Origin of the sequence: Nonomuraea sp. NPDC049028 (genome assembly GCF_043197735.1) — a bacterium.
Classification (GTDB): domain Bacteria; phylum Actinomycetota; class Actinomycetes; order Streptosporangiales; family Streptosporangiaceae; genus Nonomuraea.
Genome location: NZ_JBICTR010000001.1, coordinates 170425 through 227840, shown reverse-complemented (window position 1 = coordinate 227840; position 57416 = coordinate 170425). Strand labels below are relative to the sequence as shown.

General features: G+C 70.1%; 48 protein-coding genes and 1 pseudogene (2 of these 49 only partly in view). 31 read left to right on the top strand and 18 right to left on the bottom strand.

Translation table 11 applies throughout. From position 1 onward, the window contains the following. Positions 1-816: the 5' portion of a sensor histidine kinase gene (locus tag ACGFJ2_RS01005; RefSeq protein ID WP_357941491.1), read on the bottom strand. Its footprint begins 324 nt before the window's first position; the window shows 816 of its 1140 coding nt (coding positions 1-816); its start codon is at positions 814-816; the stop codon falls past the left edge of the window. A 126-nt stretch (positions 817-942) separates the two neighbouring features. On the opposite strand from ACGFJ2_RS01005, the gene ACGFJ2_RS01000 reads away from it, so the two are divergent. Continuing rightward, complete coding sequence (locus tag ACGFJ2_RS01000; protein WP_393463424.1) at positions 943-1725, top strand: CPBP family intramembrane glutamic endopeptidase; 783 nt, start codon at positions 943-945, stop codon at positions 1723-1725. On the opposite strand, the gene ACGFJ2_RS00995 is transcribed toward ACGFJ2_RS01000, so the two are convergent. Further along, on the bottom strand, positions 1722-2183 hold the full coding sequence (locus ACGFJ2_RS00995) for a winged helix-turn-helix transcriptional regulator (RefSeq protein WP_393463422.1): 462 nt from the start codon (positions 2181-2183) through the stop codon (positions 1722-1724). The genes ACGFJ2_RS01000 and ACGFJ2_RS00995 overlap by 4 nt on opposite strands. An 82-nt stretch (positions 2184-2265) precedes the next feature. Between ACGFJ2_RS00995 and ACGFJ2_RS00990 the strand changes: the two genes are divergently transcribed. Beyond that, a complete protein-coding gene (locus ACGFJ2_RS00990) occupies positions 2266-3264 on the top strand; it encodes a GlxA family transcriptional regulator (RefSeq protein ID WP_357941040.1) in 999 nt (332 codons plus the stop codon). Between the two features lie 68 nt (positions 3265-3332). Beyond that, positions 3333-4463: pseudogene (locus ACGFJ2_RS00985) on the top strand (TDT family transporter); the annotation flags it as partial. On the opposite strand, the gene nthA reads toward ACGFJ2_RS00985, so the two are convergent. Both nthA and nthB read right to left on the bottom strand, forming a co-directional pair. Further along, positions 4411-5136, bottom strand: a complete 726-nt coding sequence (gene nthA / locus ACGFJ2_RS00980; protein ID WP_393463419.1) for a nitrile hydratase subunit alpha — start codon at positions 5134-5136, stop codon at positions 4411-4413. The pseudogene ACGFJ2_RS00985 and the gene nthA overlap by 53 nt on opposite strands. Continuing rightward, positions 5133-5798, bottom strand: coding sequence for a nitrile hydratase subunit beta (nthB, locus tag ACGFJ2_RS00975; RefSeq protein WP_393463417.1), 666 nt, complete (start codon positions 5796-5798; stop codon positions 5133-5135). Before nthB ends, nthA begins: the two co-directional genes overlap by 4 nt. Before the next feature lie 311 nt (positions 5799-6109). On the opposite strand from nthB, the gene ACGFJ2_RS00970 reads away from it, so the two are divergent. Further along, positions 6110-8215 (top strand): acyl-CoA dehydrogenase, encoded by a 2106-nt coding sequence (locus ACGFJ2_RS00970; RefSeq protein ID WP_393463415.1) that lies wholly within the window; start codon positions 6110-6112, stop codon positions 8213-8215. Here ACGFJ2_RS00970 and ACGFJ2_RS00965 read toward each other — a convergent pair. After that, positions 8212-8886, bottom strand: a complete 675-nt coding sequence (locus ACGFJ2_RS00965; RefSeq protein ID WP_393463413.1) for a class F sortase — start codon at positions 8884-8886, stop codon at positions 8212-8214. The two genes, ACGFJ2_RS00970 and ACGFJ2_RS00965, sit on opposite strands and share 4 nt — an antisense overlap. Before the next feature lie 36 nt (positions 8887-8922). Next, positions 8923-9420, bottom strand: coding sequence for a hypothetical protein (locus ACGFJ2_RS00960; protein ID WP_357941027.1), 498 nt, complete (start codon positions 9418-9420; stop codon positions 8923-8925). Positions 9421-9699: 279 nt separating this feature from the next. On the opposite strand from ACGFJ2_RS00960, the gene ACGFJ2_RS00955 reads away from it, so the two are divergent. Continuing rightward, entirely contained in the window at positions 9700-10188 is a 489-nt protein-coding gene (locus tag ACGFJ2_RS00955; protein WP_393463411.1) for a hypothetical protein, read from the top strand. Then, positions 10163-11014 (top strand): alpha/beta fold hydrolase, encoded by an 852-nt coding sequence (locus ACGFJ2_RS00950; protein ID WP_393463409.1) that lies wholly within the window; start codon positions 10163-10165, stop codon positions 11012-11014. Before ACGFJ2_RS00955 ends, ACGFJ2_RS00950 begins: the two co-directional genes overlap by 26 nt. 30 nt (positions 11015-11044) lie before the next feature. On the opposite strand, the gene ligD is transcribed toward ACGFJ2_RS00950, so the two are convergent. Further along, entirely contained in the window at positions 11045-12052 is a 1008-nt protein-coding gene (ligD, locus tag ACGFJ2_RS00945; RefSeq protein WP_358549012.1) for a non-homologous end-joining DNA ligase, read from the bottom strand. Positions 12053-12722: 670 nt separating this feature from the next. Between ligD and folP the strand changes: the two genes are divergently transcribed. Both folP and msrB read left to right on the top strand, forming a co-directional pair. Beyond that, entirely contained in the window at positions 12723-13508 is a 786-nt protein-coding gene (folP, locus tag ACGFJ2_RS00940) for a dihydropteroate synthase (RefSeq protein WP_393463407.1), read from the top strand. A gap of 668 nt (positions 13509-14176) precedes the next feature. Further along, a complete protein-coding gene (gene msrB / locus ACGFJ2_RS00935; RefSeq protein WP_225289313.1) occupies positions 14177-14578 on the top strand; it encodes a peptide-methionine (R)-S-oxide reductase MsrB in 402 nt (133 codons plus the stop codon). Between the two features lie 193 nt (positions 14579-14771). Here msrB and ACGFJ2_RS00930 read toward each other — a convergent pair whose 3' ends face one another. Continuing rightward, positions 14772-15596, bottom strand: coding sequence for a patatin-like phospholipase family protein (locus ACGFJ2_RS00930; RefSeq protein WP_393463405.1), 825 nt, complete (start codon positions 15594-15596; stop codon positions 14772-14774). A 597-nt stretch (positions 15597-16193) separates the two neighbouring features. Between ACGFJ2_RS00930 and ACGFJ2_RS00925 the strand changes: the two genes are divergently transcribed. The 12 genes from ACGFJ2_RS00925 (at position 16194) to ACGFJ2_RS00870 (ending at position 33182) form a co-directional block, all read left to right on the top strand. Beyond that, positions 16194-17357 (top strand): MFS transporter, encoded by a 1164-nt coding sequence (locus ACGFJ2_RS00925; RefSeq protein ID WP_357941012.1) that lies wholly within the window; start codon positions 16194-16196, stop codon positions 17355-17357. Positions 17358-17412: 55 nt separating this feature from the next. After that, positions 17413-18444, top strand: a complete 1032-nt coding sequence (locus ACGFJ2_RS00920) for a LacI family DNA-binding transcriptional regulator (protein WP_393463403.1) — start codon at positions 17413-17415, stop codon at positions 18442-18444. A gap of 235 nt (positions 18445-18679) precedes the next feature. After that, the gene (locus tag ACGFJ2_RS00915; RefSeq protein ID WP_393463401.1) at positions 18680-20215 is read left to right on the top strand and encodes an ABC transporter substrate-binding protein; all 1536 of its coding nucleotides are present in this window, start codon (positions 18680-18682) and stop codon (positions 20213-20215) included. Positions 20216-20231: 16 nt separating this feature from the next. Beyond that, positions 20232-21173, top strand: coding sequence for an ABC transporter permease (locus ACGFJ2_RS00910; protein ID WP_357941006.1), 942 nt, complete (start codon positions 20232-20234; stop codon positions 21171-21173). Next, the gene (locus ACGFJ2_RS00905; protein WP_393463399.1) at positions 21170-22906 is read left to right on the top strand and encodes a dipeptide/oligopeptide/nickel ABC transporter permease/ATP-binding protein; all 1737 of its coding nucleotides are present in this window, start codon (positions 21170-21172) and stop codon (positions 22904-22906) included. The genes ACGFJ2_RS00910 and ACGFJ2_RS00905 overlap by 4 nt, the downstream gene beginning before the upstream one ends. Next, positions 22903-23727 carry an ATP-binding cassette domain-containing protein gene (locus ACGFJ2_RS00900; protein ID WP_393463397.1) on the top strand — a complete coding sequence of 275 codons (825 nt, stop codon included), beginning with the start codon at positions 22903-22905 and terminating at the stop codon, positions 23725-23727. Before ACGFJ2_RS00905 ends, ACGFJ2_RS00900 begins: the two co-directional genes overlap by 4 nt. A gap of 27 nt (positions 23728-23754) precedes the next feature. Continuing rightward, positions 23755-26571, top strand: a complete 2817-nt coding sequence (locus tag ACGFJ2_RS00895) for a family 78 glycoside hydrolase catalytic domain (protein WP_393463395.1) — start codon at positions 23755-23757, stop codon at positions 26569-26571. Beyond that, the gene (locus tag ACGFJ2_RS00890) at positions 26568-26705 is read left to right on the top strand and encodes a hypothetical protein (RefSeq protein WP_393463393.1); all 138 of its coding nucleotides are present in this window, start codon (positions 26568-26570) and stop codon (positions 26703-26705) included. Before ACGFJ2_RS00895 ends, ACGFJ2_RS00890 begins: the two co-directional genes overlap by 4 nt. Further along, entirely contained in the window at positions 26702-28144 is a 1443-nt protein-coding gene (locus ACGFJ2_RS00885; RefSeq protein WP_357940996.1) for a family 43 glycosylhydrolase, read from the top strand. Before ACGFJ2_RS00890 ends, ACGFJ2_RS00885 begins: the two co-directional genes overlap by 4 nt. A gap of 32 nt (positions 28145-28176) precedes the next feature. Further along, the gene (locus tag ACGFJ2_RS00880; RefSeq protein ID WP_393463391.1) at positions 28177-30165 is read left to right on the top strand and encodes a PKD domain-containing protein; all 1989 of its coding nucleotides are present in this window, start codon (positions 28177-28179) and stop codon (positions 30163-30165) included. Between the two features lie 338 nt (positions 30166-30503). Then, positions 30504-30698 (top strand): DUF5605 domain-containing protein, encoded by a 195-nt coding sequence (locus ACGFJ2_RS00875; RefSeq protein WP_393463390.1) that lies wholly within the window; start codon positions 30504-30506, stop codon positions 30696-30698. Between the two features lie 39 nt (positions 30699-30737). Continuing rightward, on the top strand, positions 30738-33182 hold the full coding sequence (locus ACGFJ2_RS00870; protein ID WP_393463388.1) for a glycoside hydrolase family 2 TIM barrel-domain containing protein: 2445 nt from the start codon (positions 30738-30740) through the stop codon (positions 33180-33182). 297 nt (positions 33183-33479) lie between these two features. Here ACGFJ2_RS00870 and ACGFJ2_RS00865 read toward each other — a convergent pair whose 3' ends face one another. Beyond that, positions 33480-34142: a hypothetical protein gene (locus ACGFJ2_RS00865; protein WP_393463386.1), complete on the bottom strand. Its 663-nt coding sequence runs from the start codon at positions 34140-34142 to the stop codon at positions 33480-33482. 100 nt (positions 34143-34242) lie between these two features. Between ACGFJ2_RS00865 and ACGFJ2_RS00860 the strand changes: the two genes are divergently transcribed. Beyond that, the gene (locus tag ACGFJ2_RS00860) at positions 34243-34383 is read left to right on the top strand and encodes a hypothetical protein (RefSeq protein WP_358175302.1); all 141 of its coding nucleotides are present in this window, start codon (positions 34243-34245) and stop codon (positions 34381-34383) included. Between the two features lie 324 nt (positions 34384-34707). Here the strand turns inward: ACGFJ2_RS00860 and hemQ are convergent, their stop codons facing one another. Together hemQ and hemG are read right to left on the bottom strand one after the other, a co-directional pair. Then, positions 34708-35409 carry a hydrogen peroxide-dependent heme synthase gene (hemQ, locus tag ACGFJ2_RS00855; RefSeq protein ID WP_357940984.1) on the bottom strand — a complete coding sequence of 234 codons (702 nt, stop codon included), beginning with the start codon at positions 35407-35409 and terminating at the stop codon, positions 34708-34710. Next, complete coding sequence (hemG, locus tag ACGFJ2_RS00850; RefSeq protein WP_358175299.1) at positions 35402-36817, bottom strand: protoporphyrinogen oxidase; 1416 nt, start codon at positions 36815-36817, stop codon at positions 35402-35404. The genes hemQ and hemG overlap by 8 nt, the downstream gene beginning before the upstream one ends. A gap of 134 nt (positions 36818-36951) precedes the next feature. Between hemG and ACGFJ2_RS00845 the strand changes: the two genes are divergently transcribed. Continuing rightward, positions 36952-37902, top strand: a complete 951-nt coding sequence (locus ACGFJ2_RS00845) for a DUF4349 domain-containing protein (protein ID WP_393463383.1) — start codon at positions 36952-36954, stop codon at positions 37900-37902. Here ACGFJ2_RS00845 and hemE read toward each other — a convergent pair. Beyond that, a complete protein-coding gene (gene hemE, locus ACGFJ2_RS00840) occupies positions 37890-38840 on the bottom strand; it encodes a uroporphyrinogen decarboxylase (RefSeq protein WP_393465259.1) in 951 nt (316 codons plus the stop codon). The two genes, ACGFJ2_RS00845 and hemE, sit on opposite strands and share 13 nt — an antisense overlap. 652 nt (positions 38841-39492) lie before the next feature. Between hemE and ACGFJ2_RS00835 the strand changes: the two genes are divergently transcribed. The 5 genes from ACGFJ2_RS00835 to ACGFJ2_RS00815 all read left to right on the top strand — a co-directional run bounded on the left by ACGFJ2_RS00835 (position 39493) and on the right by ACGFJ2_RS00815 (position 44677). Then, a complete protein-coding gene (locus tag ACGFJ2_RS00835; protein ID WP_225289305.1) occupies positions 39493-40089 on the top strand; it encodes a DUF3000 domain-containing protein in 597 nt (198 codons plus the stop codon). Positions 40090-40134: 45 nt separating this feature from the next. Then, positions 40135-41361 carry an HRDC domain-containing protein gene (locus ACGFJ2_RS00830; protein ID WP_393463381.1) on the top strand — a complete coding sequence of 409 codons (1227 nt, stop codon included), beginning with the start codon at positions 40135-40137 and terminating at the stop codon, positions 41359-41361. Positions 41362-41433: 72 nt separating this feature from the next. After that, a complete protein-coding gene (locus ACGFJ2_RS00825) occupies positions 41434-42579 on the top strand; it encodes a Gfo/Idh/MocA family oxidoreductase (protein WP_357940976.1) in 1146 nt (381 codons plus the stop codon). Further along, positions 42576-43736 (top strand): dihydrodipicolinate synthase family protein, encoded by a 1161-nt coding sequence (locus tag ACGFJ2_RS00820; RefSeq protein WP_393463379.1) that lies wholly within the window; start codon positions 42576-42578, stop codon positions 43734-43736. Before ACGFJ2_RS00825 ends, ACGFJ2_RS00820 begins: the two co-directional genes overlap by 4 nt. Continuing rightward, positions 43733-44677 carry a sugar phosphate isomerase/epimerase family protein gene (locus tag ACGFJ2_RS00815; RefSeq protein WP_393463377.1) on the top strand — a complete coding sequence of 315 codons (945 nt, stop codon included), beginning with the start codon at positions 43733-43735 and terminating at the stop codon, positions 44675-44677. The genes ACGFJ2_RS00820 and ACGFJ2_RS00815 overlap by 4 nt, the downstream gene beginning before the upstream one ends. A 43-nt stretch (positions 44678-44720) precedes the next feature. Here ACGFJ2_RS00815 and ACGFJ2_RS00810 read toward each other — a convergent pair whose 3' ends face one another. From ACGFJ2_RS00810 to ACGFJ2_RS00790, 5 genes are all read right to left on the bottom strand, one after another. Beyond that, positions 44721-47393, bottom strand: coding sequence for a PEP/pyruvate-binding domain-containing protein (locus ACGFJ2_RS00810; RefSeq protein ID WP_393463375.1), 2673 nt, complete (start codon positions 47391-47393; stop codon positions 44721-44723). Positions 47394-47479: 86 nt separating this feature from the next. Next, positions 47480-48457, bottom strand: coding sequence for an alkaline phosphatase family protein (locus ACGFJ2_RS00805; RefSeq protein ID WP_393463373.1), 978 nt, complete (start codon positions 48455-48457; stop codon positions 47480-47482). A gap of 42 nt (positions 48458-48499) precedes the next feature. Further along, positions 48500-49276: a sugar phosphate isomerase/epimerase family protein gene (locus tag ACGFJ2_RS00800; RefSeq protein WP_357940966.1), complete on the bottom strand. Its 777-nt coding sequence runs from the start codon at positions 49274-49276 to the stop codon at positions 48500-48502. An 84-nt stretch (positions 49277-49360) separates the two neighbouring features. Then, complete coding sequence (locus ACGFJ2_RS00795; protein WP_357940964.1) at positions 49361-50353, bottom strand: LacI family DNA-binding transcriptional regulator; 993 nt, start codon at positions 50351-50353, stop codon at positions 49361-49363. A 104-nt stretch (positions 50354-50457) separates the two neighbouring features. Beyond that, a complete protein-coding gene (locus ACGFJ2_RS00790; protein WP_393463371.1) occupies positions 50458-51633 on the bottom strand; it encodes a hypothetical protein in 1176 nt (391 codons plus the stop codon). A 349-nt stretch (positions 51634-51982) separates the two neighbouring features. Between ACGFJ2_RS00790 and ACGFJ2_RS00785 the strand changes: the two genes are divergently transcribed. The 4 genes from ACGFJ2_RS00785 (at position 51983) to ACGFJ2_RS00770 (ending at position 56033) form a co-directional block, all read left to right on the top strand. Beyond that, complete coding sequence (locus ACGFJ2_RS00785) at positions 51983-52144, top strand: hypothetical protein (protein WP_358175272.1); 162 nt, start codon at positions 51983-51985, stop codon at positions 52142-52144. A gap of 137 nt (positions 52145-52281) precedes the next feature. Beyond that, positions 52282-53445, top strand: coding sequence for a thiolase family protein (locus ACGFJ2_RS00780; protein ID WP_393465255.1), 1164 nt, complete (start codon positions 52282-52284; stop codon positions 53443-53445). Then, positions 53442-55535 carry a 3-hydroxyacyl-CoA dehydrogenase NAD-binding domain-containing protein gene (locus ACGFJ2_RS00775; RefSeq protein WP_393463369.1) on the top strand — a complete coding sequence of 698 codons (2094 nt, stop codon included), beginning with the start codon at positions 53442-53444 and terminating at the stop codon, positions 55533-55535. Before ACGFJ2_RS00780 ends, ACGFJ2_RS00775 begins: the two co-directional genes overlap by 4 nt. A gap of 105 nt (positions 55536-55640) precedes the next feature. Next, on the top strand, positions 55641-56033 hold the full coding sequence (locus tag ACGFJ2_RS00770; RefSeq protein ID WP_393463367.1) for an SSI family serine proteinase inhibitor: 393 nt from the start codon (positions 55641-55643) through the stop codon (positions 56031-56033). A 27-nt stretch (positions 56034-56060) separates the two neighbouring features. On the opposite strand, the gene ACGFJ2_RS00765 is transcribed toward ACGFJ2_RS00770, so the two are convergent. Further along, on the bottom strand, positions 56061-57416 hold the 3' portion of the coding sequence (locus tag ACGFJ2_RS00765; RefSeq protein ID WP_393463365.1) for an amino acid permease. 111 nt of this gene lie beyond the right edge of the window; the window shows 1356 of its 1467 coding nt (coding positions 112-1467); its start codon lies off the right edge, out of view; the stop codon is at positions 56061-56063.

Below are 57416 nucleotides of genomic sequence, written 5' to 3'. Positions count from 1 at the left end.
GCCGGTGCCCTCGAAGGACCGGGCCAGCTGGCCGAGCGCGGCGCTGCCGAGCCGGCCGTCCAGCGCGAGGGGGCGCAGCGCGCGCACCCAGCGCCGCGCCTCGGCCAGCGCCCGCACGGTCATCTCCTTGGCCTGGCGTACCTCCTCCCAGATCAGTTCCGGACGCCGTTCCCGGTAGCGTTCGGCGTTCTCCAGGTTGATCTTGATCACGGTGAGCTGGTGCCCGATCGAGTCGTGCATGTCCCTGGCCATCCGGGCGCGTTCCTCGGCCACCGCCAGCTCCCTGATCCGCTCGATCAGCCGCTGCGCCGCCGCGCGCTGCCGCCCGGCCTCGAGCAGGGCGGAGGTCATGGCCAGCGAGAAGACGGCGAGCAGCGTCATCGGCATGACCTGGTCGAGCGCTTCACGCCAGGTGGCGCCGAGCAGCACCAGGATGAACCCGCCCACGGAGAGCAGGTAGATCGCCGTGATCACGATGGCGCGGCGCATGTCGTACACGAAGGCGAGGTTCACCATCGCGACGAACACCAGCGCGGTGTGCCACCCGCTCAGGAACTGACCGACGAACAAGATCGCCACCAGGAGCCCCGGGGCGGCCAGCTTGCGCACGGGGCTCGCGTCGGGGCTCCATGGCATGATCAGCCAGAGCACCGCCACCAGCGCCATCAGGGCGGCGAAGACCCCGAGGCGCGGCCATGCGACTGGGGATCCGATGGCGGGTCCGACTGAGGATCCGACGCCGCCGACCAGGACCGTCGCGAAGACCGACCAGAACACCACCGACAGCAGGGCAGGCCGACCGGGGTCGCGAAACATCACATCTGGGGACCCTACGCGGCTACCCGCCCCCGGACATCCCCCCAGCGACACGGTACTTCGGTCACGCCCGGATCTACCCCATGCTCGATGTGCGCGCTGACGAGTGCGCTTTAGCGTGCCGCCATGCGAATCCTCGGTGCTGTTCTTGTCACGATCGCGATGCTGTTCGCGGCCACGTTCGGAGTCATCGCGATCAGCAACGTCCTGTTCGACGGCTCCCGAGCCCTGGCGCCGTTGATCACGGTGCTGGTGCTCCTCCTCCTGTACGTCTATCGGCGCTTCGTGAGCCACCGCCCGTGGTCCGGCCTCGGGATGACCTTGACCTGGCGGGCCCTGCCTCAGGCGCTGCTCGGCATGGCGGTGGGCCTGGCCGCCCTGCTCGCGGCCAACGCGGTCTCCGTCTGGGCGGGCGCGGCGACGTGGCAACCGCCGGCGATCGAGTCGCCCCTCATGCTCCCTGTCGCCATCGTCCTGATCATGCTGAGAGCCTCGTTCCCGGAGGAACTGCTGTTCCGCGGCCATCTGTACGACACGCTGTCCGACCGGCTCAGCCCCCGCGCCGTTCTGGCGATCACCACGCTGTCATTCGGCGCGATCCACATCCTGTCGAGCAGCCCCGCCTCGGGGATCGCGGAGAAGATCCTCTATGTCGTACAGGCCACCGCGCTCGGGCTGCTGTGCGGGGCGGCCCGGGCGCGAACGGGAGCGGTGTGGATGGCTGTGGGCGTACATACCTCGATCTACCTGAGCAGCGGCGCGTTCCCCACCCAAGAGATCAACTATGGGGTGCAACTCGCCCTTCAGACCGCCGCTCTCGTCCTGACCGCCGTCTTGGTGCTCAGATTCCCGAGCGGCCGCGACCGGGTGTCCGGTCCTGCGCGGGCGGGATCGGACGCCCTTTCCTAGAGGCGCCCGATTGCACGGGGACGGTCCGGCTCCTGCGGCACCTTCACCAATCCACCTCCCTCAAGAGGTTCGCCGCACTCCGCGCAGACGATCCGCGTCTGCACCTCGGCACCGCACGTGTGCAGGAACCGCGGTGCGGGCGGCGGGTTCCGCAGGTGCCGGATGCCCCATTCCCGGAGCCCGATCAGCACCGGCTCCAGCGCCTGCCCCGCTGCCGTCAGGTGGTACTCGGAGCGGGGAGGGCGGTCCTGATACGGGCGGCGCTCCAGGATCTCCGCGGCCTCCAGTGACCTCAGTCGCTTGGTGAGAACGTCCCGGGGCACTCCGGTGTTGGCGCGGATGTCGGCGTAGCGCCGGACGCCCATGAACACCTCACGCAATACCAGGAGCGACCAGCGCTCCCCTACCAGGTCGAGGGTCCCGGCGATAGGGCAGGCACGTGGCTGGACATCGGTCACACCGCGAGCCTAGTCGGTTTGTTTTGCGAACTCACTACGCCTAACATCGGCGGCACCGCATCGCAGGTCCGGAGGGCATTCGATGAACCCCAGACACGCCGGAACCGGCCCACTCCTCGTCACGATCTTCGTCTTTCCTGGAGCCCGGCTGCTGGACGTGACCGGTCCGATCGAGGTGTTCACTTCGGCGAACGAATTCGGCGGCCACTACCGGCTGAACCTCGTGTCGGCCGACGGCAACGAGGTGACGACCTCGGCAGGCACCCGGCTCAGCGTCGACATGGCCGTCAAGGACGCGCACGAGACCAGCGACGTCCTGGTGATACCCGGAGGTCCGGGCTGGGACCAGCTGATCAAGGACGACGCGCTGCTGGACATGGTGCGCAGGCTCGACGCGAACTCTCGTCGCACTGTTTCCGTCTGCACCGGCGCCTTCCTGCTGGCCGCCGCCGGCCTCCTGGACGGCCGTCGCGCCGCCACCCACTGGCGCCACTCACGGGATCTCGCCCTGCGTTTCCCCGCCGTCCAGGTCGAGTCCGACGCGATCTTCGTCCAGGACGGGAAGGTGATGACCTCGGCCGGGGTGAGCGCGGGCATCGACCTCTCACTGGCTCTCGTGGAACAGCACTGTGGAGCCGAAGTGGCCCGCGCGGTGGCCAAGGACATGGTGGTCTTCATGCAACGGCCCGGCGGGCAGTCCCAGTTCAGCGTGCGCGCCCGTGCTCCGCACACTCGCCAGGAGATGCTCCGCCGGGTGCTCGACGCCGTCGTGGAAGATCCCGGCGCCACCCACACGCTGTCCACCATGGCGCGCAGAGCCGGCATCAGCTCCCGCCACGTGACCCGGCTCTTCTACGACGAGATGGGCACGACACCGGCCCGGTACGTGGAGCAGATCCGGCTGGAAGCGGCGCAGGCGATGCTGGAGACCGGCGACGATCCCATGGCGGTGATCGCCCGCCGCACCGGGTTCGGCTCCGCGGAGTCACTACGCAGAGCGTTCGTACGCAATCTCAAGGTGACTCCAGGCGTGTTCCGGGCGCGTTTCCACACCACCGGAGTGGCGGACCCGCTCCGTTGAATGTCCTGATGTGAGGGCGTTGTGGCACACGCTGCTATCCGCCCGGGACGAGCGGCCGCCATACCGTGATGCCAACGGGCCGACGGACTTGGCCGCGGCCCGCGATGTGCTGGTCTGGGACCCTCCGGTCCGGCCGGTTCACGACGGTGATTCCCCAGACGGAGAAAGAGGCGTTCTACGCCGTGACACCCCACCCCGGCAATGCCCGAGCCATCCCTGCCGAGGGCGACGTGGACCCGGGGCTCTCCCCGCCGCCCATAGGTCGTGCGCTGCTCGCCCCCAGCTGGTTCGCGGCCGTCATGGGCACCGGTATCGTCGCCAACGCGGCGGTCACCCTGCCCCGAAGCTTTCCTGGGCTGCTGGTCGCCGCCACGGTGGTCTGGTCGGGGGCCGGCCTGCTGCTCGTCGTGCTGACGGTCGGCTACGTCTGGCAGCGGGCGCTGCGCCTGCACGCCGCGGATCCGGTGCACGCTCAATTCTTCGGCGCGCCGGCCGTGGCGCTGCTCACGGTAGGTGCCGGGGCACTGCGACTCGGTCAGCCGGTGATCGGGGCGCGGGCCGCGCTGGAGGTGGACTGGGCGCTGTGGTCGCTCGGCACCGCACTCGGTCTCGCCACTGCCTGTACGGTGCCGTACCTGATGGTCACCCGGCACCGCTTCGCACCGGACGCGGCGTTCGGTGGCTGGCTGATGCCGGTGGTACCACCGTTGGTCTCGGCCACGACGGGCGCGCTGCTCGTCCCGCACACGCCTGCCGGGCAGGCGCGGCTGGCCCTGCTGCTGGGCTGCTACGCGATGTTCGGGCTCGGCCTGGTGGCGGTACTGCTGGTGCTGGCCATGGTCTACAGCCGTCTGGTGCACCATGACGCGCCCACTGGTGCGATGGTCCCCACGGTGTGGATCGGCCTGGGGGCGCTGGGCCAGATCGTGACAGGGCTGGGGGCGCTGGCCGCCGCAACGCCGAGCGCGCTGCCCGCGTCGTACGCGCACGGCGCGGAGGTCGTCGCGCTGCTGTGCGGAGTCGGGGTGTGGGGCTTCGCCATGCTGTGGCTCGCGCTCGCCGCGGCGCTGACCGTACGGGAGTTCCGAGCGGGGCTGCCCTTCGCCGTCACCTGGTGGTCTTTCATCTTCCCGCTCGGTGCCTGCGTCACCGGCACCGGTGCCCTCGCTGCCCGTACCGGCTCGCAGATCTTCGTCTGGGTCGCCATCGTCCTCTACGCGCTACTCGTCGCCGCGTGGGTCGTGGTGGCCTGCCGCTCACTGCGCCACGCCGCCGCGCACGCGGGCAGGCCGGAGAGGCGGGCGTGATCACGGGTGACCGTGATCGGGTCACCAGCGGCACGAGCTGTTCCTCCGACAGGTGCTCGGTGCCGGCCGGGCGTTCGGGCAGCACCAGCCAGCGCACTTCGCTGGTGGAGTCGCGGACGGTGATCCGTACGTCCTCGGCGAGTTCGAGCCCCATCTCCGACAGCACCGTACGCGGCTCTTTGACCATGCGCGCCCGGTAGGCCGGATCCTTGTACCAGCTCGGCGGCAGGCCGAGCACCGGCCACGGGTAACACGAGCACAACGTGCAGACCACCACGTTGTGGGTGGTCGCGGTGTTCTCCACGACGACGATGTGCTCGCCCTGCGGCCCGCCGAAGCCCAGCTCCTTGATGGCCGCGGTGCCATCGGCGAGCAGCCGTCGCCGGTACCGCGGGTCGGTCCACGCCTTGGCGACCACCTTGGCGCCATTGAGCGGGCCCACGCTGGTCTCGTAGTTGGCGATGATCCCGTCCATCGCCTTCGGGTCGATCAGGCCCCGCTCGGTGAGCAGTTGCTCGAGCGCTTCGGTACGCAGCGCCGCGGGGAGACGTCCGCCGGTGGTCATGAGAGTGCCTCCAGGTAGCTCTCGTACAGCTCCGCGGTGAGCGTGAAGGGTTCGGCGTCGGCGCCCCACAACTCCCGTGAGTCGAAGCGCACCGAATAGACGTGCTGGGGGTTCTCGCCCAGGAAGTGCGCGTTGGTGTCCGGCAGCAGCGCGGCGGGCTGGATGAACTCGACAACGCCGGTATGTCCGCGTACGTACGCCGGCAACCTGGTGTGCCCGGGCGGTGACATGTCCTTGGCGCGTACCCGCTCGCCGACGGCGAAGGCCGGCGGGACGTCCACCGAACGGAGCGAGCCCGCAGCGGTCGGCGTGTAGTCGGGCTTCGCGGGTTCGGGGATCGGTGGTTCCTCAACGTGTTCGCCGCGCAGGTTGCGAGCGCGGGCGTCGATCGCGGCCGGCGCGAGGATGGCGCTGTCGGTGAGCATCAGCTCCGAGGCGTTGAGCCAGCGGCCGAAGTAGCCGTCGTCGAGGTAGGCGGCTCGGCCCAGGCGCTCTTGCGCATGCCGGAAGGCGTCCACGTTTCGCCCGGACACCCGGATGGACAGCAGCGTCAGCGCGAACGCCCTCCCCTGCCAGGGCTCCTTGAAGACCGGCTCATCGCCTCTCGGCGGATGGGTGGGTCCCCAGCCCTCGGTGCCCCCCATATCGGCGATCCCATCCACGCAATCACCCCCATATACCTACATAGCGGGACATATACCCAGGCGGTCAGCGGGTGATGTGGAAGGTGAGCCGCCCTTTCGGTCTCTCCGGCGGGGACGGTGTGGACGTAGACGCAGACGACGCTGTTGTCACCGACCTTCTCGCCGATGCCGATGCCGGCGGGGCGGCGGTGAGGGCGGCCACCAGGCCGGCGGCCGCGCACAGGGGTTGTTCACCGATGCGGCGGCCGGCGTAGCGCGACGCCGACTGTGCGTGATCCGTTGCCTCTGACCTCTGGAGATCGACACACCGGGCTTCTAGATTCGGTCGCATGGGGATCGGGCTGACCGAGGAACACCGGGCGCTGGCCGCCTCCGTACGCGGGCAGGCCGAGCGGGACACCAGCCACCGGGCGCTGGCCGAGCAGGGTGTGCTCGGGCTGCACCTGCCCGAGGAGTACGGCGGTCAGGGCTACGGGCTGCTGGAGCTGGCCGTGGCGCTGGAGGTGCTCGGTGAGCGGCGTGTGCCCGGCGCCTACCTGCCGACCGTGCTCGCCTCGGCGGTGCTCGCGCGGTCCCGGGGGCCGAAGGACCTGCTCGGAGGCCTCGCCGACGGGTCGCTCAGCGCGGCGGTCGCCCTGCACGGTACGGCCGACGGCGACACGCTGCTCGCCCTGGGCTCCCCCAAGGCCGACGTCTTCCTGCTGCCGATCGGGGACGGGGAGTGGTCGCTGTTCGAGTGGCAGGACGTCACCGCCGAGCCGTTCGAGAGCGTGGACCTCGACCGGGCCGTGTGCTCGATCGTGGGGTTCACCGGGACGCGGAAGCGGCCGCTCGGTGTCGTGCCGGTGCGCGAGGTGGCCGCCGTGCTGCTGGGCGCGGACTCGTGCGGAGTGGCGGCGTGGGCCGTGGCGACGGCCGCCGAGTACGCCAAGGTGCGCGAGCAGTTCGGGCGGCCGATCGGGCAGTTCCAGGGGGTCAAGCACCGGGTGGCGGCGGCGCTGGTGGCGCTGGAGCAGGCACGCGCCGCCGTCTGGGACGCGGCCAGGGCTCTGGACGAGGCGGTCCCCGCCGCGCCGACCCTCGGCCGTACGCGGGTCACGGTCGGATCGGCCGCGAGTCGTACCGGACCGTGGATGGTCGGCGATGAGGCGCGGCTGACGGTCGGGGTGGCGGCGGTGCTGGGGCCCGATGCGGCCGTACGGTGTACCGCCGATGCGATCCAGGTCCTCGGCGGCATCGGCTACACCTACGAGCACGACGCGCATCGCTACTACCGCCGGGCCCTGTCCGACAGGATGCTGGCCAACGATCCGGGCGTGTGGGCCGAGAAGGTGGCCGAGTTGGCCGCCGCGGGGGTGCGGCGGCGCATGGAGCCTGATCTGCCCGAGGAGGCGGCGAAGGTACGCGACACGATCTGGGCCGAGGCGGCGTCTCTGCGGGCGTTGGAGCGAGAGGCCAGGCTGGGGAGGTTCGCCCGGGAAGGGTGGATCATGCCCTACCTCCCGAAGCCGTGGGGCCGGGCCGCGTCACCGCTGGAGCAGGTGATCATCCACCAGGAGTTCCGCGACCTCGGCCGACCGAACCTTGGCATAGCGGCGTGGGCCGTGCCCTCCATCGTCAAGTACGGCACCCCCGAGCAGGCCGAACGCTTCCTGCCCAGGACGTTCGCCGGCGAGATCGTGTGGTGCCAGCTCTTCAGCGAGCCGGGCGCGGGCTCCGACCTGGCGGGCCTGTCGACGAAGGCGACCCGGGTGGAGGGCGGCTGGTCCCTGACGGGCCAGAAGATCTGGACATCCCTCGCCCAGTACGCACATTTCGGGATATGTCTAGCGAGGACTTCCCCCTCAAAACCCAAGCATGAGGGCATCACCTACTTCCTGGTGGACATGGCCACGCCGGGCATCACCATCAGGCCGCTCAAGGAGATCAACGGCGAGGAGATCTTCAACGAGGTGTTCCTGGATGACGTGTTCGTACCCGATGACCTGGTGGTCGGCGAGGTCGATGGCGGCTGGCGCGTGGCCCGCGACACGCTCTCGCATGAACGGGTCGCGCTCGGCGACTCCTGGGGCCCCGGCTCCCAGCACACCGACATGATCGAACTCGTCGGCAAGCTGCCCGACCTGCGGCAGTCCCAGCGCGAACAGGCGGGCCGCCTCTGGGCGGAAGGCCAGGCCATCTCGGCGCTCGGCCTGCGCGTGACGCTCTCCCAGCTCTCGGGCACCGACCCGGGTACGGCCCCCAGCGTGCGCAAACTCCTCGGCATGCGCCACGCCCAGGCCGTCTCCGAATACTGCTGGTCACTCGACCCGTCGAACGCCCGCTGGTCACGGACGATCCTGACCACCAGGGCGTTCACCATCGGCGGCGGCACCGCCGAGGTCCAGCTGAACATCATCGCCGAACGCGCCCTCGGCCTGCCCCGCGATCCTTAGCTTTTGAGATGGTACGGCGCCGCGAGGTGGGCGAACACGATGGTGTTGTCGCGATAGCTGTGGGCCTGCCGGTCAAAGGTCCCCCCGCAGGTCACCAGCCGTAGCCCCGGATAGTCGATCTTCCCGTACACCTTCTTGGTGGGGAAGCTCTTCTTCGGCGTGTGCTCGACCCGGTCCACCACGAACACGGCCACGGACCGGTCGGCCCGCAGCACCTGCACCTGCTCGCCGCGCTTGACGTTCTTGAGCCTCGCGAACACGGCCGGGCCGCTCTTCGTGTCGAGATGGCCGGTGATCACGGCGGCGCCGCGCCCGCCGGGGACGGCGCCGTAGCGGTACCAGCCGGCGAGGTTCGGCGGGTCGAAGGGCGGGTTCTGGATGGCCCCGGCGGCGTCGAGGCCGAGTTCCATGAGCGGCGCCGACACGCCGATCGAGGGGATGTAGACGGCCGTGGGCCGCGCGGCCTTCATCGGCTTGGCGACCTTGTCGAGCGGCACGTTCAGGGACGGCAGGCTGGTGGCCTTGAGCGCGTGGGGCACCTGGGGTCCGGCGGCCGCCACGGATTCGGACGCGCCGTCGCCGAGCATGCCGTTGATCCCGAACCCGATCAGCAGCACCCCGGCCAGCGACACCACACCCGCCCCGGCCCAGATCAGCTTCGAGCCAGCCACCGTCTCACCGCCCCGCTTCCCATGCCATCGGCCGCTTCAGCGTTGGGCGGCCTGCGCGATCTCCTCCGCGTCCGTGTCGCCCTTGCCGCGCCGCACGGCGAACCCGGTCAGCCCGGCCCCGGCCAGCAGCGCGACCCCACCCGCCGCGAACGGCCACACCGGCGGCTCAGGCACCAGCCCGCCACCGCCCGTCTCGGGATGGCCCTGCGGCATCCGGTGCTCTTCTTCGTCGGCCGGTTTCCACGGCCGGTCGGGCTCCTTCGAGGGCGCCGGCTCATCGGGCGGCGGCGACCACGAGTCGTCCGTCGTGGGCGCGCTGGACCAGCTGTCGAGCGGGTTGGGGATGGGCAGGTCGGGCACCGCGAGCGACGGCTGGACCTCGCACGGCAGGATGGGCAGCAGGCAGGTGGCGCCCGCGTTCGGCTCGTCCTGCGTGGTGGCCGAAGCGGTTCCGATGCCCGCCACCATGCTCACGCCCCCGACCACGAAGGCCGCCAAGGCTCCGGCGGCTGCGAGACGTCGCGCTCTTGTCATTACAAGGCTCCGAATCGGTTGTCACGCCCCGAGATTGAAAGAGAGCCTTGCGAATTATTAGACCAAGAGTCAAGTAATGTGACCGAAGTGAAATCAGTCACTTACTCTGCGTTTTCTCTCTCCCAGTAAAACCGCAGGAGCGACCTACAGGCAGTGACCGCAGCCCGAACGGGACCACGACCGCGCCCACCGCGCTCATATCCGCCGGATCAACGAGCGGAAGCGGCTTCGCGATTGATACTTGACGAACGAGAGCAAGTACTTGCTATTGTTCGTCAAGTGAGTACGGGCGAGCACGTCGCGTTGGCTGGTGAGCTGGTCAGACTGATCGAGCGGCGGATCGTCGATCCGTTGGAGATCCTGTTCGGCTCGGACGAACAGGTGGGTCCGGTCAGAGGTCGATTGCGGATCGAGGCCGAGGTTTGGGCCGCGCAGTTGCTGGGACCCGACGACCGGCTCGCGGTTCATACGGCAGCGCGGCTGATCGCGGCGGTCTTTCCCGGAGACGGTCCGTTCGATCCACCCGACGAGTGGTGGCGCACGGCCTTTGGCCGGACGGTGGCCAGACGTGTGGGCCACCCGGGCAAGGTCGCGGTGCCGTTCGCCACGGCGGGGGCGATGCTCGGCATCACCCGGCAGGGCGTTCACGACCTCGTCAAACGCGCGAAGCTCGACCGCCATCCCGACGGCGGGGTGACCACAGAATCCATACACGAACGACTGAACCAACCTCAGGAGCGTTATGCCGCACGACGTGACCATCACTGAACACGAAATACCCCTCGCCGCGCGGGACTTGGGCGGGGACGGCGAACCCGTGCTTCTTCTCCACGGGCTCGGCGGCACCCTGGAAGCCTGGGACGGGCTGGAACTCGGCGACCACCGGGCCGTGGCCATGGACTTGCGGGGCCACGGCCTGTCCGGAGACGGGCCGTGGGAGTGGGAAAGAGTCCTGGACGACATCGAGGCCGTGGTGCGGCATTTCGACCTCGGCAACCCGGCAATCGTCGGGCACTCGCTGGGCGGAATGCTCGCCGTGCTTTGGGCCCGGCGCCATCCCGAATGCCCTGGCATCGTCAACCTGGACGGATTGCGGTCAGCTGAGAACGACCCGGACAACTATCCGGGGATGGATCCGGCTGAGAGGGACCAAGAGCTGGCGAAACTCAAGGCCATGTTCGACGCGCAGGCCGCGAACATGGGTCAGCCGCTACCCGCCGAGTTCCAAGGGATGTTCCCCAAGAGAGCTCTCACCGAGAAGGGCGGGAACGCATACGCCCGGCCTGGCGCGGAGCTCCTCGAAGCGGTGCGATACACGCCGGAGTTCCGCGACACGATTCCGCTGCTGCGTCAGGTCACCTGTGCCGCGCTGGTGGTGATTCCGACCCAGGACCCGCCGGGGATGTCGGGCGGGGAATTGATGGAAGCCTTCAGAAGGGGGGTGCGCCGGGACCTCGCTGACGTGCCGTCCAATATTCAGGTCAAAGAGCTGGATGCCAGCCACAATATGCTCGCCGAGCAGCCGAAGGCGGTCGCCGCGCTCGTAACGGACTTCCTCACGGCGAACAGCCCGGGCAGCGCCTCATCAGCGTGAATCCGAATGCCCCGTGCTCGCGCCGGCAGATCAGTCTTGCTCGCTGTCCCTGGCCTTGCTCGGCTGTACGCGCTTGGGCTCGCCGGGCATCTTCGGGTAGTTCGGGGGATAGGGCATGTCGCCGCGTTCGTCGCTTTCGTAGCGGTCGAGCAGGGCTTCAATCGAGTACGCCTGGTCGTCGATGGCGGCGTGGACGTCGCCCAGCTTGGCGAAGCGGGCCGGGACCGTGCGGATGTCGAAGTCGCGCGGGTCGGCGTCCGCCAGCTCGTCCCAGGTGAGCGGGGTGGAGACGGTGGCGTCCGGCCTGGCTCTGACGGAGTAAGCACTGGCTATGGTGCGGTCGCGGGCGTTCTGGTTGAAGTCGATGAAGACCCGTTCGCCGCGTTCCTCCTTCCACCAGGCGGTCGTGACCAGGCCGGGGTCCCGAGCCTCGATGGCTCTGGCCAGGGCGATGCCCGCGTACCGTACCTGAACGAAGTCCCAGCGCGGCTCGATCCGCACGGCGATGTGCACGCCGCGGTTGCCCGAGGTCTTCACGAACCCGGTCATCCCCAGCTCGTCCAGCACCTCGCGGGTCAGGAACGCGGCCTTCCGCGCGGCGTCGAACTCCAGGCCGGGCTGCGGATCGAGGTCGATGCGCAGCTCGTCGGGGTGCTCGGTGTCGGCGGCGCGCACCTGCCAGGGGTGGAAGTCGATGGTGCCGAGGTTGGCGCAGTAGGCGATGGCGGCCACCTCGGTGACGCGCAGGGAGTCGGCCTTGCGCCCGCTGGGGAACGTGACGGTCACGGTCTCGAGCCAGTCGGGATGCTTGGGCGGCATCCGCTTCTGGTAGATCGCCGGGCTGTGCACGCCGTCGGGGTGACGTTTCAGGTTGGTCGGCCGATCCTTGAGCGACCGCAACGCGCCGTCGCCGACGCTCACGTAGTACTCGACCAGCTCGCGCTTGGTCGCCCCGATCTCCGGGAAATACACCTTGTCGGGATTTGTGACCTTAACGGTCCGCTCCCCCACCTCAATCTCAACAAACGGTGACGCCATGCCCCCCAACCTAACGCGCCTCCGGTGGAGATCGCCTGCGCGCCGTACCTCATTCTCTTGACGATCTTGTACGGCAGGCACGGTGAGCCCCACCCACCCACACCGGGCCGGGGCCTGTTCAGGGAAACGCTCCTCCGGTCGAGCCGATCACGATCTTCAGCGGCGGCCAGCCGCGCGGGATCGTTGACCGTGCGCGGGTCGTCGAACAACTCCCGGTTCCACACCTTCAGCTCGTCGATGTCACCGGCGAAGTTCTCGATGAAGGTGTTGTGCCACTGGACACGGCCCACCTGCAGCGCGCCGGTCGCGTCCCACGAGGCGTAGGGGAAGGCGGCGGTCTAAAACTGACGATCATCGTTGACACCTGGGTCTCCGACGCACTACGGAGATCCACATGTTGAAGTTATGGTGGTGGAGATCCACGGACGGCACCCGGCTGCGCTGGAGTATGACCGCGAGTGACTTAGGGACTGAGGCGAGCAATGACGAAAGGCTGGCAGCAGGCGACGTGGTTTTGATCGAACCGGGATCTATCGGCCTCTTCATGGCGCTGCGCTGATCATTCTTTCAGACGGAGTTGAACGTAATGCAGATGTACCACCCCAAGCTGATCGCGCCGATACGGAGAGTGGGACGGCGAGAATTCGATCTAGCACGACACATAGTCGTGATGGGCATTGTGAATCGCACCCCCAACTCGGGCCTGGATCCGAATCGGTCGATGGAGCTTGGCGAGACGATTGCGACGGCGGAGCGGGCGCTACGGGATGGCGCGGAATGGCTTGATGTAGGGGGCCGGGCTTTCCGCTCTGATCAGCCACCGTTGTCGGGGGCGGAAGAGATAGACCGAGTGGTGCCGGTAATCAAGGGCATTCGGGAGAAGAGCGACGCCGTGATCAGCGTGGACACTCACCTGCCGGAGGTCGCGGAGGCGGCCTACAAAGCGGGGGCCGATGTGATCAATGACACAAACGGGCTCCGTTCGCCGGGGATGGCGAGCCTGATCGCCGAGACAGGGATGAGCGTTGTCATTACCCACAGCATCGGCGGGCCGGGCGAGGTGGTAGCGAGCCCCCGATATGAGGATGTCGTCAGCGAGGTGACAGAATTCCTTCGTCAACGGGCGGACGCCGCGGTTGGACATGGCATCAGACCGGAGAAGATCTTCATCGATCCGGGGCACGACCTGAACAAGAACACCGAGCACTCGAACGCGATAACCCGCCGCCTGGGAGAGATCGCGGCGATCGGATATCCCGTACTCGTGGCGTGCAGCAACAAGCATTTCATTCGGGAAAGCCTCGGGGTGGAACGAGACAGCGAAGCGCTGAAGGCAGGAACGATCGCGGCGAACACGATGTGCGTTCATCAGGGCGCGCGGGTCGTGCGAGTTCATGATGTCGCCGGGAATGTCACTGCGATGAGAGCGGCGGAATCACTGCTCGGTTTGGCGTAAATCTGTGCGATGGGAGCCAAGCCGTCCGGCCAATGCGTAGCGCCCGAAGGGCGAGCGTCCGGCGAGTTGGGCCGGCGACTTGGCGGACGCTTGCTGAGGTGCGCGGCCGGTGCGTGGGCTCGGCGAGTCCAGCGGGCCAACGGCACGCAGTGCGGCGCCCAGCCCGTGGGGTCTCCCAAAAAGCCTTAAAAGCGAGATGACGCGGCGGTGCTCAGCTCGGGAAACTTGCTCCAGGGCGCGCTACCACGATGCCGTTCGCGCCGGTCACGTTCGACCACATCTCGGTTACGCCGTACGTGTGCCAGGGACCCCCGCCCTTTACGGCGACTGGGGCTGACCGTGGGTGCCGTAAAGAGACCAATGATGTTGATGGTGGTATGAGGTGGTCCGGCCCGGAGCGGGCGCGGTGGCGGGACCGGCGCTCGACGGGACGGACCAAAAGATCACTCGCCACCGTTCCGGGCGCTGGCGCGCCACCCGGCCGGTCTTCGGATCGCCGGCGGCGCCAGCACGGGCGTGGGCTGTGCCGCGCAGGCGATCCGGCGAGTGATCTCACCTCTGGGCAGGAGGTGATGACACCCCCTTGTCGTCAAAGACGCAAATTGGCCCCAGAAGGGATGCTTCACCCAATGGAGATCTCTTTTTGCCGGATCTCGTACGCTGGAAGCATGGAAAAGGTGGTCAAGAGCGATGCCGAGTGGCGGATCCAGCTCTCTCCCGACGAGTTCCACGTCCTCAGGGAGGCGGGCACCGAGCGTCCGTTTACCGGCGAGTACGTCGATACCAAGACCGAGGGGGTCTACTCCTGCCGGGCGTGCGGGGCCGAACTGTTCCGGTCGGACACGAAGTTCGAGTCGCACTGCGGGTGGCCGAGCTTCTTCCAGCCGTCGGATTCGGACGCGGTGCGGCTGATCGAGGACGCCAGCCACGGCATGGTGCGTACCGAGGTGCGCTGCGCGCGGTGCGACTCTCATCTGGGGCACGTCTTCCACGGCGAGGGGTACGCCACGCCCACGGACGACCGTTATTGCATCAACTCCGTGTCCTTGCGGCTCGAACCCAGCGCGTGAACGACCGGCGACACCGCGTATCGAGCGCGTGGAGCGGGTAAGTACTCCGCTGTGAATCTTGTTCATCTTCGTCACCGCTGGCACACGATCGAGGCCATCGGCCGCGTCGTGACCCAGCGGTGCGAAGTGTGCTTCAAGACCCGCACGCGCGTGCGCTAGCTCTCCCTGCGACCAGGGACGAGCACGAGTTCGGTCATGTCCACAGCGCCGCCACGTGGGCGACGAGGGCGGTGCCCTGGGCGTAGCCGGCCTCGGCGCTGGCGCCCCGCACGGCGGGGTCGAGAGGGTCGGCGCCAACCGCCGCCTGTGACGCCTCGTCGGGCTCGATCACCTCGACCTTCCCGCCCGTCACCGCGGGCTCGGGGCCGAGTTCGGGCATCGGGGCGAGGATGAGGATCCGGTCGTACCCGGAGGCGAGGTCGGCGTTGCTCATCGAGCGCATGCCGCCGTCGATGTAACGCACGCCGTCGATCGTCACCGGCGGCCAGACGACCGGGATCGCGCAGCTCGCCGCGACCGCGTCGACCAGCGCCACGCCCGAGCCGGGCCCGAACAGGGCGGGCTCGCCCGTGACCGCGTCCACGGCCACGATGACGAGGTCGCGTTCCGGCCAGGTGTGGACGGGCAGGCGCGCCTCGATCACCCGGCGGCGTTCGGGCTCGCCGACGGTGTCGGCGGCCAGGGCCAGCGCGCCGAACCTGCGCCGCTGCTCGGCCGGATCCTCCGTACTCTCGTAGACCTCCTGCATGGTCGCCCACAGATGGTCCATGGGGACGCCGCTCGGGAGTTCGGGGGCCTGGAGGGCGGGGTTGGTCTGGCGTTCGAGGAGGTCGGGCAGCGACAGGCCGCTGGTGACCTGCGCGGCGACGACGGACCCCGCCGAGGTGCCGATGACCTTGTCGGCGGAGGCGGCCACGTCCACTCCCCCGGCGGCCAGGCCGGCCAGCACACCGGTGGTCCACGCGATCCCGGCGACCCCGCCGCCGCCCATCACCAGTGCCCGCTTGATCTCGCTCATATGAAGGCCCCTCGCTCGCTATCGAAGACGATGTAATCCCCAACCGGCCGCGAGCCGATCGTCTTCCTGGTGGGGACAGCGGGGTTACCACGATGGTTTCCCGAATGGTTCGTCACGCGACCGTCTCAATCCCTGCGGCGGTCTGTGGTGGCTGGGGTCCCAAAGGAGGCCTGCCCCTCCTGGGGAGCGAAAGACGACGGTCCGTCGTGGCAAAGGTCCCACGGAGGCACACCCGTCAGGGGGACGGAAGAAGACGCCCGTCGCGGCAGGGCTCCCATGGAGGGACCCTCGATGCCCCGCTCGTCGGAGTGGAAGCCGAGGAAGCGCGTGTGCAACGTTCTACTCCGCACCTTGGGAAGCTGCTCGAAAGACTGGAAGGCCGCACCAGGCCCGTGCACTACGTCATCGTGCCGCGCCTCGTGCCGCGCGGCACCAGCGCGCCCCCGTCTGCCAGGCCTTGAGCCAAGGATTTGACACGTCTTGGTGGACGATTCTACGCTCCGGCGTAGAACGTTACACATCGGTACCAGACCGGTCCTGGGCGGGCCCCGGATGATTCGGCATCGGGCCGCGCCATCCACTTGAGGAAGACCAGGAATGTCCGCCTTCCGGGACCTGTTTCGCGTGCCGTCGTTCGCATGGCTGTTCGGCACCTCCATCATCGGCCGTTTCCCTCAGGGCATGGTCGGGCTCGCGCTGATGATGCTCATCACCCAGACGTCGAGCTATGCGGTCTTCAGCGCGGTCTCGGCGGCCACGACAGCCGGGGCGTTCATCGGGGGTCCCGCGCTGAGCCGGCTGGCCGACGCCAGAGGGCATCGCCGGGTGCTGCAGATCAGCGCGGTTCTCCACGCCGGCGGGACGTGCGCCCTTGCGCTGGTGCCGCACAACCCGCCGTTGCTCATCGCGGTCGCCTTCCTGGTCGGAGTGTCGGCACCGCCCTTGACCGCCTCGCTCCGAGCCGTGCTGCCCGTCCTGGTCGGCCCGGACAGGCGACGGAGCGCCTACGCGATGGAGGCGACGGCGCAGGAGATCACGTTCGTCCTCGGCCCTCCTGTCGCGGCGCTCGCCTCCTCCCTGGGAGGCCCCCGCCTGGCCATCTTCGTGGCAGCGGCGTTCGTCCTCGCCGGAACCGTCGGCTATGCCCGGGATCGCAACGTCGAGCTGTCCCGGCCGCCCGCCGACAGGCCGCGAGAGGAACGGGCCGGGTTGGGCGCGGTCCTGCGAATACCGGGTCTGGCCAGGCTGCTGGGCGGCACCGCGCTGCTGACCTGCGCGCTGGCCGCACAGGTCCTGGGGGTCGCCGCGCTGGTCAGCGGGGCGAGCGTCTCAGCCGACGCGGGCCTCGTCATGGCCGTCGGCAGTCTCGGATCGCTGGTGGGTGGACTGCTCTACGGGTCGGTTCGCCGCCGCGCGATCCACCTGCGACACCTGCTGCTGCTCGTGTCGACGGGCCTCTTCGTCCTGGCCTTGGCGCCTGACACGGGCGTGCTCAGCGTGGTGCTGTTTCTCTGGGGCGGCACCGTCGCGCCGACCATGTCCAGACTGTTCGAACGGCTGTCGGAGCTCGTTCCCGCCGGATCCGCCACGGAGGCGTTCGGCTGGATGGGCAGCGCACTGGCGATCGGAAACGCCGTGGGGACCTTGTTCGCGGGGCTGCTGGTCGACGGTTTCGGTTCGCATGCCGCCCTGCCGGCCGCCGCCGTCATCGCACTCCTGGGCGCGCTCGTCGTGCCTCCTGGCGGAGAACGGCCGGCGTGACGGCAACGTCCAACCCTGCCGGAGAGAACGTTCTACGCTCGGGTAGGCTCCCTCCGTGACCCAACCCGAGACCCGGCGTGTGACGATCCAGGATGTCGCGAAAGCGGCCGGGGTCTCCATGTCCGCCGTCTCGAAGGTACTCCGCCAGGCCTACGGGGTCAGTCCACAGATGCGGCAGAAGGTCACCGAGGCCATCGAGAGGCTCGGCTACCGCCCGCACGCGGGGGCGCGGGCGATGCGGGGGCGCTCTTTCACGATCGGCGTGCTGATCGCGGACCTGGGCTCCCCTTTTCAGCTGGAGATCTCCGCGGGGATCGGGGCGGAGTTGGAGCCCAGCCCCTATCAGGAGATCCTCATCGGAGCGAGCCCATCCGAGGCACGACAGCGCGGCAGCGTGGAGGCGCTCATCGACCGGCAGGTCGATGGCCTCATCCTGGTCGCCCCTTGGGTGGAGACCTCCTGGCTGGAGGCCTTAGGCGCGAAGATCCCCACGGTCGTCATCGCCCGGCACGGCGGCGGGGACACCTTCGACACCATCGTGGACGACGACTACGAGGGCGCGCGGCTGATGGTCGACCATCTCGTGGGGCTCGGTCACCGCCGGATCGTCCATACCGGTCACTCCGCTCTCGGCCTGACGCCGCCGCACGTGCTGGCGCACACCGCACGACGCGAAGGCTATGTCGCCGCGATGAGGAGACACGGGCTCGTCCCGGACGTGATCGAGACCTCCTATTCCGAGGAGGGCGGCCACGAGGCGGCGCTGCTGGCGCTGGCCGGGCCGGAACCGCCCACGGCGGTGTTCGCCGGCGCGGACATCGCAGCGCTCGGCGTCCTGCGTGCCGCCGAGGAGCGAGGTCTGACCGTGCCGGACCGACTTTCGGTGACCGGATATGACAACACCTTCATCTCCACGATCGGTCGTGTCGCTCTGACGACCATCGATCAGTCGGGGCGCCATACCGGTTCGATCAGCGCCCGTCTTCTGCTGGAGCGCATCGGCGGCCGCCCTAGGCCGGTGCACTACATCATCGCGCCGAGGCTCATCCCCCGCGCCACCAGTGGTCCCGCTCCCGCCGAGCACTGATCGTCCACGCTCCTCTGGCAAGAGGATTTGCGGCAACGTTCTACAAGAAGTCGCCTCTGTCTTTTCTTGATAGTTACTAGCAGGTTTCATCCGCACTCTTGACGGGCTACGAGGCGGCTCCCTACAGTCCTCGGCGTAGAACGTTGCACATGCCGAAGTACTCAAGTCCTCTTGATCGCCTCCTGCTCCCGCAGACCGAGTGCCCACTTCGGCGGCAGCCTGAAGGAGTCCCCCTATGCGACCTAACAAGCCAGCACTCATCGCCTCGGCATCGGCACTCGCCGTCCTGCTGGCCGGGTGCACCGGACAGTCGGCGACAAGCACCGGCCCTGCCGGCGGTGGCACCACCAAGACGGCCAAGGACACGCTCACGCTGGGCATGTCGGCCGACATCCAGGGCTGGGACCCGTCGAACCAGCCGGGTTACCAGGGCTGGGCGGGGGAGGCCGTCTGGGACACCCTCGTCAAGTGTGACGCCTTCGGCAAGCCCGAGGCCGACATCGCCGACAAGTGGTCGATCAGCGAGGACAACAAGTCGTTCACGGCGCATATCCGGGAGGGCATGAAGTTCTCCGACGGGACGCCGGTCGACTCCGCCGCCGTCGAGGCCACGTACAAGTACATAAGCACTCACGGCGGAGCCCAGGCCGACTATGAGGGCATCAAGTTCGACACCCCCGATCCGCAGAACATCACGATCACCTGGCCGGAGCCGCAGCCGATGATCGTCACCCGGATCTGCAACCCGAAGGTCACGACCAAGGCGATCCTGGACTCCGGGAAGGTGAATGACACCCCGGTCGGCTCGGGCCCCTACGTCCTCGACACGGCCGGCACCACGCGCGGCTCGGTGTACGCGTTCACCAAGAACGACCAGCACTGGAACGCGGCCAATTACCCGTACAAGAAGCTCGTCATCAAGGTCATCGAGAGCGAGACCGCCACCGTCAGCGCGCTCAAGACCAAGCAGATCGACGGGGCGCTGATCACCCCGCAGAGCTACAACGAGATCACGGCATCGGGCCTGAAGGTGCAGACGATGCAGGGTCAGACGACCCGCCTGCTGCTCACCGACCATCTGGGCAAGAAGATCCCGGCTCTCGGCGACGTGCGGGTGCGCCGGGCGATCAACATGGTGTTCGACCGCGAGGCCATGGTGAAGAACCTCTACCAAGGCCATGGCAAGCCGTCGTACCAGATCTTCCGCCCGGGCAGCGACGCCTACATCGAGGGCTTGCAGGACCCCTACCCGTTCGACGTCGCCAAGGCCAAAGCGTTCATGGCCGAGGCCGGCTACGAGAAGGGCTTCGCGCTGGAGCTGCCGACGATGGCGGGCCAGAACCACGAGAAGCTGATGCCGTACGTGACACAGCAGCTCGCCCAGCTCAACATCACCGTCAAGCAGGTTCCGCTGTCCGGTGCGAACGCGATCGGCGACCTGCTCAGCGGCACCTACCCGGTGGTGCTCTGGCAGCTCGGCAACTTCGGCCAGTCGTTGCAGGACATCGACATCGTGGTCCGCTCGTCCGGCTACTGGAACCTCATGCACCAGCCCGACGCCACCGTGGACAAGCGCTGGAAGCAGATCGTCACCGGCGACGAGGCCCAGAAGAAGGCCGCCCAGCAGGAGATCAACCGGTACATCATCGACCAGGCCTGGTTCGCTCCGATGGTCAATCCGGACGGCTTTTACGCGCACAGCCCCGACGTCACCGTCGACACGGTCTCCGACGTCGAGGCGCTGACCCCGAAGCTGCGCGACTTCAAGTAGCCGGGAGAACTCACAGATGGCACTCACGCTGCTCAAGAACCTCGTACGCTCGCTCGCCGTACTGCTGGTGGTCACCTTCGCCACCTTCTCTCTCATGTTCGGCAACGGACCGGGTATCGCGCGGGCGGTGCTCGGGATGAACGCCAGACCCGAGGACGTCCAGCGTGAGGTCATCGCCCTGGGACTCGACCAGCCGCTCCTCGTTCAGTACGGGAACTGGCTGAAGGGGGCACTCTCCGGTGACCTCGGCGCGTCGTTCTACACGGGGCAGACCGTGACGAACGCTCTCTCGTCCAGGGTGCCGGTGACGCTCGCCATCGTGGTCATCACCCTCGTCCTGACGGCCGCGCTCAGCGTGCTCCTCGGTGTCACCGCGGCCGTCAAGGGCGGATGGGTGGACCGGGTGCTGCAGTTCCTGTCGGTGCTGGGCACCGCCGTGCCGGCGTTCATCGTGGCCATCGTCCTGGTCTTCGCCTTCGCCATCGCCGGGCGGGTGCTGCCGGCCACCGGATATGTCTCGCCCGAGATCAGCGTCTCCGGCTGGCTGGCGTCCGTGACGCTGCCGGTCGTCGCGCTGCTGATCGGGTCGATGGCCAGCGCCGCCGCGCAGTTCCGCACGGCGGTGCTGGACACGCTGAGCCGTGACTACGTCCGCACGCTGCGGGCGCGCGGCATCAGCGAGCGGCACGTCATCTTCCGGCACGTGCTGCGCAACTCAGCCGCTCCCGGTCTGACGGTGCTCAGCCTGACGACCTTCAGCCTGCTGGGCGGCGCGGTCTTCATCGAGCAGGTGTTCGCCCTGCCGGGCATGGGTCAGCTCGCCAACCAGTCGGCCCAGATCAACGACGTGCCCATGGTCATGGGCACCGTACTCGTCACCATCGTGATCGTCCTGGTCGTCAATTTTCTCGGCGATCTGGCTACGACGGTCCTGAACCCGAAGGCGAGGACCCGATGACCGAGAACCCCCGGCGCGGAGTGCTCGTCCGCCTTCTGCGCAACCCGCAGGGCGCCATCTGCCTGGTCTACCTGCTGCTCGTCGTCCTGGTCGCCGTCACGAGCCCGTGGCTGGCCCCGACGGGCCCGTCGGTCACCGAGCTCGACGCCACCAACGCCCCGCCGTTCACCGCCGGACACCTGCTCGGCGGCGACGGCGCGGGCCGCGACATCCTGTCCCGGCTGATGTGGGGCTCACGCCAGACCGTGCTCGCCTGCCTCATCATCCTGGCGGTGTCGGTGGTGACCGGTGTCCTCTCCGGCCTCGCGGCGGGCTTCTACCGGGGGCGCTTCGAGGCGGGCGCGAGTTTCGTGGCCGACGTGATCATGTCGCTGCCGGGGGTCGTCCTGCTGATCGCCCTCTACGCCCTCACCGGCCCGAACATCCCGGTCGCCATGGCCGCGTTCGGGCTGATCCTCGCGCCCACGTACTACCGCCTCGTCCGCAGCGTCGTGCTGGGGGTTCGCAACGAGCTGTACGTGGACGCGGCGCGCGTGGTCGGCTTGCCCGACCTGCGCATCGTCGGCCGGCACGTGCTGTGGGCGGTGCGCGCGCCGGTGATCATCCAGAGCTCGTTCGTGCTCGCGTCCGGCATCGGGATCGAGGCCGGGATCTCGTTCCTCGGGCTCGGCGACCCCGCCGCGGCGTCGTGGGGCATCGTGCTGCAGGAGTCGTTCAACGGCATCTACAACAATCCCACAGCCGTCGTGTGGCCCGCGCTCGTCATCAGCCTCACCATCCTGGCGCTGGTCCTGCTCGGCAACGCGCTCAGCGACGTCCTGCAGGCCTCGGCCCGCAGCAAGCCGCTGTCTCCGCGGGCCCGGCGCGCGGTGCTGAAGGCGGCGCGGCGCGAGGAGGTGGAGGAGGACTCCATCCTGGTGGGCAGCTCCGACGACGTCGTGCTGTCCATCCGCGCCCTGCGGGTCGCCTACCCGGTGGGCGGCGAGATCCGCGAGGTCGTCCACGGTGTCGATCTGGACGTGCGGCGCGGGGAGATCCACGGCCTGGTCGGCGAGTCGGGGTCGGGCAAGTCCCAGGTCGCCTTCTCCACGCTCGGCATCCTGCCGCGCGAGGCGCTCATCCTTGGCGGCAGCGTGCTGCTCGGCGGCGACGACCTGCTGGAGGACGGGGCGAAGATGCGCGCGGCCCGCGGGCGGCGCATCGCGTACGTCCCGCAGGAGCCCATGTCGAATCTGGACCCGTCATTCACCATCGGCAAGCAGCTCGCCTACGGCCTGCGGGCGGTGACCTCGCTGAGTGCGCAGCAAGCGCGGGAGCGGCTCGTGGAGCTGCTCACCCGCGTCGGCATCAACGATCCGGGGCGCGTCATGGGTCAGTACCCGCACGAGATCTCGGGCGGCATGGCGCAGCGGGTGCTCATCTGCGGTGCCGTCGCCGCCGACCCGGACGTCATCGTCGCCGACGAGCCCACCACCGCCCTCGACGTCACGGTTCAGGCGGAGGTCCTGGAGCTGCTGCGCGAGCTCAGCCGCGAGCGTGGCCTGGCCATGATCCTGGTGACGCACAACCTCGGGGTCGTGGCCGACCTGTGCGACGTCGTGAGCGTGATGAAGGAAGGCCGCATCGTCGAGCGGGCCGATGTCGAGACGCTCTTCGAGTCGCCGCGGGAGGCGTACACGAAGGAGCTGCTGTCCTCCTCGCGCAGTGTCGAGCTGATGGAGATCCAACCATGACGCAACCCCTGCTGCAGGTCCGTGACTTGGTGGTCCGCTTCGGCGGGCGCGGCAAGAGCGCGACCACCGTCATCGACGGTGTCTCCTTCGACCTGGCGTCCGGGGAGACGCTCAGCCTCGTTGGCGAGTCCGGGTCCGGCAAGACCACGATCGGCCGCGCCATTCTGGGCCTCGCCCCGGTCACCTCGGGGAGCATCGGCTTTCGCGGGCAGACCATCAGCGGCGTGTCCCGGGCGCGCCGCCGCGAGCTGGCCCGCGACCTTCAGGTGGTCTTCCAGGACCCCTACTCCTCGCTCAACCCGTCCATGACGGTCGGGGACATCCTGGTCGAGCCGCTCGCCGCCGCCGGCGTCGCGGGCGGTCCTGCCCGGGTCCGGGAGTTGCTGGACGCGGTCGGTCTGCCCACGGATGCCGCCGCCAGGCATCCGCGAGAGTTCTCCGGCGGGCAACGACAGCGGGTGGCCATTGCCCGCGCGCTCGCCCTCGACCCGGCGGTGATCGTCTGCGACGAGCCGACGAGCGCGCTGGACGTCACCACCCAGGCTCGTGTCCTGCGGCTGTTCAAGGACATCCAGCAGGCGACCGGCGTGGCCTACCTGTTCATCAGCCACGACCTGGGCGTGGTCAACCAGATCAGCGACCGGATCGCGGTCCTGCACCGCGGGAAGATCGTGGAGATCGGTGACGCGCGCCAGGTGGCCACCGCACCGCGGCACGAGTACACGCGCCGGTTGCACATGGCCGCGCCGGTCGCCGACCCGGCCAAGCAGCGCGAACGGCGCGAGCTGCGCCAAGCCCTGCCGGCTGAGGGCCGGTCCTGACGCTTCACGTACATTATGGAGTTTTGCATGACTTTGTCTGCTGCACCCAGCGCGCCGCGCTTCGAGCACCGCACCGAGCCCGGGCCGGCGCTCGGGATGGGCACGCCGGCCCCTCGATTGTCCTGGACCGTCCCGCACGCCGGCGAGGGCTGGGAGCAGACGGCGTATGAGGTGGAGATCACCCGAGGAAGAACTCGCGAGCCCCATCTGGTGCGGAGCCGGGAGCAGGTACTGGTCCCGTGGCCGGCGCCGCCGCTCGCCTCCCGTGAGGCCGCCGAGGCCAGGGTGCGGGTGGCGCACGGGGAGGACTGGAGCCCTTGGAGCGAGGCGGCCACCGTCGAAGCGGGCCTGCTGCACCCGTCCGATTGGACGGCCCGCTTCATCAGCCCCGCCGAGATCGGCGCCATGGACGGCAGGGCTCCCCTCCTGTACGGCCTGGTGGACGTGCCGGGCCCGGTGCGCAGTGCCCGGCTGTACGCCACCGCCCACGGCATCTACTCGCCGTCGATCAACGGGCGCCGCGTGGCCGACACGGTCCTCGCCCCGGGCTGGACGTCGTACCGGCACCGGCTGCGCTACCACGTCTACGACGTCACCGACCTGGTCCGGCCCGGCGAGAACATGCTGGAGGTGCTGCTCGGCAACGGCTGGTATCGCGGCCGGCTCGGCTACCTCAACGATCGCGCCGTCTACGGCGACCGGCTCGCCCTGCTCGCCCAGCTCGAGATCACCACCACCGACGGTGCCGTGCACGTCCTGGCGACGGATGACACCTGGCGCGCCCGCGAGAGCGAGGTCCTGGCCGACGACCTGTACGACGGGCAGTCCACCGACCTGCGCCTGCGCGGCGCGCCCGGCCCGGTGAGCGGCGTGGAGGTGATCGAGGCGGACCTGTCGACGCTCGTCGCCCCCGACGGCCCGCCCATCCGGCCGACCGGTGTACTGCCGGCACAGCGGGTGTGGACCTCACCGTCCGGCATGACGCTCGTCGACTTCGGGCAGAACGCGGTCGGCTGGGTCCGGCTCCGCACGCGCGGCCTGCCGGAGGGCACCACGGTCGTGATCCGGCACGCCGAGGTGCTGGAGGACGACGAGCTGGGCACGCGCCCGCTGCGCACGGCCCGCGCCACCGACACGTGGGTGCTGTCCGGCCGCGACGAGGTGCTCGAACCGTCGCTGACGCTGCACGGCTTCCGCTACGCCGAGGTCACCGGCGTGCCGGACCTGCGCGCCGAAGACCTCGAACTGGTCGTCGTCGGCTCGGATCTGCGTCGCACCGGATGGTTCTCCTCCTCACACGAGGAACTCGACCAGTTGCACGAGAACGTGGTGTGGAGCACCCGCGGCAACTTCGTCGATCTGCCCACGGACTGCCCGCAACGCGACGAGCGCCTCGGCTGGACCGGCGACATCCAGGTGTTCGGCCCCACCGCGACCTTCCTCTACGACGCCACCGGCCTGCTGCGCTCGTGGCTGGCCGACCTCGCCGCCGAGCAGCGCCCGGACGGTTCGGTGCCGCACGTCGTCCCAGGTTTCAGGGACGACGCGGCGTCAGCGGTGCCGGCGGCCGCCTGGGGTGACGCCGCCACGATCCTGCCCTGGACGCTCTACCAGCGCACCGGCGACCTCGAACTCCTGGAACGTCAACTGCCGAGCATGTGCGCCTGGGTCGACAAGGTCACGGCGCTGGCCGGCCCGGACCGGATCTGGCGGGGCGGCTTCCAGTTCGGCGACTGGCTCGACCCCACCGCGCCCCCAGAGGAGCCGGGCCGCGCCAAGGCTGACCCCGACGTGGTAGCGACCGCCCATTTCGCCCGCTCCTCATGGATCGTCGCCGAAACAGCACGGCTGCTCGGACGCGCGGACGAAGCGGACAAGTATCAGGCTCTCACCCAGGAGGTGCGCGACGCCTTCGCCCGGACGTTCGTGACACCGGCGGGGCGGGTGCTGTCCGATGCCCAGACCGTGTACGCGCTGGCCATCGAGTGGGACCTGCTGCCCACGCAGGCCCAGCGCGAGGAGGCCGGTCGCCGGCTGGCCGACCTCGTGCGGGCCGGCGGTTTCCGGATCGCCACAGGCTTCGTCGGCACTCCGCTGGTATGCGACGCGCTCACCAGCACCGGCCATCTCGACCTCGCCTACCGGCTGCTCCTTCAGACGCGGTGCCCGTCCTGGCTGTACCCCGTCACCATGGGCGCGACCACGATCTGGGAGCGCTGGGACAGCATGCGGCCCGACGGTGGCATCAACCCGGGCGAGATGACCTCCTTCAACCACTACGCCCTGGGCGCCGTGGCCGACTGGCTGCACCGCACCGTCGCCGGTCTCGCGCCCGCGGCCCCGGGCTACCGGCGGCTGCTCATCCGGCCCCGGCCGACCGCGGCGCTCACCCGCGCCGCCGCCCGCCACGCCACCCCTTACGGGGAGGCCTCGGTGTCGTGGGAACGCTCCGGCGGCAGCATGCGCCTCACGGTCGCCGTCCCCGCCGGAGCATCCGCCGAGGTCCACGTCCCAGGGGCGGACGCTCCCGTGCAGGTCGGCCACGGCGAGCACCGCTGGACGGCCGCCGATCCCATCACGGACGAGGATCGCCACTGGACCGGCGCGACGGTCAGGGACCTGCTCGACGATCCGCGGACCTGGGCCGCGGTGGCCCAAGCCGCCGTCACGGCGGGCATCACCCCCAGGGGCGACGCCCAGGCCGCCGAAAAGCTGGCCGCCTACCTCGACTCCCCCGCGACGCGGGTGGCCCACGCCCTGGCACCTGAAGATCACCTGCCGCGGGCGCGGGAGCTGCACCTCCGCATCGCGGACATTCTCGGCGACACGAAGGACCGACGATGACCTCTCAGGGACACCTCGACCCGACGCTGCCGGCCGACGACCGGTGGCTGGAAGGCTCCTTCGACGTCAGAGGCGAGGCGCGCACGCTGAAGAGCGCCGAGCGGTCGTTCCTGTCCGAGGTGACCCTCGGGTGAAGGGCTCCACCACGCCGATCGTCCCGGGCTTCTACCCCGACCCGACCGTGTGCCGCGTCGGCGACGACTACTACCTGGCGCATTCGAGCTTCGAGTACTTCCCCGGCGTGCCGATCTGGCACAGCCGCGACCTGCTGCGCTGGACGCAGCTCGGCCACGTCCTGACCCGCCGCAGCCAGTTCGCCCGCGGTGACGGGCGCTCGTCCGGCGGGATCTACGCGGGCACGCTGCGCCATCACGGCGGGCGCTTCTGGTACGTCACCACGAACGTCGGCGACCACGACGGCGGCCAGCTCATCCTCCAGGCCGACGACCCCGCCGGGCCGTGGAGCGACCCGGTGCGCGTCCCCCAGGCCATCGGCATCGACCCGGACCTGGCCTGGGACGACGCCGGGCAGTGCTACCTGACGTGGAAGGCGCTGAGCTTCACCGAGGGCGAGGGCGGCATCATGCAGGCCCGCCTCGACCTCGCCACCGGCCGGCTCCTCGAACCGGCCTACCCGGTGTGGCAGGGCAGCGGGCTGAGCGCCGCCGAAGGCCCGCACCTGTACGAGGTGGACGGCCTCTGGTACCTGCTCCTCGCAGAAGGCGGCACCGAGCGGGGGCACGCCGTCACGGTCGCCCGCGGCCCGCACCCCTCCGGCCCCTTCGAGGGCTGCCCGGCCAACCCGATCCTCAGCCACCGCAGCACGATCCACCCGACGCAGAACACCGGCCACGCCGATCTGGTGCGCGCGCCGGACGGCGGCTGGGCGGCCGTCTACCTGGGCGCCCGGCCGCGCGGCTCGACGCCCGGCTTCCACGTGCTGGGTCGAGAGACGTTCCTCGCGGGCGTGAACTGGGTGGGCGGCTGGCCGGTGTTCGACGAGGACCGCTACGACGTCCCTTCGGCGAACACCGCGTTCACCGACCGCTTCGACCGTCCTGCGCTCGACCCGCGCTGGGTGGTGCCGGGCGGCGAACCAGCCGTGACCGTCACCGCCGACGGCCTGCGCATCGCCGAGGGATTGTTGTGCGCCCGGGTCCGGGACCTGCGCTGGTCGGCCGAGGCGACGCTGGAGGGCTCGGGCCGATTCCTGCTGCGCCTGGATCATCGGCACCACTATGGGCTGGCCCGCTACGGTGATCGCGTCGAGGCCAGTGCCCGCGTGGGCGACCTCGACGTCGTGCTCGCGACAGCCTTCGTCCCGGACGGCCCCGTCGTGCTACGCATCGAGGCGGCGCCGCCGGCATCGCCCACCGTACCCCTCGGTGACGCGGGCCCGGACGAGATCGTGCTCTCCGTCGGCCGGCCGGACGGCGTGCGGGATCTCGCCCGGTTGGACGGGCGCTACCTGTCCACCGAGGTCGCCTCCGGGTTTACCGGACGCATGCTCGCTCTGGGCTCCACCACCGTCCCGGCGCACGTGCGCTCGGTGACCTACCGCCCGCAGGCGTAGGAGCCCGCCACCCCACCCCCCAAGGAGTTCGCATGACCCTGCGTTTCGTGGCCACCGGCCTCGTCCTCGCCTTGAGCCCGGTCCTCGTCCCCGCGCAGCCCGCCATCGCAGCGGCGGACTGCGCCGCTTCCCAGCCAGGAGGGCCGATCCAAGTGACGCCGGACTGCGTGGACCCGCTCTACGCCAAGCCCGTGATCGACGCCGAGCGGGACCTCACCACCCCCGTGGCACACCGCCGCGTGTCGGGGCATTTCGAGGGCACGGACGTGAAGTTCACGATCTACCTGCCGCCGGCCGCCCAGTGGCAGGGCCGCTTCTTCCAGTACACCTATCCCCTGTCGGGCGAGAACGCCCTGGACCGCGTCATCTCCTTCGGCGCCGCCAGCGGCGGGTACACCGTCGCGACCGGCGGGACCCAGGGGTACCGGCATGCCGCCGCCGCGGCGAAATTCGCCGAGACCGTGGCCGCCGCCTACTACCGCTCCGGCTCCCGGCGCATCTACGGCTACCTCTACGGCCCCTCCGGCGGTTCCTTCCAGACCGTCGGCGCGATCGAGAACACCACGGGCGTCTGGGACGGCGCAGTCCCGATCGTCGTGGGCGTCCCCATGTCCATCCCGGCCAACTTCTTCATCCGCGCGCAGGCCCGCATGGTGCTGCGGGATGTGGCCGACCGAATCGCGGACGCGGTCCACCCCGGCGGCTCCGGCGACCCGTACGCCGGGCTGACGGCGGTTCAGGCGGCGATGCTGCGCGAGGTGACGAGCCTCGGCGTCCCGCTGCGGGCGTGGGAGGACCCGGACTATGTGCTGGGGCTGTCCACCGCGGACGGGCTGCTCGGCTTCGGTGCCGTGATCCGCCGGTTCGACCCGTCCTACGTCACCGACTTCTGGTCCAAGCCCGGCTATCTCGGCACCGAGCAGTCGCCGCTCGGCGACCTCGTCCGCGCCGAACTGATCGACGCCACACCGACCATCACCCACGTGCAAGCCGCCGCCGACGGGACACCCATCGCCGTCACGCTGTCCGGCCTGCCCACCTTGACCGGCACCCTCGGGCTGGACTTCACCGTCCCGGGAATCGGCGGCTTGATCGGCACCCTCGATCCCTCCACCGGCGTGCTGACTCTGGGCAGCGGGAACTCCGCCGTGGTGCTCGCGGCGCTCAAGACCGGCGTGCGGATCCGCGTCGACAACCGCTGGTTCGTCGCGCTGCCGTCGTACTACCGCCACCAGGTTCCGCCCGCCGACCAGGGCTACGCCATCTACGACGTGCTTCGTGGCCCTGACGGGCAGCCGCTCTACCCGCAGCGGCCCATGCTCATCGGCCCAATGATCGCGCGGAGCACCACCGGCGGCGGCACCTTCACCGGCAAGATCAACACCAAGGTCATCGTGGTGGACAACCTCGTCGACACCGACGCCTACCCGTGGCACGCGGACTGGTACGCCAAGCAGGTGCGCACGGCGCTCGGTGACCAGGCGTTCGACGGCGCCTTCCGGCTCTACTACAACGACAACGCCGACCACCTCGAAGGCCCGGTCACCGGCACCAAGACGAACCGGATCGTCTCCTACGACCCGATCGTCGAGCAGGCGCTGCGCGACGTGGCCGCATGGGCCGAGCGCGGTGTGACCCCACCTCGTTCCACCCGGTACGACATCACCGGCGGACAGGTCACCATCCCGGCGCGGGCGTCGGACAGGCGCGGCATTCAGCCCGTCGTCGACCTGACCGTCCGTCTGGCCGGTCGCAAGGCGACCTTCTTCGCAAAAGCACAGACTCCCCCGGACGCCGGGACGATCGTCTCGGCCGCGTGGGACTTCACCGGCTCCGGCACCTACACGCCCATCACCATCGGCAAGCCCGGCTCCACACTGACCCTCACCGGCAGCCACCGGTACACCAAGCCCGGCACGTACTACATCTCGCTCAAGGTGGCCTCCTCCCGGCCGGGCCAGGCAGGCCCGTTCGCCCAGGTCGAGAACCTCGGCCGGGTCCGCGTGGTTGTGAAGCCCTGATTCACGAGACGTAAGGAGAACGAACCCATGCTCACACCCCTCGTCACGCTCGGCCAGGTCCTCGACGCGCCGGGCGGCCGCGCCCTGCTGGAGCGGCATCTGCCGGAAGCCGTGCTCGACCAGCCGGGCCTGCGTGTGCTCCTCATCGGCGCGTTCCTACGGGTGGCGCCCGGCCTGCGCGACGACGAGGCGGCGAGAGAGCTTTTCTGGAACGAGATCGACAAGGTGATGGCCCCGATCCTGCTCCACGAGCACGCGCCCGCCGTCACGCCCGCCGCCCCGGACCCGTCGGCTCCGCGCGCCACGGCGGCCTGGACCCTCGTGGGCGAGCCGTCCAGGTGGGAAGTGCTGGAAATCGCACTGCAGGGACCGGCGGCCGGCAACCCCTTCGTGGACGTCGAGCTGTCCGCGGAGTGGACGTGCTCGACACCTGGGAGTGCACCATCGACCGGCTGCCCGGCACGTACGAGACGTTCGTGCTGGTGCCCCTACCGTCCAAGCCGTATCAGGCCGTGCGGCTGGTGGCGGCCTGACCAGTTTCAGGTCGCCTGTCCCCATAGAAAGAGGTCACTGTGGCACGCATCTCGTTCAACGCCGACTGGACGGTGAAACCGAAGGTCAGCAGCTTCTCCGATCTCGTCGCCGCAGATGCCGCCGGCCAGGCTGTCGTGCTCCCCCACGACGCCATGCAGTCGCTCAAGCGTTCGGCCACGGACAGCGAAGGACCTTCCACCGGTTACCACCCCGGTGGTGTGGTCGAGTACAACAAGACGCTGTTCGTGCCCGAGGAGTGGCGTCACAAGCGTGTCGCGATCGAGTTCGAGGCCGTCTACCGGGACGCCATGGTCTTCGTGAACGGCTCTTTCGCCGGGCAGCGCCGCAACGGTTACACCGGATTCCGGGTACCCCTGGACGCCTACCTGCACTACGGGCAGACGAACACCATCCGGGTCGAGGCACGGGCGCACCAGGACTCCCGCTGGTACTCGGGCCTGGGCATTCACCGCGACACGTATCTGCACGTGCTGGATCTCGTCCACCTGGCCCCCGACGGCGTATTGGTCACCACGCCGGACGTGGACGACGAGCGAGCGGTGGTCGAGGTCGCTGCGACCATCCAGAACGAGGGCCTGACCACGCGCACCGTGGCCGTGCAGGTGGAGCTGCGCGACCAGCAAGGCGCACTCGTCGCGAACGAGGCCACGCCCGTCACCATCACCCCTGGCACGACCACGGTGTCGCGCAACCGGCTCTACGTGGCCGGCCACCGCCGCTGGAGCGTCGACGACCCCTACCTGTACCAGGCGACGATCAGGCTGCAGGACGGGGACGTCGAGTCCGACTCGGCCTCGCTGAACATCGGCATCCGCACTCTCCAACTGGATCCGATGCACGGCCTGCGGATCAACGGCCAGGCGGTGAAGCTGCGCGGGGCGTGCATCCATCACGACAACGGTCCGCTCGGAGCGGCGGCGATCGCGCGGGCGGAGGAGCGCCGCATCGAGATCCTCAAGGCCGCCGGGTTCAACGCCATCCGCAGCTCCCACAACCCGGCGAGCCCCGCCTTGCTGGAAGCGTGCGACCGGCTCGGGATGCTCGTCTTGGACGAGGCGTTCGACATGTGGTTGGAGGCCATGAAGCCCTTCGACTACTCCCTGGACTTTCCCGAGTGGTGGGAGCGTGACATCGAGGCCATGGTGGCCAAGAGCCGCAACCACCCGAGCGTCATCATGTACTCGATCGGCAACGAGGTACCCGAGGCCGGTTCCGGGCACGGCGGCGCATGGGGACGCCGGCTGGCCGAGAAGGTCCACAGCCTGGACGGCACCCGCTTCGTGACCAACGCGATCAGCAGCTTCTGGGCCGTCAGCGCCGAGATCCTCGACGACTTCAAGCAGGAGGTCTCGGCTCTGCATGCCCGCGGCGTCAACGACGTCATGACCGCGATGTCGGACATCTTCGACCGCATCACCACCTCCGACCTCGTCACCGAGCGCACAGCGGAGTCACACGCGGCCGTCGACGTGGCGGGCCTGAACTACGCCGAGCAGCGCTACGTCTCCGACAGGCAGCGGTTCCCCAACCGGGTCGTCCTGGGCACGGAGACCAATCCGCGCAACATCGCGCGGATCTGGCCGCTGGTGGAGGAACTACCGCACGTGATCGGCGACTTCACCTGGACCGGGTGGGACTACCTGGGCGAGGTGGGGCTCGGACGCACCGACTACGCCGACGATCCGGCACGGAGTGGCGGCGGTGACCCGGATTACCCCTGGCTGCTCGCCTGGTGCGGAGACATCGACATCACCGGCCATCGCCGCCCGGCCTCCTATTACCGGGAGATCGTGTTCGGGCTGCGGCACGAGCCGTATATCGCCGTGTTCCGTCCTCAGCACCATGGCAGGCGACGCCTGGAGATGCAGTGGGCGTGGACCGACACGGTCGCCGGGTGGTCCTGGAACGTGGCACCGGGAGCACCCGTCGAGGTCGAGGTGTACAGCGACGCCGACGAAGTCGAACTGCTCCTGAACGGCACAGCGGTGGGCCGGGCCCCGGCCGGCCGCCACCACGAGTACCGGGCGCGCTTCGACCTGCGGTACCACCCCGGCGAGCTCACGGCGGTCGCGTACAGCGCCGGCCGCGAACAGTCACGAGTGCGCCTTCGGACGGCTGCAGAGCCCCGCCTCAGCGTCGAGACCGATCGTCACCTGCTGCGCGCCGACCATCGCGATCTGGCCTACGTCACCATCGAGCTCCGTGACGCCGACGGCAACCTGGCACACGACGACGATCGCCAAGTGGCGGTCCAGGTGAGCGGTGCAGGAGTCCTTCAGGCGCTGGGCAGCGCGCGGCCCATGACCGAGGAAGGCTTCGACGCGACACGGCGTACCACGTTCGACGGCCGGGCCCTCGCCGTTATCCGCCCGACCGGCCCGGGCCCCATCCACGTGCGGGTCACCAGTGACGGACTTGCCCCGGTCACCGTGGAGCTCAAGGTCGCCGCCGACGAGGGATGACGTCGATCGGCAGGAGTTCAGCGAGGCTGAGCTGGAATTTCTCCCGGCTGGCGGAGGTGGTCAGGCCGTTGCCGGGGTGGCTTCACCACCAAGATCCATCTGTCCGCCGGCGGACGCCCCACCGGCTTCGACGCCGAACGATACAAGAGCAGGAACGTCGTCGAACGAGCCATCAACCGGCTGAAGAACCTCCGAGCCATCGCGACCCGCCACGACAAACGCGCCCACATCTGCCTCGGCACCGTCACCTTGGCCGCCCTGACCATCTCGCTCCGCACCTGATTCGAGAAACAGCTCTTAGTCGGGTTCGGGGTAGGTGACGCGGCAGCTCTTGTCGGCGGGGCCGAGGATGTTGGCCAGGACCGGGTTGCCGTTCTCGCCGAACTTGGCCTGAACGAAGATGATCGGGTTCGTCTCGCCGCTCTCCCTCAAATATTGCAGGCCGCGTTCGCACAAGGTGATGGCTTGGCTGGAGTTGCCGGCCGACTCCGGGAGGTCGGTGTATAGGCGGAGATATCCGCCTATGCTGCGGATGTCCTTGAGGCGTTTGGAGGCTTTGTCGTCCGCGGGCCAGTGGGTGCGGAAGTATTCGGCCGCCTGCTGGTCGGTGTGCATCGAGGGGCCGTCCGCCTTGTAGTCGGATCCGTCATCCCCAGTCGACAGATCTCCGGTCAACGCATCGACGGTCGAGGGGGTCACGGTGCCGCTGTCCTGGGGCGCTTCGGCCTGGGGGTCGTCCCCTGTCACGGAGCCCGGCGTGGCGCCGGCCGGCGGGGCCTTCGAGGCCGGGGTGTCGTGCGTCGAACCGCCCGAGCGCTGGGCGCCTCCGCCCAGTGGGGTGGGGGTGACGCTCATCGGGATGCGGGTCGCGCCGCCCTCCGCGAGGACCTGGCCGTGCTTCCCCGAACCGCTGTGGACACCCGAGCTCGTACTCCCGCGCAGGCCCGGGTCCGCGGCCACGCCCGTGTCCGCGCCTCCGCTCGCATCCGATCGGGCCGTCAGCCCACCGCCGAGCGGGCCGGCCAGCGGCCCAGCGAACGGACCGGCGAATAGGCCGTCCGTGCCCAGCAGTCCCAAGATCGCGCCCGCCAGCACCAACGCCCCCGCCGACAACCCCAAGGCCCACGGCCGCCGAGCCTTCGTACGACGCCGCCGCCCGGCCCGCCGCGACCTCCGCGGCGAGTTTCGCGCCGACCCGTGACCGGCCGCCTGCCGGGTCCCCCCGCGACGCTCCGGGCGTCCCGGCGGAGGCACATCGGACCACTCCCGTCCCAGCGGAGGCGCGTCGAACGGCTCTCTCCGCGGCGAAGGCCGCTCCCGTCCCAGCCTGCTCCGCAGATCGGCATGGTCCGCCGCGTGTCGCCCAGAGGTGTGCCCTTCCGACCGCCGCACCCGGCCCGCCCCCTTGGAACGTGGACACCCTCGCACCGCACAGGCAAGGGATTCCCCCGATTGTGGCAAGGAGCGATAGATCAATTCAGTTGGATCCCCCAACTCGGGGCGCCAGTGAACAGGGAGGTTGAGGTTACGGAAGTGCCGCGATGAGTTCCTGGACGGGCTTGCGCACGCCCGTGTAGAAGGGGACCTCGATGCGCGTGTGCTCGCGGGCCTTGGCGCCCCGCAGGTGACGCATCAGGTCGACGATCCGATGCAGTTCGTCGGCCTCGAAGGCCAGCATCCACTCGTAGTCGTTCAGAGCGAAGCAGGACACCGTGTTGGCCCGGACGTCCGGGTAGTCACGCGCCATGTGACCGTGCTCGGCCAGCATCGACCGCCGCTCGGCGTCGTCGAGGAGGTACCACTCCAGCGAGCGGACGAACGGATAGACGCTGACGTAGGCGCGCGGCTCCTCCTCGGCCAGGAAGGCCGGGATGTGGGACTTGTTGAACTCGGCCGGCCGGTGCAGCGCCATCGCCGACCAGACCGGCGCGCTGTGGCGGCCGAGCTCGGTGCGGCGGAAACGGGAGTAGACGTCCTGGAGGTCCTCGGCCGTCGGCGCGTGCCACCAGAACATGTAGTCGGCGTCGGCCCGGAACCCCGCCACGTCATAGAGGCCGCGGGTCACAACGTCTTTCAGCGCCGCCTGTTCGAGCAGCTCAGTGACCTCGCCGGTCATGCTGTCACGGTTGGCGGGACAGCGGTCGGTGGCCTTGAAGACCGACCACATCGTGTAGCGGATCACCTGGTTCAGATCGCGGGCCTTCGGCCGCGGTGCGCCCTCAGTCATGGGTCCATTGTCCTTCCGGCGAGAGGTGGTCCAGAATCCGGGCCGCCGCCGTGCGGGCGGTCGAGACGCACGCGGGGATGCCGAGCCCGTCGTAGGCCGCCCCGCACACCGCCAGGCCGGGCTGCACGGCGACCGCCGCGCGGATGCGGGCCACCCGGTCGAGGTGGCCGACGTCGTACTGCGGCAGCGCCCCGCCCCAGCGCGAGACCCGGGTGTCGACCGGCAGCCCGCGTACGCTCATGACGTCGCCCATCTCGGCCGTGGCCAGGGAGACGAGTTCGGAGTCGTCGCGCTGGAGCAGGTGTTCCTCGCCGATCCGGCCGATGGAGCAGCGCACCACCACCAGGTCGCCGGCCAGGTGCGGCCACTTGACCGAGCTGAACGTCACCGCCTTGACCGGCCGCCGCTCGACCGGCGGGACGAGGTAGCCGCTGCTCGTCGGCGGTGTGGGGAAGGCGTCGACGGCGTAGGCGAGGGTGACGATGGCCATGCTGGCGTAGTCGATGCGGTCCAGCTCGGTCGCCGCCTTGGGCGCCTCGGTGCGCAGCAGCCTGGCGGCGGCGGGTCCCGGCGTGGCGACGATCACCGCGTCGGCCTCGATGACCTCGGGGCGCGGCACGGGGCCGGTCACGAGCCGCCAGCCGTGCTCGGTCCGGTGCAGCTCGCGTACGGTGACGCCGGTCCTGATGTCGGCGCCCGACGCCTTGGCGACCGCTTCCGGCAGGCTGCCGATCCCGGTCCTGAGCGAGGTGAAGACGGGTCCCGCGTCGCGGGGCGCCTCCTCCACGATCTGCCTGGCCGCCGCGAGCAGCGAACGCTCGGAGCGCGCGGCGGCGGCGATCGCCGGCATCGTGGCCTCCAGCGACAGCCGTTCGGCCCGGCCCGCGTAGACGCCGCCGAGCAGCGGTTCGACCAGCCGCTCGAGCACCTCGCCGCCCATCCTGGCCCTGATGTAGGAGGCGACGGAGACGTCGGTACGTACCAGCGTGGGGGGCAGGATCTGGTCCAGCGGCACGCGCGCCAGCCCGCCGGGCGACACGATGCCGGATCTGACCAGCTCCATCAGGTCGGCGGGCACCCCCATGACCTGCTTCTTGGGCATCGGCCGCAGCGCGCCCCTGCTGTAGACGGCGGCGCGGGTGGTGCCGGGGTCCACCAGGTCGTCGCCGAGCCCGACGGCCTTGGCCAGCTCCTTGCCCTCGGGCCGCCTGGCCAGCATGGACTCCGCGCCGGCGTCGACGTCGATGCCCGCGACCTCGGAGACGAGCAGCTTGCCGCCGATGCGCGGACTGCCCTCCAGCACGGTCACCTTCACGCGCTCGCCCGCGCCCTGTCTGAGGTGCCACGCCGCGGCCAGGCCGGAGATCCCGCCCCCGATGACGACCACGTGCGCTTGTTTCCCTGCCACGCCTCCCGACGCTACCGCCTCACGGGCTCGACCAGCCCCTCGGGGGAGCCCACTTTGGGATCATGCTGAAGGCATGTGACCTGACCGTGACGCCCATGGTCAAACCCGCCGGAGCCACCGCCCGTCTTAGGTGCATGGAGAGATTCCGGTACGGCGTCGCGTTATCAGCCGCCTGCGCGATCCTGGTCCTGTCCGGCTGCGGCGGTAGCCAGTCGAACATCTTGTCCGACCAGGCCGGGGCCCCGGCGGTGGCACCCGAAGCGGCCGCGTCCGGCCAGACAGAGTCGAAGGCCGCCCAGGACAGTGCCTCCACCCCGCAACGCAGAGCCCCCAAGTCCGTCGAGAACATCGCCTCGAAGGTCAAGGTCACCCAGCAGGACCGCCAGGTCATCTACACGGCGAGCATGACCGTACGGGCCAAGGAGGTCACGGGGGCGGCGCTCCAGGCCAAGCAGATCGTCACCGCGGCCGGCGGCTACCTGTCGAAGGAGGAGTCGAACTCGGCCGAGGGCAGCGAGGCCAGCGCTCTGCTGGAGTTCAAGATCCCGCCCGCCCGCTACGGCGAGGTGCTCGCCGCGCTCGGCAAGAACCTGGGCAAGCAGCTGTCGGTCCAGCAGGGCACCCAGGACGTCACGCTGCAGGTGGCCGACGTCAACAGCCGGTTGAAGTCGGCGCAGCAGGCGCTCGACTCACTGCGTACGCTGCTGAAGAAGGCCGACACGATCGGCCAGGTCCTGCAGGTCGAGCGGGAGATCTCCGACCGCGAGGCCGACCTGGAGTCGCTGCAGTCCCAGCAGAAGGAGCTGACCACCCAGGTCGGCATGGCGACCCTCACGCTCCGGCTGGTCGGCCCCGTCGCGGTCGTGAACGAGCCGTCGGAGGAGCCCGCCGGCTTCCTCGGCGGGCTGAAGTCGGGCTGGAGGGGCCTGGTCGGGGCCGTGAAGGTCGCGCTGACGGTCGTCGGGGTGCTGCTGCCCTGGATGATCGTGGTCGTGCCGGTGATCGTGCTGACGGTCGTCCTGGTACGGCGGCGCCGCCCGGCCCGCCCAGCAGCGGCAACCCCGGTGGAGACTCAGGCTTCGTGAACCAGGTCGGTCAGGCGCATGAGCTGGTCGGGGTCGGTCGAGGGCAGTACGCCGTGGCCGAGGTTGAACACGTGGCCCTCGGCCGCCTCGCCCCGGCGCAGCACCTCACGCGCCTTGCGCTCGACGACCTCCCACGGGGCCAGCAGGATGGCGGGGTCGAGGTTGCCCTGCAGCGCCTTGCCCGGCCCCACGCGGCGGGCGGCCTCGTCGAGCGGCACCCGCCAGTCGACGCCCACCACGTCGGCCCCGGCCTCGCCGAGCAGGCCCAGCAGCTCGCCGGTGCCCACCCCGAAGTGGATGCGCGGCACGTCGAGGTCGGCCAGGCCGTCGAAGATGCGGCGGGTGTGGGGCAGGACGAACTCGCGGTAGTCCTCGGGGGCCACCGCCCCCACCCACGAGTCGAACAGCTGGACGGCCGACGCCCCGGCCCGTACCTGGATGCGCAGGTGCTCCAGGACGATGGCACTGAGCTGGTCCATCAACGCGTGCCACAGCGCGGGCTCGCCGTACATCATGGCCTTGGTGCGGTCGTGGTTCTTGGACGGCCCGCCCTCGATGAGGTAGGAGCCGAGCGTGAACGGCGCGCCCGCGAAGCCGATCAGCGGCGTGGCGCCCAGCTCGCCGGTCAGCGCCTGGATCGCCTCGGTCACGTAGGGGACGTCGCCGGGCTCCAGCGGGCGCAGCGCGTCGATCCCGGCGGCGTCGCGGATGGGGTCGGCCACGACCGGGCCGACTCCCGGCTTGATGTCGAGGTCGACGCCGATGGCCTTGAGCGGCACGACGATGTCGCTGAAGAAGATGGCCGCGTCGACGCCGTAGCGGCGGACGGGTTGCAGGGTGATCTCGACGATGAGGTCGGGCGTCGCGCACGCGGTCAGCATGGGCACGCCCTCGCGAACCTTCAGGTATTCGGGCAGCGACCGCCCGGCCTGCCGCATGTACCAGACCGGGGTGTGCGGTGCGGGCTGACGGCGGCAGGCGCGAAGGAACGCTGAGTCGGCGAGATTCACCTCTCAAGGGTCCCATGACCTCGTGCCGGTCCGTTCACCGGCGCGACGTGTCGGAAAAGTATGCATTGAACGACCAAAATCATGATCAGATAGCCAGATGGATGTTTACCGGTCGGCTCGGCATCGGCGCCCCACACGGGTCGAACACACCCCATGGGCGACCAGAAAGCCGGTCTCGTCTGGACCAAAAGTTGGCCAAGCCACCGCGCGGCATCGATTCAGCATCCACTTTCGGGACACGCCGAGCGCGTTGCGGCGAATTGTCAGCGTGCCGTGCCAACGTCGGAGCGACGACCCGAAGAAAGGCTCCGGTGCGATGACCGCGTTGTGGGGTTCCCCAGAACACCGCAGTGAGCACTGCGCTCCCTGCGCCGGCATGCGGCTGTTCGAGCAGCCTCCGTGTCTCGACGGACACGAGCCGGGCGAGTGTCCGGAGTGGGCCTGTGTCGACTGCGGCCACGCGATCGTCCTAGGCGGGATCACCCTGCCGGTCCGTCAGCTAGCTATGGCATCGGTTTGATCGCGAACTATGAGCACCCCCGTGGTCCCCTTCCGCCCGTCTTCGACCTACGCTTCGGCTATGACCCTCGGTGAGCAGCCGCCGGCCCCCGCCTCCTTCAGGCGTGCGGTCGACAGCCTGCGCCAGGCCGAGGTCAGGCCGGAGATCGAGCTCGAAGACCTGCCCGCGCCCCAGCGGCTGGCCCCCTTCTCGGCCGCGATCGGCGCCTCGGTCTACCGCGAGGACGACGAACTCGCGGTCGGCAGGCTGATCCTGCTCTTCGACCCCGACGGCCAGCGCGGCTGGGAGGGTCCGTTCCGGCTGGTCGCCTATGTCCGTGCCGACATGGAGCCGGAGATCACCTCCGACCCCCTGCTCGGCCCCGTCGCGTGGAGCTGGCTCACCGAAGCGCTCGAGGCTCATCAGGCCGACTACTCCGCCGCTGGCGGTACCGTGACTAGAGCCGTGTCCGAGGGGTTCGGCAACAAGGCCGAAGACCCGGTCACCACCGAGCTAGAGCTGAGGGCATCCTGGTCGCCCGCGCATGAGGATCTCTCCGGCCATGTCGCAGCGTGGTGTGACCTCATGTGCCTGGCGGCCGGGATCCCGCCGCTCCCTCCCGACGTGGCCGCCATGCCACGCCGACGTGAAGATCCGGAGAGTGACCGTACGAAGTGAGGGCACCAGTCAATACCGCACAAGCGTCATGAGAACGGTGATCTCATGACAGAAGAACGAACCGTCGTCCCACTGCTGGAGCCACGCGAGGGCATCCCGGCGGTCGTCGAAGACGGCGCCTCTTTGGCGCGCGTCGTCGCGGCCTTCCGGGCGGGCACCGGTCCCGTGGCCGTCGACGCCGAGCGGGCCTCCGGCTATCGCTACGGCAACCGCGCGTACCTGGTGCAGCTGCGCCGGGTGGGCGCGGGCAGCGCGCTGATCGACCCGATCGCCTGCCCCGACCTGTCGGAGCTGGACGAGGCCGTCTCGGGCGCGGAGATCGTGCTGCACGCCGCGTCGCAGGACCTGGCGTGCCTGCTGGAGGTCGGGTTCCGGCCCCGTGACATGTTCGACACCGAGCTGGCGGGCCGGTTGCTCGGCTACGAGCGGGTGGGGCTCGGCACGATGGTCGAGACCGTGCTGGGGCTGCGGCTGGAGAAGGGCCACTCGGCGGCCGACTGGTCGACCAGGCCGTTGCCCGAAGACTGGCTGCGCTACGCGGCGCTCGACGTCGAGGTGCTGGTCGAGCTCCGCGACGTGCTCCACGGCGAGCTGGTGGAGAGCGGCAAGCTGGAGTGGGCGCGCGAGGAGTTCGCCGCCGTGCTCAACACCCCGCCACCGGTCCCCCGCTCCGATCCGTGGCGGCGCACGTCGGGCATCCACAAGGTACGCAACATGCGGGCGCTGGCGATCGTGCGGGAGCTGTGGACCATGCGCGACCGCATCGCCCAGGAGAGCGACCTGGCGCCCGGCCGGGTGCTGCCCGACTCGGCGATCGTCACGGCCGCGCTGGAGGTGCCGCGCACCAAGAAGGCGCTCACCGAGATCTCGGCGTTCACCGGGCGCAGCGCGCGCCGGCACATGACCGACTGGCTGGCCGCGGTCAGCAGGGCGCGCGGGCTGCCCGAGTCCGAGCTGCCGCAGCCGAGCACGCCCGGCGACGGGCCGCCCCCGGCCAACCGCTGGGCCGACCGCGATCCGGCGGCGGCCAAGCGGCTCGCCGCGGCGCGCGCCGTCGTGGCCGCGCTCGCCGACGAGCATCGGATGCCGACGGAGAATCTCCTGCAGCCCGACGCGGTCCGCAGACTCACCTGGGAGCCGCCGGTGGAGATCACCGACGAGACCGTGACCGCCCGGCTGCGCGGGCTCGGCGCCCGCGAATGGCAGCTCTCCCTCACCGCCCATCCGCTCGCCAAGGCGCTGGCCCGGCTGGAAAGCAAGGGCGAGCTCTAGGTACGGCCCACTTGACGCCCCCACGGGGGCGGCCTTACCGTTCGGGAAAGCGCTTTCCGCGAAAGGATCCTCATGAGCGTGCGCACCATTGGCGTCGTGATGAACGGCGTCACCGGCCGGATGGGTTACCGCCAGCATCTGGTCCGATCGGTCCTGGCCATCAACGAGCAGGGTGGGGTCGTCCTCTCCGACGGCAGCCGGGTCAAGCTCAGGCCGGTCCTGGTGGGCAGGAGCGCGGACAAGCTTTCCCGGATCGCCGCCGAGCACCACATCTCCCGCTACACCACGGACCTCGACTCGGCTCTGTCCGACGACGACAACCTCATCTACTTCGACGCCCAGGTCACCAGCGCCAGGGTGAAGGCGGTGCTCAAGGCCATCGAGGCCGGCAAGCACATCTACGCCGAGAAGCCCACGGCCGAGTCCGTCCAGGAGGCGGTCGCGCTGGCGGAGGCGGCCAAGGCCAAGGGCGTCAAGAACGGCGTGGTGCAGGACAAGCTGTTCCTGCCGGGCCTGCTCAAGCTGAAGCGGCTCATCGACAGCGGCTTCTTCGGCCAGATCCTCTCGGTCCGGGGCGAGTTCGGCTACTGGGTGTTCGAGGGCGACTGGCAGGAGGCCCAGCGGCCGTCGTGGAACTACCGGGCCGAGGACGGCGGCGGCATCGTGCTCGACATGTTCCCGCACTGGCACTACGTGATGGAGAACCTGTTCGGCCGCGTCGAGTCCGTCTACGCCAAGGCCGTGACGCACGTTCCCCAGCGGGTCGACGAGCAGGGCAAGGCCTACGCGGCCACCGCCGACGACGCCGCGTACGGCATCTTCGAGCTGGCCGGCGGCGTGATCGCCCAGATCAACTCCTCCTGGACCGTCCGCGTCAACCGCGACGAGCTGGTGGAGTTCCAGGTGGACGGCACGCACGGCAGCGCGGTCGCGGGCCTGCGCAACTGCCGCTTCCAGCACCGCGCCGCCACGCCCAAGCCGGTCTGGAACCCCGACCTGCCCGCCACGGCCCGCTTCCGCGAGGGCTGGCAGGACGTGCCGGACAACGCCGACTTCGACAACGGCTTCAAGATCCAGTGGGAGGGGTTCATCCGCCACGTGTGCGAGGACGCGCCGTTCCCGAACGACTTCGCCTCGGGCGCGCGCGGCGTGCAGCTGGCCGAGCTGGGCCTGCGCTCCTCGGCCGAGGGCCGCCGGATCGAGGTGCCGCACCTGTGATCATCGACCTGCCCGGCGGCGCGTACACGCTGCGTGAGCCCGTGACCTGGCCCGTCGTCGACGCTCCGGCGTCGAGCCGGGTCGTGTACGCGGCCGCGCACGTGGTGGCCGACCCGCTCGGCGACAACACGCCCGGCTCGCCCGCCGCCGTCGACTGGGACGCCACGCTCCGGTTCCGCCGGCACCTCTGGTCGTACGGCCTGCGCGTCGCCGACGCCATGGACACCGCCCAGCGCAACATGGGCCTGGACTGGGCCGCCACCAAGGAGCTCATCCGGCGCAGCGCCGCCGAGGCCCGCTCGTTCGGCGACCCCGCCGCGCTGGTGGCCTGCGGCGCGGGCACCGACCACGCCCCCGAAGCCGCCGACCTGGGCGCGATCACCGCCGCCTATACCGAGCAGCTGGAGACCGTGCAGGCCGCCGGCGCCGGGGTGATCATCATGGCCTCGCGGCAGCTCGCGCGGGTGGCGAGCGGGCCCAAGGACTACCACCAGGTGTACGGAGAGCTGCTCGGGCTGGCCGACCGGCCGGTGATCCTGCACTGGCTCGGCCAGATGTTCGACCCGCAGCTGGCCGGATACTGGGGCTCCGCCGATGTGGCGGCGGCCACGGAGTCGTTCCTGGAACTGATCCACGCGCACGCCTCGAAGGTGGACGGCGTGAAGGTGTCGCTGCTCGACGAGGAGCACGAGGTGGGACTGCGGGCCGCGCTGCCCGCCGGCGTCAGGCTGTACACCGGCGACGACTTCAACTATCCGTCGTTGATCAAGTCGGGGTCGCACGCGCTGCTGGGCATCTTCGACGCGATCGCGCCGGCGGCGGCCGCGGCCCTGCGGGCGCTGGACGCCGCCGAACAGAGCACCGGCGCGGAGGCCGCCCGAAATCTCGCACTTTACGATGAGATCTTGGCGCCGACCGTGCCGCTGTCCCGGAAGATCTTCGAGACGCCGACGTACAACTACAAGACCGGCATCGTCTTCCTGGCCTGGCTGAACGGCCACCAGGACGCGTTCGCCATGGTGAACGGCGCCCAGTCGGCCCGCTCGCTGGTCCACCTGTCGGAGGTCTTCCGCCTGGCCGACCAGGCCGGGCTGCTGGCCGACCAGGAGCTGGCCGTACGGAAGATGAAGGCGCTGCTGGAGGTGAACGGGCTGTGAGCCTCTCCCTGAACCAGCGGACGACCAAACGGTGGTCGGTGGCGGAGGCCGTCGAGGGCTGCGTACGGCACGGTCTGGAGGCCGTGGGGCTGTGGCGTGAGGAGGTGGCGGAGCAGGGGCTGGCCGAGAGCGTCAAGCTGGTCCGCGACGCCGGGCTGCGCGTGTCGTCGCTCTGCCGTGGCGGCTTCCTGACCACCCCCGCCGACCCGGGTTCCGGCACGAGCGGCCAGGCATCAGGCGGGACGGCTCGTCGGGCGGCGCTCGACGACAACCGGCGGGCCATCGACGAGGCCGCCGAGCTGGGGGCGGCCTGCCTGGTCATGGTCGTCGGCGGCCTGCCGGGCGTGCGGCCCGGCGAACCGCTGCCGGGTGAGCCGCTACCGGTCGTGCGGCCGGGTGAACCGCTGCCGGCCGACCCCGACGGCGCGGGGCGGCCCTTCTCGCGTGATCTGGCCGGGGCCCGTGAGCAGGTGGCCGAGGCGCTGGAGGTGCTGGCCCCGTACGCCGGTGAGCGGGGCGTCAAGCTGGCGCTGGAGCCGCTGCATCCGATGTACTGCGCCGACCGGGCCGTCCTGTCGACGCTGGCCCAGGCGGTCGACCTGTGCCTGCCGTATCCGGAGGAGCAGGTGGGGGTGGTGGTCGACACCTTCCACGTGTGGTGGGACCCGCGGCTGTTCGAGGAGATCGCCAGGGCCGGCAGCCGGATCGCGTCGTACCAGGTGTGCGACTACCTGCAGCCGCTGCCGGCGGACGTGCTGCTGGGGCGCGGGATGATGGGCGACGGGGTGATCGACTTTCCGCCGATCACCCGCGCTGTCGCCGCGGCCGGCTACACCGGGGACGTCGAAGTGGAGATCTTCAACGCCGACGTCTGGGCCGCCGACCCGGACGAGATCGTGGCCACCATGAAGCACCGCTACGCCCAGGTGGTGTCCGCCTGACCCGGCCGGGCGTCCTGTGCCGCCCCTCCTGACCGCGACCGGGTCAGGCCGGGCTGGCGGCCGGTTCGTCCCGTGCCGCGGCTTCGTCAGCCGGGTCCGGCTCGGCCTCGGAGATCGTCACCGTGCCCGCGGCTCCGTTCACGGTGATCTCCTGGCCGGTGACGATGCGGTGGGTGGCGTCCGGGACGCCGGCCACCGCCGGGATGCCGTACTCGCGGGCCACCACCGCGCCGTGCGACATGGCGCCGCCCATCTCCATCACCAGCCCGCCCGCCGTGAGGAACAGCGGCGTCCAGCCGGGGTCGGTCGACGGGCAGACCAGGATCTCCCCCGGCTCCAGGTGCGCCCCGACCGGGTCGAGCACCACCCTGGCGCGGCCGGTGACCGTACCGGCGGAGGCGGCGCTGCCGATCAGCGCGCCCGCCGCGGCGGGGGCCGCCAGGGCCTCGGGCTCGGTGCCGTCCGACAGCATGATCCTCGGCACGTGCCTGCGGCGTGACTCCCGCTCGTAGGCCGCCCGCCGCTCGATCACCGTGGTACGCAGGTCGCCCCCGTCCAGGGCCGACCGCGCCTCCTCGATCCGCAGGTAGAACACGTCGTCCGCCGCGTCCAGCACGCCGGTGGTCACCAGGTGCTCGCCGACGACCAGCAGACTCCGCCGGATCGCGGCCAGGGTCTTCACCAGGTAGAACTTCGGCATCTCGCGTACCCCGGCGAACATCCGGGTCCGCCGCAGCCCGAACCGGACGACAGCCCCCCGGAGCGCGCCCTTGCGGCGAGCAGTCGCCACGATCCGCGCGACAGCCGCCTCGGCCTCGGCCGCTCCCCTGGCGAACAGCGCGTGGGGCGCGAGGTCGGCGCCGCCCTCCATACGCAGGTAGTTGGCCAGGACGCCCAGGATGTGCGTCGGGTCCTCCGACCAGCGGGCGACGCCCAGGTCGATCTCGGCGATGCCGCGATGCCCGTACTTATCCAGAAAAGCAGTGATCCCCTGCTGGGCCTTCGGGGGCAGTTCGCCGGCCTTGAAGCGGCGTACGAGCTCGCTCACCGGCTCGTTCCTGAACGGTTCCGGCTCGATGTGCGTCGCCAGCGCCCAGAGTTCGAGGTCCATCTCGGTGGTCGGGTTGTTGGGGACGCTGCGGAGTACGTCCTGCATGTCGCTCATGGACAGGCCGGAGAGCTTCGCGGCCAGCCCGAACAGCCCATAACCGGCGATCGCGATCGGCATGAGCGAGACGATCGCCGGGAACGCGGTGCTGAGCATCCGCTCCGCGTGGTCGAGCCGCTGGACGGGCGTGGCGGAGCCGGGCACCCGCAGCCGCCGGTCCAGCTCGTCGCCCATCCGCCTGGTGTAGGCGATCGCCCGATCGGGCCGGGTCAGCGCCTGGAGCAGCCGCTTCGGGGCGTGTACGCGGCGGGCGAAGTGCGCCACCGCGCGGAAGAACGGCCGGCGCGAGGTCTGGATCACCGAGAACCGGGGCTCCTCGAACAGGTCCGTCAGCACCGCCCCGGCCCTGGCCTCGCCCATCAGCAGGGCGCGCGGCATGATCGCCCGGCCCATGCGGCTGCGCAGGGCCGTGGTGAGGTCCAGCCAGACGCGCTGACCCGCCTCGAACATGAACGCCGCCCCATCACGCGCCCTGGCCGGACCGTAGCCGAACACCCCGGCGGCACCCGAGCTGAGCAGCTGGAACGCGGACAGCCCCATCGGGGTAAGCGGCCCCATGACGCCCTGGGCGACGTTGATGGAGAAGTAGACCCGCAGGCCCTGCCTGGTGGTCTCGGGCAGCGGGTAGAGCGTGGTGATCGGCCTGGCCTGAGTGAGCCAGAGCGCGCCGTCGGCGTCGATGGCCCACTCGGTGTCCTGCGGCGCGCCGTAGTGGTCCTCGACGCGGGTGCCGAGCGCGGCCAGGTCGCGTACCTGCTCGTCGGTCAGGCAGAAGCCGTCATGGGCGGACTCGACGCGTTCCGTGCCGCCGCCGGGCAGGGCGCGGATCGTCAGCCGCTTGTCGCCCGCGTGCCGGTCGAGGATCTCACCGCTCGCCGCGTCGACGACGAACCGGTCAGGGTTGACGGCGCCGGAGACCACGGCCTCGCCGAGCCCGGGGTTCGCGTCGATGACGGCCTCGTGCCTGCGTCCGGTGAGCGGGTTCGCGGTGAACAGTACGCCGGCCGTCCGCGCGTCGACCATGACCTGGACGACCACCGCCAGCCGTACGGAGGCGTGGTCGATGCCGTTGGAGTCGCGGTAGGCGACGGCGCGGTCGGTCCAGAGCGAGGCCCAGCAGCGGCGTACGGCGTCGAGCACGTCGTCGGCGCCGACGACGTTGAGGTAGGTGTCCTGCTGACCGGCGAAACTGGCGAACGGCAGGTCCTCCGCCGTGGCCGAGGACCGCACCGCGACCGGCGCCGCGTCATGGTGCACGGTCTGGCTCAGTGTGGTGTACGCCTCGCGGATCGACCGCGCGACGGCCTCGGGGATCGGGGCCCCCAGCAGCCGGGTCCTGGCGGCCTCCGCGAGGCCCGGGCCGCCGGTCGCGATGACGTCGTCCAGGCCCGCCGCCTGCGCCACCTCGTGGTACGCCTCGGTGGTGAGCGCCCAGCCGGGCGGGACGGGGAGCCCGGCCCGGGTCAGCTCACCGAGGTTGGCCGCCTTGCCACCGACTTCGGCCAGCATGCCGCCGTCGATGTCGGAAAAGTTTAGTGCCGTGTTCATCGGGCGCACCCCCACCGTTCAGCGTCTCGCTATGAGTGTCACGCTTTACGGCAAAGAATTCAACACTTGATGAACAGTGGCGTCGCTCACACCTCCAGCGGCACACCGTCGAGGCCCCAGGCGGGGTCGGGCTCGATGCCGAGCAGGGCCAGCGCGGTCGGGCCGACGTCCACGAGCCTCGGACCGCCGAGGCCGGAACCGCCCAGGTTCACGCCGCCGCCCAGGCGGGCGGCGATGACGAAGACCGTTCGCTCCTCGATGGAGGTGCCGCCGTGGCCGCCCTCGTCGACGTGACCGTGGTCGGTGGTGACCAGCACGGTCCAGCGCTCGCCGGCGAACGTCGGCCTGTCCCGGATCGCGTCGAGGAAGCGGCCGAGGTAGGCGTCCTGGGTGTGCAGCGCCTCGGTGTATTCGGGGCAGTGCGGGCCGAGGTCATGGGCCACCTCGTCGGTCTCGCCCAGGTAGACGAAGGTGAGGTCGGCGCCGGTGCTCGCGAGGTGGTTCTCGGCGGCCTCGGTCACCTGCTTGTCGGCGGTCGGCCAGGTGATCGCGTAGCCGTCCAGGGCGAGGCGGGTGCCGATGGCCGGCCCGAACACGCCGTGGTCCGCCAGCGCCGCCCAGGAGAAGAACGCCGCGGTGGTCAGGTCGGGGCGGGCCGTGTTGGCGCGCGTCAAGAAGTCCGGATATTTCGCGAATTGGGGGTCGGTGAATGCGTTGTCCACAACGCCGTGCTTGTCGGGCCACACCCCGGTGGCGATGGACGACCACCCCGGCCCGGAATCGGTCCGCGACCTGATGACCCGGCTGAAGGAGACCTGGTCCGAAGCGGCACCGCTAGAGGAGATCTCCCCCGAAGTGGCGGCGTCCTCGCCCGAAGCGGCGGTGCCCTCTGGGACGATCTCGCCGGGGGACTCGGTCCGGGGGGCGGCGGCCTCGCCGTACGGGAGCAGGCTCGTCCCGTACGCACCCGCCGACATCAGCCCGCTCAGCACTGGCGGCTCCAGCGCGACCAAGCGGTCGAAGCGCAGGCCATCCATGCCGACCACCAGCACCTTGGCCCTCACTGAGCCCCTGGCTGGATCCCTCACCGGGTCGCTCGTCACTGGCTACTCCCTCCTAAAACGCCGCACCCACTCGGCGGCCCCAGGCAGTATCTCCTCCACCGGTGCGACCTGGGGATACCAGGTGCGCTCCCACTCCAGCGACACCCACCCGGAGTAGCCCCACGAGCGCAGCAGCTCACCGCACTCGTCCAGCGGCACCGTGCCGGTCCACATCGGCACCGGCGTGGTGTCCTGGGCGGAGACCGCGTCCTTGACCTGGACGTAGGCGAGGTGCGGGCCGAGAAGCGCCAATGTGTCGGCCGGGGACTCGCCGTGGCGCCAAGGGTGGAGGAGGTCCCAGAGCGCGCCGGTGGTCTCCGGGCAGGCCGCCTCGTCGAGCAGCCGCGCGACGGCCGCGCCGGTGGCCATCTGGTCGTGCGTCTCGACGAGCACCCGCAGACCGAGTCCGGCGGCCGTGGCGGAGACCGCTTTGAGCCTGCGCGCTCCGATGGAAGGGTCGTCGCCGCGCGGGAACACCCGGACGCCCGGGGCGCCCAAGTCGGCCGCGAGCGTCAGGTCCGCGACGAGCGCCTCGACGACGGGCTCGTCCGGGCCCGGCTCGCATACGCCGACATATCCGGCGAGCGCCGATATTTCCAGACCTGCGGCTTCGACCCGCTGCCGCACCGACGACCGCTCATCCGCCGACAGACCCCGGTGTACGCCAGTGTCGGGGTGCAACCGCAGTTCCAGACCCTGGCAACCCTGCGCGGTCGCCACCTCGATCGCCCTGTCGAGCCCATCGCCCGGCATCCCGAGCGTGCTGACCGCCAGTTTCATCGCGTGCCCTCCCGAGCGACCGTCCCGCCTGTGCGGCGCCTCCCCTTCGGAAGCGCCCCCTATCCACGCCCTGTACGGCGAAGCTCAGCGCAGCGCCCGTACGCTCTCGCGCAAAACCACCTCACCCGGCACCTGCTCCACCGTCGGCTCCTCCTCCGCCGCCAAGGCCAGTTCGAGGGCGCGGGCGCCCATGTCCTGCAGCGGCAGCCGTACCGTGGTCAGCGCGGGCACCTGGTCGCGCAGCGTCGCGATGTCGTCGAAGCCGGCCACCGACACATCGTCCGGCACCCGGATCCCCCGCTCGCGGTAGGCGGCGAGCGCCCCCACGGCCATCACGTCGTTGACGGCGAACACGCACGTCGCGTCCCCCGTCTCCTGGGCCGCCCGGTAGCCGCCGTCGCGGTCGAAGGGTCCCTCGATGACGCGCGGCTCCGGCAGGCCGAGCTCGGCCAGCGCCGACACGAACCCGGCGCAGCGGTCGCGGGCGGTCATCAGGCGCGGCGGCCCCGCCAGTACGGCGAAGCGGGTGTGGCCCAGCCCGGCCAGCGAGCGGGCCAGGGCGGCGGCGCCCTCGTGGTTGGCGGGCGCGACCGTGTCGACGCCGAGCAGGTCCTGGCCCACGCACGCGGCCCGCCCGCCGCTGGCCCGGTAGCGGTCCAGCTCGGCGCGGAGCCGTTCGGTGACCTCAGGGTCGGCGACGCGGGAGCCGACCAGCAGCACGGCGCGTACGCGCTGGGCGTTGAGCGTCGCCACGTAGGCGATCTCCTGCTCGGGGTCGCGGTGCGTGGTGCCCACCATGACCAGCAGACCCTCGCCGGCCGCGGCCCGCATCGCGCCGTCGGCCAGCGCCGCGAAGTAGGGGTCGGTCAGGTCGTGGACCACGATGCCGATGACGTTGCTCGCCCCGCGGGCCAGTGTCTGCGCCGCGATGTTGGCGCGGTAGCCCAGCTCGTACGCGGCTCGCTCGACGCGGGCCCGCAGGTCGGCGCCCACCTGGCGGGTGCTGCCGTTGAGCACCCGCGAGGCGGTGGCGAGTGAGACGCCCGCCTGCTTGGCGACGTCTTCCAGCGTGACCACGAGACCTCCCGGAAAGCGGTTTCCCAGTGTGCCAGACCGGCACCTGGGTCCGCATCCTTACACGTCTCGGGGCCGGCGCGACAGGAAGTCACCGCCGAAGGACTTCATCCCCACGGGAACAGGATGTCGAACAGGCCCTTCTTGGTCTCCGTCGGAGCCGGCACCGGAGCCTGCGTCTGGACCGCCTGCGTCGGCTGGCTGGTCTCCTGCTTGGCCGGGTCCTGCGTCGGCTGCTTCTGGGTGGTGCCGGTGTCCGTGTCCTTGATCGTGTCCTGCGTCGCCCTGGTGGCCCGGGTGCTCGGCTTGGCGGTCGGCTCGCCGATGCGCGTGCGGGTGGCCCGCGGAGAGGGGGTACGGGTGGGACGCACCCGGGCGGCGGTCGGCGACGGGGCGGCGGTGGCCGACGCGGTCGGCTCCGGGGAGTCCGATTCCGTGGGGTCGGTGGCCTCCTCCTCCGTGTCAGTCGGCTCCGAGTCCGTGGGAGAGGCGGCCGGCGCGCTCACCTGCTCGGCGCTGGCGCACTTCCCGCTCTGGCACGGGTCGTCGGAGGACGTACCGGTCAGCATCCAGCCGGCCCCCGCGCCGAGCACGACGACCGCGACGGCCGCCATGAGCAGCACCTTGGTACGGCGGCGCACCTCCTTGTCGCCCTCGGCCTGGTGACCGCCCCCTTGGGAGCCGTCGGTCCAGCCGGAGCCGAGGAAGCCGCGCTTGGGCTCCGCGGACTCGTCATCGTCGTAGGAGGACCCGTAGCTCTTGTCGAGCGGGAGGTAGGCGTCACTCGGCTGGTCACCGGTGTAAAGCGGCCCGCTCGGCGCGTCACCCGTGTAAAGCGGCCCACTCTGGGCGTCACCCGTGTAGAGCGGCTCGCCGGTGTCACCGGAGTAGAGCGGCTCCCTCTGCGCATCGCCCGGGTAAAGCGGCCCACTGGCCGAGTCACCGCTGTAGAGCGGCCCACTGGGCGCGTCACCGGCATACAGCTGGTCGCCACCCGTGTAAAGCGAATCCCCGTAAAGGGGACCGCTGGCCGGGTCACCCGTGTACAGCTCACCCTCGGCACCTGTCGCGCGGTGCTGCCCCTCGGACGGCGGGATGTACAACTCGGGCGCGCCGTTGTCCGGCGGGAGGATGTAGGTCTCATTGCCCGAGACCACAATGGCCGGCTGTTCGTCGGTGTCGTCCGTGCTCCAGCGCGGAGACAGAACGTCGCCGGTCAGCTCCGGGTTCGCCGACCTGCCCTGCCCATCCTCATATGGCCTGTCGTTCTCGTCGCGCGCCACGATGGAACCTCTCTAATACGAATCTGGACCGCGACCCTTCCTAACAGACTTCTCCACCACTTGTCCGGAAATTTCACAGGATGCTCATAAATAAGCTGGTGTCACAACTCTGATCCCCCGTTTCGGCGGACCCCCCGAGGGGTATGCCTGAAGGTTGCCTGCACATGACCACGCACCTGCTCCAGCCCTATACGCACGGTAACGGGACACGGCCCACCTAAAGCCAGCAAAGGCCGCGCATGACGGCGCTGATCTCGGTCAGGACCGGAGTTTCGGTCCAATCGAGGACTCCATCCAAAAGACCGAAATTCAGCGCGCAGTCACGCGCAGTGACGAGATCATGACCCCCATGACTGAGCTCGCGCCCCTCCCGGCGAGCCCGCCCAGGACGCCGCAGCCGGCGCTCAGCAGGCTCTCCGTCGGCCGCGGGTGGGCGGTGACGCCGCCGCTCGGCTGTACGGGCGCCACGCCCGCTCCGCGAGCACGGGCCTGTACGGCTTCGCCGACGTGATGAGCCGGGCCACCGAGGCGCCGGCGGGTTCGGCGGCGGGCACGGGCCTCGTCCGCAGCGTGGTTACTGACCAGTAGCATAGGCGCGGTAACTGCCGAGCAACGAGGAGCGAATCCGTGCCTTCCTCTCGTGACGTCGTGTTCGTCGACGGCGTACGCACACCTTTCGGCCGGTCCGGGCCCAAGGGCATGTACGCGGAGACCCGCGCGGACGACCTGGTCGTCCGTGTCATCCGCGAGCTGATCCGGCGCAACCCGGGGCTGCCCCCGGAGCGCGTGGACGAGGTCGCGATCGCCGCGACCACCCAGATCGGCGACCAAGGCCTGACCATCGGCCGCTCGGCGGCGGTGCTGGCCGGGCTGCCCAAGACCGTGCCCGGCTACGCGATCGACCGCATGTGCGCGGGCGCGATGACCGCGGTGACCACGGTCGCGGGCGGCATCGCGTTCGGCGCGTACGACGTGGCCATCGCGGGCGGTGTCGAGCACATGGGCCGTCACCCGATGGGCGAGGGCGTCGACCCGAACCCGAGGTTCCTGTCCGAGCGCCTCGTCGACCCGAGCGCCCTGGTCATGGGCATGACGGCCGAGAACCTGCACGACCGCTTCCCCACGATCACCAAGGACCGTGCCGACGCCTACGCGGTGCTGTCGCAGGAGAAGGTGGCCAAGGCGTACGCCGACGGCCGGATCCAGCCCGATCTGGTCCCCACGGCGATCAGGACGGCCGAGCGGGGCTGGGGCCTGGCGGTCGAGGACGAGGCGCCGCGCCCCGGCACCACGCTGGACGGGCTGGGCGCGCTCAAGACGCCGTTCCGCGCCCACGGCAACGTCACGGCGGGCAACTCCTCGGGCATCAACGACGGGGCCACCGGCTGCGTCGTGGCCGCCGCCGAGACGGCCTCCGAGCTGGGCCTGGCGCCGAAGATGCGGCTGGTCTCCTACGCCTTCGCCGGAGTGGACCCCGAGGTGATGGGCGTGGGCCCGATCCCGTCCACCGAGCGGGCGCTCCGCCTGGCAAATCTCGATATTTCCGATATCGGGCTGTTCGAGATCAACGAGGCTTTCGCCGTACAGGTGCTGGCCTTCCTGGAGCACTTCGGCATCGCCGACGACGACCCGCGGGTGAACCCCTACGGCGGCGCGATCGCCTTCGGCCACCCGCTGGCCTCCTCGGGCGTGCGGCTGATGACGCAGCTCGCGCGGCAGTTCGGCGAGCGCCCCGACGTTCGCTACGGCATCACCACCATGTGCGTCGGCATGGGCATGGGCGGCACCGTGATCTGGGAGAACCTGGCATGAGCAACCTCGACACCTGGCGCTCGCTGCTGACCGAGCGCGACACCGGCGAAGTCGTCACCAAGGCCCTGGTCCGCGACGTCGAACTGCCCGGCGGGGCCGGCACGATGGCGCTCATCACCCTCGACAACGGCTTCGACCACACCAAGCCCAACACCTTCGGCCCGCACGGGCTGTTCGCGCTGAACGGCGCCCTGTCCGAGATCGCCGCCCGCACCGACCTGGCCGCCGTGGGCGTGACGGGCAAGCCGTTCGTCTTCGCGGTCGGCGCCGACCTCAAGGGCGCGGCGACCATGGCCTCGCGCGAGGAGGCGCGGGCCATCGGCGCGCTGGGGCACCACGTGTTCCGCCGCCTGAGCGAGCTGCCGATCCCGTCGTTCGCGTTCGTCAACGGCGCGGCGATGGGCGGCGGCCTGGAGGTGGCCCTCCACTGCACCTACCGGACGATCTCCTCGGGCGTCCCGGCCATCGCGCTACCCGAGTGCTTCCTCGGGCTGGTACCGGGCTGGGGCGGTACGCAGCTGCTGCCGCACCTGATCGGCCCGGCCCGCGCGCTCAAGCTGATCATCGAGAACCCGCTCTCGCAGAACCGGATGCTCAAGGGTGCCCAGGCGTTCGAGCTGGGCGTCGCCGACGCGATGTTCGAGCCGGCCGACTTCCTGGAGGAGTCGCTGCGCTGGGCCGCCCGGGTGCTCACCGGCGACACCGTCGTGGCACGCGATTCGCACGCCGACGATGACTGGGACAAGGCGGTCGCCGACGCGCGTTTCCTGGTCGACATGAAGCTGCGCGGCGCCTCCCCCGCGCCCTATCGGGCGCTCGACCTGGTCGCCCTGGCCCGTACGGCCACGCGCGACGAGGGCTTCGCCGCCGAGGACGAGGCGCTGACCGACCTGCTGATGGGTGACGAGCTGCGGGCCGGGCTCTACGCCTTCGACCTGGTGCAGCGGCGGGCCAAGCGCCCGGCGGGCGCCCCCGACGCCGCGCTGGCCCGCAAGGTGACCAAGGTCGGCGTGGTGGGCGCGGGGCTGATGGCCTCGCAGATGGCGCTGCTGTTCGCCCGCCGCCTGGAGGTGCCGGTCGTACTGACCGACCTCGACGAGAGCAGGCTCGGCAAGGGCGTGGGGCACGTGCACGCCGAGGTCGACAAGCTGCTCGCCAAGGGCCGTGTCTCGGCCGACCAGGCCAACCGGCTCAAGGGGCTGGTGACCGGCTCGCTGACCAAGGACGCCTTCGCCGACGCCGACTTCGTCATCGAGGCGGTCTTCGAGGAGATGGCCGTCAAGCGGCAGGTGTTCGCGGAGGTGGAGGCGGTGGTCTCGGCCGACTGCGTGCTCGCGACCAACACCTCCTCGCTCTCGCTGGCCGAGATGGGCGCCGCGCTGGAGCGTCCGGAGCGGCTGGTCGGGTTCCACTTCTTCAACCCGGTCGCGGTGATGCCGCTGCTGGAGATCGTCAAGGCGCCCGCGACCGACGACGCGACGCTGGCCACCGCATTCGCCGTGGGCCGGTCGCTGAAGAAGTCGTCGGTGCTGGTGAAGGACGCTCCGGCGTTCGTGGTCAACCGGCTGCTCACCCGCTTCATGGGCGAGGTGATCGCCGCGGTCGACGAGGGCACGCCGCTGGAGGTCGCCGAACACTCGCTCGACGACCTCGGGCTGCCGATGACGCCGTTCGCGCTGCTCCAGCTCGTGGGGCCGGCCGTCGGCCTGCACGTGGCCGAGACCCTGCACGCGGCCTTCCCCGAGCGCTTCGGCGTCTCGGCGAACATGGCCAAGCTGGTCGCCTCCGGCAAGCCGGGCGTCTATCTGCCCGACTTCTCGCTCGACCCCGAGGCGGTGGCGCTGTTCGCGGGCGGCTCGGCGCCGTCCACCGCCGCCGACGTACGGCTGCGCGTGCTGCGGGCGCTGGCCGAGGAGATCCAGATCATGCTGGACGAAGGCGTGGTCGCGGCGGCGCAGGACATCGACCTGTGCATGATCCTCGGCGCGGGCTGGCCGTTCCATCTGGGCGGGATCACCCCGTACTTGGACAGGTCGGGTCTGGCCCGGCCGCGCTTCCTCCCGCCCGGCACCGCCTCCGTGCCCGCCTGAGACGGGCCGGCTTGACCGAATCTTGGGAGGCCCGTCCGGCGGGCCTCCCAAAGTCCGGCCGTCCGTCACGTAGCGTGTTCGCCGCGCTACGAACGGAGAAGATCCATGATGAGAGCAATCGGCACGATCGCGTTGTGCGGAGTCGCGCTGGCGACGGCGACCCCCGCGCTCGCCGAAACGGCCCCCAAGTCGACGCTGAAGATCGTTGTCGTGGTGGACGACCTGCCGAAGGGGGCCACCCTCACCTGTGACCCCGACGGCGGCAGCCACCCCACCCCCGCCGCGGCCTGCGACCTGCTGCGGAAGGTCAAGGGCGACCCGAGCAAGCTGAACGTGGTGCCCAATCCGGTGTGCACCGACGAGTACCAGCCGCACACCGTCGTGGTGGTGGGCAAGTGGCGCGGGACGTCGCTGCGATGGACTTACATCTTCTCCAACTCCTGCCGGATGAAGGCGGCGGGCGGAGCGGTCTTCACCGTCAGACCGCCGGCCGCCTGACCGCCGAGGGGTGGGCGCCCCGGGCGCCTACCCCTTCGGGCCGGTCACCTGGACCCGGCTGTGGCGGTAGCCGTAGGCGAAGTAGAGCACGGCACCGATGATCAGCCACACCAGGAATCGCAGCCACGTCTCGACCGGCAGGTTGAGCATCAGGTAGAGGCAGGCCAGCACCGACAGGGTCGGCAGCAGCGGCACCATCGGCGTACGGAAGGCCCGGTGCAGATCCGGCTGTGTCCGACGCAGCACGATCACACCTGCCGAGACCACCACGAACGCGAAGAGCGTCCCGATGTTCACCAGCTCGGCCAGCGCGCTGAGCGAGATGAACCCGGACAGCACCGTGGTGACCAGCCCGATGATGATCGTCAGCCGGGCCGGCGTGCCGAACCTGGGGTGGACCTTCGCCAGCGCGACCGGCAGCAGCCCGTCGCGGCACATGGCGAACAGCACCCGGCTCTGCCCCAGCATGAGGATCATCACCACGGTGGTCAGGCCGGCGATCGCGCCGATGCTGATCAGCGTGGCCGCCCAGGACTGCCCGACCGCGGTGAAGGCGTCGGCGAGCGGCGCCTTCTCACTCAGCTTGTCGTAGCGCTGCATGCCGACCACGACCAGCGACACCGCGACGTACAGGACGGTGCAGATGGCCAGGGAGCCGATGATGCCGCGCGGCAGGTCGCGCTGTGGCTTGATGGTCTCCTCGGCGGCGGTGGCGACGATGTCGAAGCCGATGAAGGCGAAGAACACGATCGCGGCGGCCGAGAAGATGCCGATCACGCCGAAGGCGACGGGCGTGATGCCGAACAGCACCTGGATCAGCGGCGCCTTCAGCCCCTCGACCCCCGGCGTGGACACCGGCGGCGGGATGAACGGCGAGTAGTTGGCCGTGTTGATGAAGAACAGCCCGGCCACGATGACGAGCAGGATCACCGCCACCTTGATGGTGACGATGACCAGGTTGACCCGCGACGACAGCTTGATCCCGGCGGTCAGAACGCCGGTGAGGATCAGCACGATGACCATCGCGGGCAGGTTGATCACGGGGTGCTCCCCCGCCATCCAGCCGGGCAGCTGGAGGCCCAGCGAGGACATCAGCGACGCGAAGTAGCCCGACCAGCCGACGGCGACCACCGCCCCGGCCAGCGCCATCTCCAGCATCAGGTCCCAGCCGATGACCCAGGCCGGGAACTCGCCCAGCGTGGCCAGCGAGAAGGTGTAGGCGGATCCGGCCACGGGGATCGACGAGGCGAACTCCGCGTAGCACAGCGCCGCCAGACCGCAGACGACGGCGGCCACGATGAAGGAGAGCGCCACCGCCGGACCGGCCGTCTCCTTGGCCACGCGGCCGGTGAGGACGAAGATGCCGGTGCCGACGATGACGCC

Excerpts from the sequence above, each read along its gene's own strand:
- ACGFJ2_RS00800 (WP_357940966.1), bottom strand. The coding sequence starts at position 49,276 with ATGAAACTGGCGGTCAGCACGCTCGGGATGCCGGGCGATGGGCTCGAC.
- ACGFJ2_RS00930 (WP_393463405.1), bottom strand. The coding sequence starts at position 15,596 with ATGAGCGAGATCAAGCGGGCACTGGTGATGGGCGGCGGCGGGGTCGCC.
- ACGFJ2_RS00775 (WP_393463369.1), top strand. The coding sequence starts at position 53,442 with ATGAGCAACCTCGACACCTGGCGCTCGCTGCTGACCGAGCGCGACACC.
- ACGFJ2_RS00890 (WP_393463393.1), top strand. The coding sequence starts at position 26,568 with ATGACCTCTCAGGGACACCTCGACCCGACGCTGCCGGCCGACGACCGG.
- ACGFJ2_RS00895 (WP_393463395.1), top strand. The coding sequence starts at position 23,755 with ATGACTTTGTCTGCTGCACCCAGCGCGCCGCGCTTCGAGCACCGCACC.
- ACGFJ2_RS00830 (WP_393463381.1), top strand. The coding sequence starts at position 40,135 with ATGACAGAAGAACGAACCGTCGTCCCACTGCTGGAGCCACGCGAGGGC.
- ACGFJ2_RS00970 (WP_393463415.1), top strand. The coding sequence starts at position 6,110 with ATGGGGATCGGGCTGACCGAGGAACACCGGGCGCTGGCCGCCTCCGTA.
- ACGFJ2_RS00900 (WP_393463397.1), top strand. The coding sequence starts at position 22,903 with ATGACGCAACCCCTGCTGCAGGTCCGTGACTTGGTGGTCCGCTTCGGC.
- ACGFJ2_RS01000 (WP_393463424.1), top strand. The coding sequence starts at position 943 with ATGCGAATCCTCGGTGCTGTTCTTGTCACGATCGCGATGCTGTTCGCG.
- hemE (WP_393465259.1), bottom strand. The coding sequence starts at position 38,840 with ATGCGGCAGGCCGGGCGGTCGCTGCCCGAATACCTGAAGGTTCGCGAG.
- ACGFJ2_RS00810 (WP_393463375.1), bottom strand. The coding sequence starts at position 47,393 with ATGAACACGGCACTAAACTTTTCCGACATCGACGGCGGCATGCTGGCC.
- ACGFJ2_RS00825 (WP_357940976.1), top strand. The coding sequence starts at position 41,434 with ATGAGCGTGCGCACCATTGGCGTCGTGATGAACGGCGTCACCGGCCGG.
- ACGFJ2_RS00990 (WP_357941040.1), top strand. The coding sequence starts at position 2,266 with ATGAACCCCAGACACGCCGGAACCGGCCCACTCCTCGTCACGATCTTC.
- ACGFJ2_RS00915 (WP_393463401.1), top strand. The coding sequence starts at position 18,680 with ATGCGACCTAACAAGCCAGCACTCATCGCCTCGGCATCGGCACTCGCC.
- nthA (WP_393463419.1), bottom strand. The coding sequence starts at position 5,136 with ATGACCACCGGCGGACGTCTCCCCGCGGCGCTGCGTACCGAAGCGCTC.
- ACGFJ2_RS00785 (WP_358175272.1), top strand. The coding sequence starts at position 51,983 with ATGACTGAGCTCGCGCCCCTCCCGGCGAGCCCGCCCAGGACGCCGCAG.
- hemQ (WP_357940984.1), bottom strand. The coding sequence starts at position 35,409 with ATGACTGAGGGCGCACCGCGGCCGAAGGCCCGCGATCTGAACCAGGTG.
- ACGFJ2_RS00845 (WP_393463383.1), top strand. The coding sequence starts at position 36,952 with ATGGAGAGATTCCGGTACGGCGTCGCGTTATCAGCCGCCTGCGCGATC.
- ACGFJ2_RS00925 (WP_357941012.1), top strand. The coding sequence starts at position 16,194 with ATGTCCGCCTTCCGGGACCTGTTTCGCGTGCCGTCGTTCGCATGGCTG.
- ACGFJ2_RS00770 (WP_393463367.1), top strand. The coding sequence starts at position 55,641 with ATGATGAGAGCAATCGGCACGATCGCGTTGTGCGGAGTCGCGCTGGCG.
- ACGFJ2_RS00835 (WP_225289305.1), top strand. The coding sequence starts at position 39,493 with ATGACCCTCGGTGAGCAGCCGCCGGCCCCCGCCTCCTTCAGGCGTGCG.
- ACGFJ2_RS00880 (WP_393463391.1), top strand. The coding sequence starts at position 28,177 with ATGACCCTGCGTTTCGTGGCCACCGGCCTCGTCCTCGCCTTGAGCCCG.
- ACGFJ2_RS00905 (WP_393463399.1), top strand. The coding sequence starts at position 21,170 with ATGACCGAGAACCCCCGGCGCGGAGTGCTCGTCCGCCTTCTGCGCAAC.
- msrB (WP_225289313.1), top strand. The coding sequence starts at position 14,177 with ATGGAAAAGGTGGTCAAGAGCGATGCCGAGTGGCGGATCCAGCTCTCT.
- ligD (WP_358549012.1), bottom strand. The coding sequence starts at position 12,052 with ATGGCGTCACCGTTTGTTGAGATTGAGGTGGGGGAGCGGACCGTTAAG.
- ACGFJ2_RS00910 (WP_357941006.1), top strand. The coding sequence starts at position 20,232 with ATGGCACTCACGCTGCTCAAGAACCTCGTACGCTCGCTCGCCGTACTG.
- folP (WP_393463407.1), top strand. The coding sequence starts at position 12,723 with ATGGGCATTGTGAATCGCACCCCCAACTCGGGCCTGGATCCGAATCGG.
- ACGFJ2_RS00950 (WP_393463409.1), top strand. The coding sequence starts at position 10,163 with ATGCCGCACGACGTGACCATCACTGAACACGAAATACCCCTCGCCGCG.
- ACGFJ2_RS00960 (WP_357941027.1), bottom strand. The coding sequence starts at position 9,420 with ATGACAAGAGCGCGACGTCTCGCAGCCGCCGGAGCCTTGGCGGCCTTC.